General features: G+C 50.5%; 61 protein-coding genes and 1 pseudogene (1 of these 62 cut by a window edge). 16 read left to right on the forward strand and 46 right to left on the reverse strand.

Features of this window, described 5'->3' with window-relative positions; all coding sequences use genetic code 11:
* Positions 1 to 618 precede the first annotated feature (618 nt).
* Complete coding sequence (locus QWJ20_RS02365) at positions 619 to 1200, forward strand: hypothetical protein (RefSeq protein WP_433991741.1); 582 nt, start codon at positions 619 to 621, stop codon at positions 1198 to 1200.
* 27 nt (positions 1201 to 1227) lie between these two features.
* Positions 1228 to 2067, forward strand: a complete 840-nt coding sequence (locus tag QWJ20_RS02370; RefSeq protein ID WP_433992370.1) for a P-loop ATPase, Sll1717 family — start codon at positions 1228 to 1230, stop codon at positions 2065 to 2067.
* A gap of 247 nt (positions 2068 to 2314) precedes the next feature.
* Here the strand turns inward: QWJ20_RS02370 and QWJ20_RS02375 are convergent, their stop codons facing one another.
* Positions 2315 to 3223, reverse strand: a complete 909-nt coding sequence (locus QWJ20_RS02375; protein WP_433991742.1) for a restriction endonuclease — start codon at positions 3221 to 3223, stop codon at positions 2315 to 2317.
* A gap of 558 nt (positions 3224 to 3781) precedes the next feature.
* Positions 3782 to 4198, reverse strand: a complete 417-nt coding sequence (locus QWJ20_RS02380; RefSeq protein WP_433991743.1) for a hypothetical protein — start codon at positions 4196 to 4198, stop codon at positions 3782 to 3784.
* A 391-nt stretch (positions 4199 to 4589) separates the two neighbouring features.
* Here QWJ20_RS02380 and relB point away from each other — a divergent pair, with 391 nt between their 5' ends.
* The 4 genes from relB to QWJ20_RS02400 all read left to right on the forward strand — a co-directional run bounded on the left by relB (position 4590) and on the right by QWJ20_RS02400 (position 6515).
* Complete coding sequence (relB, locus tag QWJ20_RS02385) at positions 4590 to 4835, forward strand: type II toxin-antitoxin system RelB family antitoxin (RefSeq protein WP_174870399.1); 246 nt, start codon at positions 4590 to 4592, stop codon at positions 4833 to 4835.
* On the forward strand, positions 4825 to 5109 hold the full coding sequence (locus QWJ20_RS02390; RefSeq protein ID WP_433991744.1) for a type II toxin-antitoxin system RelE/ParE family toxin: 285 nt from the start codon (positions 4825 to 4827) through the stop codon (positions 5107 to 5109). Before relB ends, QWJ20_RS02390 begins: the two co-directional genes overlap by 11 nt.
* Before the next feature lie 3 nt (positions 5110 to 5112).
* Positions 5113 to 5481, forward strand: a complete 369-nt coding sequence (locus QWJ20_RS02395; protein ID WP_433991745.1) for a hypothetical protein — start codon at positions 5113 to 5115, stop codon at positions 5479 to 5481.
* A 662-nt stretch (positions 5482 to 6143) separates the two neighbouring features.
* Positions 6144 to 6515, forward strand: coding sequence for a VOC family protein (locus QWJ20_RS02400; protein ID WP_433991746.1), 372 nt, complete (start codon positions 6144 to 6146; stop codon positions 6513 to 6515).
* A gap of 148 nt (positions 6516 to 6663) precedes the next feature.
* On the opposite strand, the gene QWJ20_RS02405 is transcribed toward QWJ20_RS02400, so the two are convergent.
* From QWJ20_RS02405 to QWJ20_RS02415, 3 genes are all read right to left on the reverse strand, one after another.
* Positions 6664 to 7386: an alpha/beta fold hydrolase gene (locus QWJ20_RS02405; protein ID WP_433991747.1), complete on the reverse strand. Its 723-nt coding sequence runs from the start codon at positions 7384 to 7386 to the stop codon at positions 6664 to 6666.
* A gap of 251 nt (positions 7387 to 7637) precedes the next feature.
* Positions 7638 to 7967: a DHCW motif cupin fold protein gene (locus tag QWJ20_RS02410; protein ID WP_095699157.1), complete on the reverse strand. Its 330-nt coding sequence runs from the start codon at positions 7965 to 7967 to the stop codon at positions 7638 to 7640.
* A gap of 71 nt (positions 7968 to 8038) precedes the next feature.
* On the reverse strand, positions 8039 to 8575 hold the full coding sequence (locus QWJ20_RS02415; protein WP_433991748.1) for a rhodanese family protein: 537 nt from the start codon (positions 8573 to 8575) through the stop codon (positions 8039 to 8041).
* A 406-nt stretch (positions 8576 to 8981) separates the two neighbouring features.
* On the opposite strand from QWJ20_RS02415, the gene QWJ20_RS02420 reads away from it, so the two are divergent.
* Positions 8982 to 10382 carry an EmmdR/YeeO family multidrug/toxin efflux MATE transporter gene (locus QWJ20_RS02420; RefSeq protein WP_433991749.1) on the forward strand — a complete coding sequence of 467 codons (1401 nt, stop codon included), beginning with the start codon at positions 8982 to 8984 and terminating at the stop codon, positions 10380 to 10382.
* Positions 10383 to 10426: 44 nt separating this feature from the next.
* On the opposite strand, the gene QWJ20_RS02425 is transcribed toward QWJ20_RS02420, so the two are convergent.
* Both QWJ20_RS02425 and ompX read right to left on the reverse strand, forming a co-directional pair.
* Positions 10427 to 11596, reverse strand: coding sequence for an MFS transporter (locus tag QWJ20_RS02425; protein ID WP_275243331.1), 1170 nt, complete (start codon positions 11594 to 11596; stop codon positions 10427 to 10429).
* 345 nt (positions 11597 to 11941) lie between these two features.
* Positions 11942 to 12457, reverse strand: a complete 516-nt coding sequence (gene ompX, locus QWJ20_RS02430) for an outer membrane protein OmpX (RefSeq protein WP_095699153.1) — start codon at positions 12455 to 12457, stop codon at positions 11942 to 11944.
* Between the two features lie 376 nt (positions 12458 to 12833).
* On the opposite strand from ompX, the gene rhtA reads away from it, so the two are divergent.
* The gene (rhtA, locus tag QWJ20_RS02435; RefSeq protein ID WP_433991750.1) at positions 12834 to 13721 is read left to right on the forward strand and encodes a threonine/homoserine exporter RhtA; all 888 of its coding nucleotides are present in this window, start codon (positions 12834 to 12836) and stop codon (positions 13719 to 13721) included.
* Here rhtA and QWJ20_RS02440 read toward each other — a convergent pair.
* Complete coding sequence (locus tag QWJ20_RS02440) at positions 13709 to 14260, reverse strand: adenylate kinase (protein ID WP_433991751.1); 552 nt, start codon at positions 14258 to 14260, stop codon at positions 13709 to 13711. The genes rhtA and QWJ20_RS02440 overlap by 13 nt on opposite strands.
* A gap of 336 nt (positions 14261 to 14596) precedes the next feature.
* Here QWJ20_RS02440 and dps point away from each other — a divergent pair, with 336 nt between their 5' ends.
* The 4 genes from dps to glnQ all read left to right on the forward strand — a co-directional run bounded on the left by dps (position 14597) and on the right by glnQ (position 17643).
* The gene (gene dps, locus QWJ20_RS02445; RefSeq protein WP_010294859.1) at positions 14597 to 15100 is read left to right on the forward strand and encodes a DNA starvation/stationary phase protection protein Dps; all 504 of its coding nucleotides are present in this window, start codon (positions 14597 to 14599) and stop codon (positions 15098 to 15100) included.
* A gap of 391 nt (positions 15101 to 15491) precedes the next feature.
* A complete protein-coding gene (gene glnH / locus QWJ20_RS02450) occupies positions 15492 to 16238 on the forward strand; it encodes a glutamine ABC transporter substrate-binding protein GlnH (RefSeq protein ID WP_433991752.1) in 747 nt (248 codons plus the stop codon).
* 26 nt (positions 16239 to 16264) lie between these two features.
* A complete protein-coding gene (gene glnP, locus QWJ20_RS02455) occupies positions 16265 to 16924 on the forward strand; it encodes a glutamine ABC transporter permease GlnP (RefSeq protein ID WP_005972676.1) in 660 nt (219 codons plus the stop codon).
* On the forward strand, positions 16921 to 17643 hold the full coding sequence (glnQ, locus tag QWJ20_RS02460; protein WP_014914973.1) for a glutamine ABC transporter ATP-binding protein GlnQ: 723 nt from the start codon (positions 16921 to 16923) through the stop codon (positions 17641 to 17643). The genes glnP and glnQ overlap by 4 nt, the downstream gene beginning before the upstream one ends.
* 51 nt (positions 17644 to 17694) lie before the next feature.
* Here the strand turns inward: glnQ and QWJ20_RS02465 are convergent, their stop codons facing one another.
* The 30 genes and pseudogenes from QWJ20_RS02465 to dinG all read right to left on the reverse strand — a co-directional run bounded on the left by QWJ20_RS02465 (position 17695) and on the right by dinG (position 46546).
* Positions 17695 to 19563 (reverse strand): M3 family metallopeptidase, encoded by a 1869-nt coding sequence (locus tag QWJ20_RS02465; RefSeq protein WP_433991753.1) that lies wholly within the window; start codon positions 19561 to 19563, stop codon positions 17695 to 17697.
* 86 nt (positions 19564 to 19649) lie between these two features.
* On the reverse strand, positions 19650 to 20618 hold the full coding sequence (gene ybiB, locus QWJ20_RS02470) for a DNA-binding protein YbiB (protein ID WP_433991754.1): 969 nt from the start codon (positions 20616 to 20618) through the stop codon (positions 19650 to 19652).
* A 94-nt stretch (positions 20619 to 20712) separates the two neighbouring features.
* Positions 20713 to 21069, reverse strand: a pseudogene (locus QWJ20_RS02475) (recombinase family protein); the annotation flags it as partial.
* Positions 21070 to 21339: 270 nt separating this feature from the next.
* On the reverse strand, positions 21340 to 21960 hold the full coding sequence (locus QWJ20_RS02480) for a tail fiber assembly protein (RefSeq protein WP_433991755.1): 621 nt from the start codon (positions 21958 to 21960) through the stop codon (positions 21340 to 21342).
* The gene (locus QWJ20_RS02485) at positions 21960 to 24026 is read right to left on the reverse strand and encodes a phage tail protein (protein WP_433991756.1); all 2067 of its coding nucleotides are present in this window, start codon (positions 24024 to 24026) and stop codon (positions 21960 to 21962) included. The genes QWJ20_RS02480 and QWJ20_RS02485 overlap by 1 nt, the downstream gene beginning before the upstream one ends.
* Positions 24027 to 24028: 2 nt before the next feature.
* Positions 24029 to 24610, reverse strand: coding sequence for a phage tail protein I (locus tag QWJ20_RS02490; RefSeq protein ID WP_249681439.1), 582 nt, complete (start codon positions 24608 to 24610; stop codon positions 24029 to 24031).
* Entirely contained in the window at positions 24603 to 25706 is a 1104-nt protein-coding gene (locus QWJ20_RS02495) for a baseplate assembly protein (RefSeq protein WP_433991757.1), read from the reverse strand. Before QWJ20_RS02495 ends, QWJ20_RS02490 begins: the two co-directional genes overlap by 8 nt.
* On the reverse strand, positions 25697 to 26044 hold the full coding sequence (locus tag QWJ20_RS02500; protein ID WP_039273098.1) for a GPW/gp25 family protein: 348 nt from the start codon (positions 26042 to 26044) through the stop codon (positions 25697 to 25699). Before QWJ20_RS02500 ends, QWJ20_RS02495 begins: the two co-directional genes overlap by 10 nt.
* A 58-nt stretch (positions 26045 to 26102) precedes the next feature.
* Positions 26103 to 26684: a phage baseplate assembly protein V gene (locus tag QWJ20_RS02505; protein WP_109412834.1), complete on the reverse strand. Its 582-nt coding sequence runs from the start codon at positions 26682 to 26684 to the stop codon at positions 26103 to 26105.
* Positions 26681 to 27841, reverse strand: coding sequence for a phage late control D family protein (locus tag QWJ20_RS02510; RefSeq protein WP_127156912.1), 1161 nt, complete (start codon positions 27839 to 27841; stop codon positions 26681 to 26683). The genes QWJ20_RS02505 and QWJ20_RS02510 overlap by 4 nt, the downstream gene beginning before the upstream one ends.
* Entirely contained in the window at positions 27829 to 28041 is a 213-nt protein-coding gene (locus QWJ20_RS02515; RefSeq protein WP_014914964.1) for a tail protein X, read from the reverse strand. The genes QWJ20_RS02510 and QWJ20_RS02515 overlap by 13 nt, the downstream gene beginning before the upstream one ends.
* Complete coding sequence (locus tag QWJ20_RS02520) at positions 28031 to 28960, reverse strand: phage tail protein (protein ID WP_127156913.1); 930 nt, start codon at positions 28958 to 28960, stop codon at positions 28031 to 28033. Before QWJ20_RS02520 ends, QWJ20_RS02515 begins: the two co-directional genes overlap by 11 nt.
* On the reverse strand, positions 28960 to 31482 hold the full coding sequence (locus QWJ20_RS02525; RefSeq protein WP_433992371.1) for a phage tail tape measure protein: 2523 nt from the start codon (positions 31480 to 31482) through the stop codon (positions 28960 to 28962). Before QWJ20_RS02525 ends, QWJ20_RS02520 begins: the two co-directional genes overlap by 1 nt.
* Before the next feature lie 223 nt (positions 31483 to 31705).
* Complete coding sequence (locus QWJ20_RS02530) at positions 31706 to 31849, reverse strand: GpE family phage tail protein (protein WP_094431851.1); 144 nt, start codon at positions 31847 to 31849, stop codon at positions 31706 to 31708.
* Positions 31794 to 32114: a phage tail assembly protein gene (locus QWJ20_RS02535; RefSeq protein WP_039287185.1), complete on the reverse strand. Its 321-nt coding sequence runs from the start codon at positions 32112 to 32114 to the stop codon at positions 31794 to 31796. Before QWJ20_RS02535 ends, QWJ20_RS02530 begins: the two co-directional genes overlap by 56 nt.
* Before the next feature lie 142 nt (positions 32115 to 32256).
* The gene (locus QWJ20_RS02540; RefSeq protein ID WP_039273085.1) at positions 32257 to 32781 is read right to left on the reverse strand and encodes a phage major tail tube protein; all 525 of its coding nucleotides are present in this window, start codon (positions 32779 to 32781) and stop codon (positions 32257 to 32259) included.
* Complete coding sequence (locus QWJ20_RS02545; RefSeq protein WP_039273083.1) at positions 32781 to 34208, reverse strand: phage tail sheath subtilisin-like domain-containing protein; 1428 nt, start codon at positions 34206 to 34208, stop codon at positions 32781 to 32783. Before QWJ20_RS02545 ends, QWJ20_RS02540 begins: the two co-directional genes overlap by 1 nt.
* A complete protein-coding gene (locus QWJ20_RS02550) occupies positions 34198 to 34395 on the reverse strand; it encodes a hypothetical protein (protein WP_039273081.1) in 198 nt (65 codons plus the stop codon). The genes QWJ20_RS02545 and QWJ20_RS02550 overlap by 11 nt, the downstream gene beginning before the upstream one ends.
* Positions 34392 to 34859, reverse strand: coding sequence for a Gp37 family protein (locus tag QWJ20_RS02555; protein ID WP_219678316.1), 468 nt, complete (start codon positions 34857 to 34859; stop codon positions 34392 to 34394). The genes QWJ20_RS02550 and QWJ20_RS02555 overlap by 4 nt, the downstream gene beginning before the upstream one ends.
* Positions 34860 to 35121: 262 nt before the next feature.
* Positions 35122 to 35433, reverse strand: a complete 312-nt coding sequence (locus tag QWJ20_RS02560; protein ID WP_039532748.1) for a hypothetical protein — start codon at positions 35431 to 35433, stop codon at positions 35122 to 35124.
* Complete coding sequence (locus QWJ20_RS02565; RefSeq protein ID WP_010281034.1) at positions 35426 to 35755, reverse strand: hypothetical protein; 330 nt, start codon at positions 35753 to 35755, stop codon at positions 35426 to 35428. Before QWJ20_RS02565 ends, QWJ20_RS02560 begins: the two co-directional genes overlap by 8 nt.
* On the reverse strand, positions 35745 to 36419 hold the full coding sequence (locus QWJ20_RS02570) for a hypothetical protein (protein ID WP_433991758.1): 675 nt from the start codon (positions 36417 to 36419) through the stop codon (positions 35745 to 35747). Before QWJ20_RS02570 ends, QWJ20_RS02565 begins: the two co-directional genes overlap by 11 nt.
* Complete coding sequence (locus tag QWJ20_RS02575) at positions 36409 to 37020, reverse strand: transglycosylase SLT domain-containing protein (RefSeq protein ID WP_433991759.1); 612 nt, start codon at positions 37018 to 37020, stop codon at positions 36409 to 36411. The genes QWJ20_RS02570 and QWJ20_RS02575 overlap by 11 nt, the downstream gene beginning before the upstream one ends.
* A 1-nt stretch (position 37021) precedes the next feature.
* Entirely contained in the window at positions 37022 to 37351 is a 330-nt protein-coding gene (locus tag QWJ20_RS02580) for a putative holin (protein WP_039273066.1), read from the reverse strand.
* Between the two features lie 256 nt (positions 37352 to 37607).
* A complete protein-coding gene (locus QWJ20_RS02585) occupies positions 37608 to 38975 on the reverse strand; it encodes a TolC family outer membrane protein (RefSeq protein WP_433991760.1) in 1368 nt (455 codons plus the stop codon).
* A 2-nt stretch (positions 38976 to 38977) separates the two neighbouring features.
* Complete coding sequence (locus tag QWJ20_RS02590; protein WP_433991761.1) at positions 38978 to 40306, reverse strand: HlyD family type I secretion periplasmic adaptor subunit; 1329 nt, start codon at positions 40304 to 40306, stop codon at positions 38978 to 38980.
* 27 nt (positions 40307 to 40333) lie between these two features.
* Positions 40334 to 42061 (reverse strand): type I secretion system permease/ATPase, encoded by a 1728-nt coding sequence (locus QWJ20_RS02595; RefSeq protein ID WP_174865828.1) that lies wholly within the window; start codon positions 42059 to 42061, stop codon positions 40334 to 40336.
* Between the two features lie 17 nt (positions 42062 to 42078).
* Positions 42079 to 42390 carry a protease inhibitor Inh/omp19 family protein gene (locus QWJ20_RS02600; protein ID WP_095994264.1) on the reverse strand — a complete coding sequence of 104 codons (312 nt, stop codon included), beginning with the start codon at positions 42388 to 42390 and terminating at the stop codon, positions 42079 to 42081.
* Positions 42391 to 42495: 105 nt separating this feature from the next.
* Entirely contained in the window at positions 42496 to 43926 is a 1431-nt protein-coding gene (locus QWJ20_RS02605; protein WP_433991762.1) for a serralysin family metalloprotease, read from the reverse strand.
* A gap of 520 nt (positions 43927 to 44446) precedes the next feature.
* Positions 44447 to 46546 (reverse strand): ATP-dependent DNA helicase DinG, encoded by a 2100-nt coding sequence (gene dinG, locus QWJ20_RS02610; RefSeq protein WP_174878297.1) that lies wholly within the window; start codon positions 46544 to 46546, stop codon positions 44447 to 44449.
* A gap of 149 nt (positions 46547 to 46695) precedes the next feature.
* On the opposite strand from dinG, the gene QWJ20_RS02615 reads away from it, so the two are divergent.
* From QWJ20_RS02615 to QWJ20_RS02625, 3 genes are all read left to right on the forward strand, one after another.
* The gene (locus QWJ20_RS02615; RefSeq protein ID WP_205557838.1) at positions 46696 to 47541 is read left to right on the forward strand and encodes an AraC family transcriptional regulator; all 846 of its coding nucleotides are present in this window, start codon (positions 46696 to 46698) and stop codon (positions 47539 to 47541) included.
* Between the two features lie 52 nt (positions 47542 to 47593).
* The gene (locus QWJ20_RS02620) at positions 47594 to 48241 is read left to right on the forward strand and encodes a LysE family translocator (protein ID WP_433991763.1); all 648 of its coding nucleotides are present in this window, start codon (positions 47594 to 47596) and stop codon (positions 48239 to 48241) included.
* 106 nt (positions 48242 to 48347) lie between these two features.
* The gene (locus tag QWJ20_RS02625) at positions 48348 to 48455 is read left to right on the forward strand and encodes a membrane protein (RefSeq protein WP_039480143.1); all 108 of its coding nucleotides are present in this window, start codon (positions 48348 to 48350) and stop codon (positions 48453 to 48455) included.
* A gap of 144 nt (positions 48456 to 48599) precedes the next feature.
* Here QWJ20_RS02625 and idi read toward each other — a convergent pair whose 3' ends face one another.
* Together idi and bglX are read right to left on the reverse strand one after the other, a co-directional pair.
* Positions 48600 to 49130 carry an isopentenyl-diphosphate Delta-isomerase gene (idi, locus tag QWJ20_RS02630; RefSeq protein WP_433991764.1) on the reverse strand — a complete coding sequence of 177 codons (531 nt, stop codon included), beginning with the start codon at positions 49128 to 49130 and terminating at the stop codon, positions 48600 to 48602.
* Between the two features lie 100 nt (positions 49131 to 49230).
* Positions 49231 to 51537, reverse strand: a complete 2307-nt coding sequence (bglX, locus tag QWJ20_RS02635) for a beta-glucosidase BglX (protein ID WP_433991765.1) — start codon at positions 51535 to 51537, stop codon at positions 49231 to 49233.
* A 393-nt stretch (positions 51538 to 51930) separates the two neighbouring features.
* On the opposite strand from bglX, the gene QWJ20_RS02640 reads away from it, so the two are divergent.
* Positions 51931 to 52617: a glutathione S-transferase family protein gene (locus QWJ20_RS02640; RefSeq protein WP_433991766.1), complete on the forward strand. Its 687-nt coding sequence runs from the start codon at positions 51931 to 51933 to the stop codon at positions 52615 to 52617.
* A 75-nt stretch (positions 52618 to 52692) separates the two neighbouring features.
* Here the strand turns inward: QWJ20_RS02640 and pbpG are convergent, their stop codons facing one another.
* From pbpG to mmuM, 6 genes are all read right to left on the reverse strand, one after another.
* The gene (pbpG, locus tag QWJ20_RS02645) at positions 52693 to 53640 is read right to left on the reverse strand and encodes a D-alanyl-D-alanine endopeptidase (protein ID WP_039480136.1); all 948 of its coding nucleotides are present in this window, start codon (positions 53638 to 53640) and stop codon (positions 52693 to 52695) included.
* 149 nt (positions 53641 to 53789) lie between these two features.
* A complete protein-coding gene (locus QWJ20_RS02650) occupies positions 53790 to 54299 on the reverse strand; it encodes a DUF6622 family protein (protein ID WP_433991767.1) in 510 nt (169 codons plus the stop codon).
* 62 nt (positions 54300 to 54361) lie between these two features.
* On the reverse strand, positions 54362 to 54718 hold the full coding sequence (locus tag QWJ20_RS02655; protein WP_174871404.1) for an FMN-binding protein: 357 nt from the start codon (positions 54716 to 54718) through the stop codon (positions 54362 to 54364).
* A 60-nt stretch (positions 54719 to 54778) separates the two neighbouring features.
* Positions 54779 to 55321, reverse strand: coding sequence for a class IV adenylate cyclase (gene cyaB / locus QWJ20_RS02660; protein WP_433991768.1), 543 nt, complete (start codon positions 55319 to 55321; stop codon positions 54779 to 54781).
* A 398-nt stretch (positions 55322 to 55719) separates the two neighbouring features.
* Entirely contained in the window at positions 55720 to 56268 is a 549-nt protein-coding gene (locus QWJ20_RS02665; protein ID WP_433992372.1) for a hypothetical protein, read from the reverse strand.
* A gap of 16 nt (positions 56269 to 56284) precedes the next feature.
* A protein-coding gene (gene mmuM / locus QWJ20_RS02670) for a homocysteine S-methyltransferase (protein WP_433991769.1) crosses the window boundary here: on the reverse strand, positions 56285 to 57112 show its 3' portion. 120 nt of this gene lie beyond the right edge of the window; only the last 828 of its 948 coding nucleotides appear in the window; its start codon lies beyond the right edge, outside the window; it ends in the stop codon at positions 56285 to 56287.

Consider the following 57112-nt stretch of genomic DNA (forward strand, 5'->3'; position numbering starts at 1 on the left):
TACGCACACAAAAATCATGATGGGTTAAACCATTACCAGCGTGAAAGTGCGCAAAACGACACTGAGCGGGTACGGAAAAATTTGCAATGTGGTACGCAGTTGTACGCATTGCTGTGCGAACTGCGTACCTCGCTACAACCCGCACCACACCTCATTTTATTCAATTTAAAATCAATTTTTTGGTCGGTACGCATGTATAGAAATGCTAAGGTTTTTTGCGCAGTCGGAATGGCGGGGAACGGTGTGAGGAGTCAAAACTGATTCAAGAAAATGCGTAAATTTTAAAGGCATGCAGTTTAATTATTAGCACGCTTATATTGTAGTAATAATATAAAATTATGGTTATTGTCATAATAGTATGTCACTGTATAGGAAAAATAAATTTATAGTGTTAGAATGCGACAAGTATAAATAAATAAAAGGACAGTATAATATTGTTGATTATTAAAAAATAATTTCCAATTTTTGATGCATTGATTTCATTAACTTTAAATACTCTGGAATATTAATATGGATACTCATGTCTTTAGAAATAATGATGAAATTGGTAAATTAGAAGCTTAATCCGATTCATATTTAGATGAATGCTTTTATGAAACAAATATTTTCAAAGGGATAATGAATTTCGATCCATCTGAAAAAAATTCTGATTTCACCAGAAGAATTATAGTCGGTAGAACCGGTAGTGGTAAGTCAGCTCTTTTGAGGAAAATTCTAGATGAAGCAAGCATAAAAGTTTATGATAAAATAGAAGCGGAAAATACTATTTTTGAACATGTTAAAAATAACATTTTTATTTCTTCCCTCATCGAAAACGGCATTGATTTAAGAGTTTTTTATAAATCATTATGGCTACATGCTTTGCTTATAAAAGTAATACCTGCATTGCATAGCTCAAGCCACCAAAACTTTTTTAATATAATCCAAGATCTTATTGGTGGAAAAAAGAAACCTTACAACCCTGAACTGGTTAATGAATATATAAACCAATTTAAAGATGTTTTTTTCAATGACAAATCTTTGGTTGAAATTAGCAACAAAATGCAGCACGATCTTTCTACAAAAATAGGAATGAAAGGCATAGACATTGGAGGTAAACTTGGCAGTGAAGATACTCAAAGGATACAATCAGAAACCTCAAGTTATGTCAGCCGGGAGTTAATTAGAAAACAAAAAGAGCTAATGAAAATATTAAATTAAGAATTTTCCGAAACAGGACAATTCCGAATTATTATTAGCATTGATGATCTTGATCGCTCATGGTTAAGTTCAAGTGATATAAGATATGGTTTTATAAATGCACTGCTTGAAGCATTTAGGGAACTGTTAGACATAAAAACAGTCAAGATATTAATTTCTATAAGAACAGATATTCTTATGGGTATTTATAACAAGACGTTAAGACAAGATGAAAAAGACCAGTCATTGATATATGCCATTTCTTGGAACAAGACGGAGATAAGGGAGATAATTGACAGACGCCTGAATCACTTAATAAAAAACAAATATCAGGGCTCTAGAAACATATCAATGAAAGACATTTTTCACTTTAATATAGATGGTATATCTGCTGATGAGTATATTTTAGACAGAACGATGTTAAGGCCAAGAGATGCCATTAGTTTTGTTAATTATTGCCTTAAGGAGTGTGATGGCAATGTCAGCATAAACAAAGACATTGTGTTAATAGCAGAGGAGAAATTTTTCTCCTCACGGAAGAGAGCTTTAGTTTCTGAGTGGGTAAGTATTTATAAAAATATATCAAGTTATATTGATTCATTATCTCTTTTGAAAACTCCTGAGTTTTCTATGGAATCAATTAATGATTTTAAGAAAAATGAAGTTTTAACATACCTGCTTGATAGAGTTACTTCAACTGATGATGATCCTGTACATTCTAAAATAGTAATGAACTTCGATGAATTAATAAAAGTTTGGTTTATCATTGGAATAATAGGAATAAAAAGAACGCAATCGTTAGTTATATACTCATCATATGACAAACCGGATCTAGATATAACGGACATGAGTCGGATTTTCTTTGTCCACCCGCTATTCAATCGATAGTTAGCAATAGGGCTACGCTTGAATATCTTTCGTAGCCTTTTTAGTTCGTTCCCCTATTATGAAATTTATAAGTCTTGACCGACTCCCCATTGATTAACACCCCCTATGTTAGTAATGTCTTCATTAGCCACATGAGGACATGCCATGAAGAAACGTTTTCAGACAAACAGATCATCAGTATTACTAAACGGGATAAGCTTTTACCCGTAAGCAGCTCCTATATTAATAGAATCAAACCTGCAACTAATCAGGAGCCAACCCCGTAGCAGTAATAGCCAACCACTTTCAGTAAAGGCTCAAATCCAATTGCGCTCATATCTTCAACACGTTGCCAGTCTCGTTCAACCTCATCTGGATTAAGTCCACCCAAGGTGAAAGCATTAGTAACAATGTGCCCGGTGTGTGCATCTTGTAAGCCGTTGATATCTTCAATGGATAAATGACCGAGATAAAGGTGTTGTTTAACAAAAAGCCGTAGGGTTAAAGTAACTTCCACCTTATCACCGTATCCATTATCAATTTGAGTTTTAGTTCCCTCAAATATCAGCAACTCCCCATGCTCCCCTGGTTCACTCGGTAAGGCACCATTATCCCATCGAGTCTGGGCAATCTCTAACGAAGTACCTAATAGCTTGTTTTCCACACTGTAGACTGGCAATTTGTAAAACTCATTTGGAATCAGCAGGGGTTTAGGGGCAGAACATCTAATTCCAAAACTCATGAAGCTATTTCTGAAGTCACATAATACAGGTGCTGTCACTTTTGACCGCCATTTATGGTCTCCTGTAGATACTGGGCGGTAAAGCGCAATCTGTAATTTCTGAGCACGCCGTAAAGCAGCTTTGGTAAAACCAGCAGGGCAGACCAAAGCCCCTTGATGAGCACATACGTCCTGTACTAATCCGTGAAACTCTTCAACACCTTTGACGTCCACCGGATTAGCATAGTCCTTACAATCAATGACAATACGCATCTTGTACTGACCAATGGACTGCTCCACTAGAACATCCACCTGTCTTTTTGTTTCGCTCTGGACACCATCAAGCATCACATTGTGTTGCACTTCAGCATTGGGGGATAGTTGCCTTTGTATCATGGCAACAAGCTGTTCGAGAGCTTTCCAGTCGGGAATCTTACTTTTATCTTGACCAGCCATTACTCCGCTCCGTTTGGGTCTTATACGTAAAGATACCACTGGAATAACTTGAAGGAGAAATTGTTAGTATTCCGGTAAAGCGGACCATTCTCTTTCAGAGATCTTCAGGAAAGCGGATTAGTTTACCTTTCAAGCGAACTTCCGCTCCTCGCTCATAGTTGACCTTCAGCCTTACAGGAACGATATGAGCGTCCACAGACATTAACTTTTCTCCCAACGACCTCAATTGCGTCTGGCTCACCATGCCAAGCCATGCAACTTAAACAATCGCCACCACAATCAAAATTCAGTGTTTCTGGAGTTTTGCTCATTGGCTGGCTACAGATCTGGCAATTGTTTATTTTCACCGTAAGTGACATCCTTTTTAGGCTTTTAGTTCTAGGTTGCCTAACATACCACGGTTAGATCCGCTGCTCGCTCAGAGCAGATTATACAAATAGCCTGGATATAGGATGTCTTCTGCTTTCCCGACAGGTTCTCACGGAAAAAGGCTCCATGTGATGGAAGTCAATCGGAAAACCGATACTCAAATCATGGGTATTATGCCACTTGCAGGATTTACTCGGCCTCGATAAGTCCGTGCTTAATGAAGAATTCACGCACATCTGGTGCAACGTCAATAACGTTGTTTACCTCAAAGCATCGATTAAGATCTAATACCTTCATATTCTCTGCAGCTTCATTCCGCCACATCACAAAGCCATCAAACGCCCGGATGATTTGAGATGTCCCCCCCCACGGCTGGCCGCGGCCACCTTCCACCGCCCACTGTGGATACTCCTTCATGAAGGCATCCATCAGCTCCTCTGCCTCGTCTAAATCGTCATTATCCAGCAGGTCGTCCCCGATTAATTCACTATGTCTACGATTGATCGACATTGCCTGAGCGTCTGCTATGCGCTTGCGTTCTGCTGCTTCAGCAACTGCACGAGTTATAGGATTGCCGATCCGCACGCCTTTTTTCTTCTTACCCATGATGTAGGCCTCCAGGTTTTGTATCACGGCAGGTTAACACAGCCGGGTTTTAATTATCATTGACGCCAGACGTCTTAACTGCATTAAAAATGGGGCGTTCAGTACCTGTTCAGGTAAATTGAAGCTCGAAGTAAACCTAGCGCGTGTTGTTTCGCAGAGTAGCCACGATCAACTCCTCAATGCTCATAGGAAGGGGCGCATGGGAGGCTTGCTGTGTGCGCTGACGCCCATGAGCACCTAACATGTCCGCTGTTCGCTCTTAACAAACACCAGCGGCTAATCCATACCTGCATAGAGAACAAAATTCCAAATACCATTAAGTAGCCACTTGCCTCCCCTTTGCCTAGTAACTACAATGTATACAAAACACACAATGTAGTGAGGTGGCAATATGGGTGTCATGTCCGTTCGCTTAAATGATGAAACAACCGCACAGCTTGATGCGTTGGCTAAAGCTACGGGGCGTACCCGCTCTTTTCTGGCTGGACAAGCCATTGAAGACTATCTTGCGCGGGAAGCCTGGCAGATAGCAGAGATCGAGCAAGCTATAAAAGAGGCCGATGCGGGTGATTTTGTCTCATCCGATGAAATGAATAACCTGTTTAGAAAATTAGGTACGGCAAGAAATGGAAATTAAATGGCTGCGTAAAGCCGCGGCCAATTTGGAAGCAGAATACCTCTATATCGCTCAAGACGATCCACAAGCTGCCAGCCAGTTCGTAGATGAAGTCCAAAGGTTAACGGAATTATTACCGCAACAGCCAGCAATGGGAAGGCCAGGCCGCGTGCCAGGAACACGTGAGCTAGTGTTAACGCACTATCCCTACATCATCCCCTACAGCGTGAAAGATAATATGATCCAGATTCTACGCGTCTTTCATACGCACAGGCGTTTACCTTCTACATGGTGACTTATGAAAAAAATAAAATCAGCATGGCTCATTACGTGGGAATGGTTTGGCGAACATGCGAAAGTAGATGATGAAAAAAGAATTGTTTCCGTTGTAAATTACAGAAAATCACATAAATATATTTATGATTTAGTCGGTAATTTATACACCAGTCATACCGCATCAGTATCAGAAAAACTTACATTTGCTGCGAATAGTAAGAAAACAATCTATCCCCCATATTACTTTGCCAAAAACGGCATCACCTATGCCGATATCATCCATTGCGGTGATAATCCTTTCTTATATGCTCGTCGAGTTAAAAATCTTATGATTAATGAAAAATCATCTGGTAACACTTTGATTTGGGAAGAACTTCCCATCCCAAATTAAGATTAATATGTTGCCCATCTATACGGTCGCCAATCAACACGTATGCTATGAGATGCTCTTTGATATTACTATTTCTGAATTATCGCGGACGATTATAACTTAATGATCACCACCAATTGACGCAATCAGTTCATCAAAATCAGCACCTGTAGTCGCTATCTGCTGATCGTTGTTTTTGGCAACCGCGACAACCTACTTTTGTGAATCGTCAAAACTAGCTTCAATATGCCAGCCGTTTTCCATGTTGTAGCCAATGCACATAAACACCTCAGATTCAGATAACATACGACCAAATGCTATATGCTTTTAATCAGCCACACACTGTATCAGAAGTAACGCCGCCCACGCTTCATGTAGTCAAAGGTAACAATTTGCTGATTCTGTTAGGGCTTACTAAGCGATAAAAAATCGTACTCACCGCTGCCATTTTTCAGAGTGACTTTTCGTTTTAGTTATATGATAAAAAACAACAACTAATATAATATAAACAAATAGTTAACCTATAAATTCAATTTCTCTCGTGCCATAACAGCGCATAAGTTTCCATTTCACATAGGCCGTAAATCTTATACCCTAGTAACTCATCTGGCACCGCCCAGTCATTTAGCCTCGGCACCGTCTGACGCTATGCTTTTGATTCATTATCAATCGCGAGGTTGATCATGCAGCATGATGTCAGATTTGGTCGTATAGCAACCGTGTTACCCGTCAAAAACATCTTGGTTTCTCAAGAGTTCTATATCAATAGACTGAATTTTAAGAAGGTTTTTGAAAATGGGGATCCTGTTGGCTTTGTGATATTAAAGCGTGAAGACGCTGAATTACATTTGACGCTTCAACCACAGCACAAAGCGGCTTCTTATCCTATCGCACATCTTCTGGTTGATGATGCTAATGCCTTATTCACCCTTTGTCAGGAAATTGGTGCCAAGATCGTTAAAGGTGTCCAAGATAAAGATTATGGTATTCGAGCATTTGTTTTCGCTGATCCGGATGAAAATCGTATCGATGTCGGACAGATCCTGAAGAAATAATTAAGGCGAGTGTTATACGTGAACCGGTCGCCTGTAAATGGCGACCGTACTGCTGTGAAGCGAAAAATTTGTGCGCATCAGGTGACAAATGTCTCATTGGTCGTAAGAAATATATGCTGTATTGGGTTCATGATTTATCCTTTCCCCGTCACGCTTTCAGCAGTAACTCACTCAACTTTTCAACCTGAGAGAAGAAAGGTTCATGCCCTGCATCAAGGGTATAAATAGTGCCAACACCCGCTTTTTCAGCCATTTGCTGCTGAAGTTTGGGAGAAATGGCAAGGTCCTTCGTACAAACAATGTAAGCCTTTGGCAAATCGATAAATCCTTCTGTCCATGTGACTGTCTCCATCAGAGGCTGAATTGGCTGATGTTTAAACTGCGCAAGGAGCGTATCAACATCGCTTCCCCCGTAATCATGAAATAGTGTAGCCGCAATTTTTTCAGGAACCAGTTCCAGAACACCTTTATCAAAATTAGGCTGCGCAACAGGTCCTTCAGTCCCCAGCTTCTGGCTTTGCTCGGCCAGAATAGCGACAGATTCACCGTTTTGCGGAATCATAGCGCAGACATAAATAAGTTTTTCAAACAGTTCTGGTGCAATCGACGCCGCTAAAGTGATTGCTGCGCCCCCCATGCTGTGACCAACCAGAGTCACTTTGCCCTGAACAGACAGTAATCTGGCAGCATCAATAATCTTATGGGCATAAGAATCGAGTGACACGGTAATCGCAGGCGTCTGATCATCACCACTTCCAGGAAGATCAATGGCTTTTACTGTATTGCCTTCAGCCTCTAGCTTCGATTGTATTTTGTTCCAGACCCATGCACCCTGCCATGCTCCATGTATCAGTAAAAAATTTTTTGACATTTTTAATCGTCTTAACAGATATGAGTGGAACCATTAAAAGTCATAGTGATGTTAAAGAACAGGCACAGTTCATACAGATAAAGCCATAACAGTAGGTATCTGGATAAAACCAACACGGAAAAATGATTGAACGAGATATAGCCTTTGCTGCAGACGGCACATTCTTTCAGGTCAGTCACAAGAAAAATTGCAAGGTTAGCTAAAATTTAGGGCTAATCTACTCTCTATGATTTCGAGTTAGCCCCCTGGCATCAATCCACAACAAACAGCTTAGCGCCCGTCTCTGTGTAGGAGCGATGGGCTTCTGCGTTATCCGCCACCTGATAGCTCATTCCCGGTTTGAGGACAAAAACACGGCCATCGTCTAATTCCGTATGAAGTTCACCTTCAAGGCACAGCAGGACATGCCCTTTTGAGCACCAGTGATCGGCCAGATAGCCTGGCGTGTACTCAACAATACGAACCCGAATGTTATCAAAACGCTGTGTTCGCCAGTAAGCGATCCCCGTGTCGCCCCGGTGCTCGGTGGGCTCTATTTGCGACCAGTCAGTCGTACCAAACGGAATGTTTTTCATGTCCATATTACTGCCCCTATTCTTTAACGTTATCGGTTAACACTCCGCTTACTCTTCCGGCAAGCCATCCCAGCACATCAGCGTTTGGTGCCACGGTTCCACGGCATTTTCATCAACAGTCTTGCCATGCCACAAAAGCCCGTGATCCCGGCAAACAACAGCCCTGCACCTACAAAGCCAGAGAGCAGGAAGAAAGCGCTATTTACGCTGTAACCCAGTAATACACCACCCAGAATAAGTACACCAGCGGCGATTTGGACCTGCCGCATGAGTTCAATCGGTTGTTTACGATTCACTTCTGTCGGGAATCCTGCCTTTTTCCATGCGTTCATTCCCCCTTCAAGAAGAAATGCCGTTGCGGGGGAAACCGTCTGCGCTAACAAATCAGCATTTTGTTCCGAGCGCATGCCGGATAAACAATGGAAAATCACAACCTGTCCTTCTTTGTCATCATCAGGAAGGACATACCCGGCAGAGGGATTTAGTGGGTGCAACCTTGCCTGTGCGATATGCTCGCGGTCATGTTCTTCCGGCTGGCGAATATCAATGAGCACCGCACCTTCATCTAACAATTTGCGGGCCTGAGCGGGTGAGATAGCAAGTGGCGTTGGCATGATCGTGATCCTCTTTTTGCGCTTCTGAAACCCGTCATCATGCATCGTTCAACGTGGTATTCAGCCAGCAAGGAAGGTGATATCGCTGATTGTTTGCGTGTCACCATTAATTTAGATAAACCTAATTAAGTAAAATCTAAATTAAATAATGGGCACGCGCAACAACTTTCCACGCGGGGAAAGCAATCCAGACTGGACATCGATTTAGCGACTGATACTCTATAAATAGAAACGCTATTTTGAAAAACAGACATACTGCCGCGATCGCACAAAATGGATCAATAGCGGTATGGATAAGTCACTGTATGCATAAGTATCGTGCAAAAAATGATGCTATTTGCGAGCCACCTTGTGGCTCTGTTTACCGCGCCGACTGGGAAACTTGAGATACCGCCAAGATCGTTTCATGAAAAAATTAAAAGACACAGACTGGTATAAAAAGCGTTACTCCAACCGCGTTCTCTTCTGGAGAGAAATCTCACCGCTCGCCTTCCCGATCTTTATTGAAGGCCTTTGCGTCGTGTTGATGGGGGTTTTCAGCACCTTCCTGGTCAGTTGGCTGGGGAAAGAGGCCATGGCAGCCGTCGGTTTGGCTGATAGTTTCAATATGGTCATCATCGCGTTCTTTACCGCGGTCGCATTGGGGACCGCCGTTGTTGTCGCGTTCAGTCTGGGACAGCGCAACAGAAAGCAGGCGCGATCTGCCGCCCGTCAATCGATGTCATTATTGGTTCTGTCATCATTTCTGTTGGTCGCGCTGGTTGAATTCGCTGGTTCCGCGATCATCGATCTGATCGCAGGACAGGCCGACGTTCAGGTTAAAGAACTTTCCCTCACATTCCTTCGCTGGACGGTGTGGGGCTATCCTGCGGTCGCCATCGCGCTGGTAGGCTGTGGTGCGTTGCGGGGCGCGGGCAATACCAAGTTGCCGATGGTCATCAACATTGGGATGAATATTCTCAACATTGGCATCAGTAGCTTGCTGATTTACGGAGCATTCTCCTGGGATGGCCTTGGCTTTGTTGGCGCAGGTATTGGTATTACCATTTCGCGCTATATCGGCGCGGTATTCGTGATTCTGACGCTAATGCACGGTTTTAACGGTGCGCTGCGTATCCCCTTCAAGTCTTACTTTGCGCCTTTTACCCTGTCGATTCTCTATGAAGTGCTCAGTATCGGTATTCCCGCCAGCATTGAATCCGTGATGTTTAACATCGGTAAGCTGATCACCCAGCGTTTTGTGGCAGATATGGGAACCGAGGTCATTGCCGGAAACTTTATTGCTTTCTCCATCGCAACGCTGATCAACCTTCCCGGTAATTCACTCGGTGCCGCTGCTACCATTATCGTTGGCACAAGGCTGGGGAAAGGCCAAATCATGCAGTCCACCCGCCAGTTGAAGCACATCTTCTGGCTGTCCAATATCGGGCTGTGCGTACTTGCCGTCCTGTCGGTGCCCAGTGCCAGCTTTTTGGCGTCGTTTTACACCAATGAGCCGGAAGTTATCGAAGTGGCAAAACATCTCCTGTGGCTCAACGCGCTATTTATGCCGATCTGGGCGGCGTCCTGGGTGCTTCCTGCCGGTCTAAAAGGCGCGAAAGACGCCAGCTACACCATGTGGGTAGCAATGGCAGGCATGTGGGGATGTAGGGTCATCGCGGGATATATCCTCGGCGTGATGCTCGGTTTTGGCGTGATCGGCGTGTGGATGGGGATGTTCTTTGACTGGATTGTACGCGGGTTCTTCTATTACCGCCGCCTGATGAGCGGACGCTGGCTATGGCGCTATCGTCCACCAACAAATTGATGATAGCGAGCGGGTTTCCGCTCGCTTATCACACAGCAAACTGCTTAGCGACTCGGGCTCTTCACTGGAGCAAAACGGGTCGCCATGATAATCAATACGACCACACCGACGGTCATAATCATCCAGGCCTGCTCCAGACCTGCGGTATGCTGACGAATGAAACCTGCCAGCAACGGCATCAGGCTAGCAAGGATGTAGCCACCGCCCTGCACAAAGCCCATCAATGAACCGGTTTTATGTGATTCTGTCACCTGATCCAACGCCACAATCAGCGACAGTGGGAACAGTGCACCAATGCCAACACCTAGCATGATAATAATGGGATATGTGAACGTCAGCGGCGCCACAATCAACCCGATCATCCCCACCAGCATCACGATCAGGATAGGAAGCAGCAGTTTGCGTCGATCGGGAAAACGGTTGATGAATGTTGACACCAGCAGGCCGGAAATCACTTCTGTCAGCGTTAATCCGCCCAACATCAGGCCGCTTTGCGTCGCATCTAACCCCAGTTGAATATAATACGGCGGCAGCCATGCCAGTACCAGCGTATACGCCCCCGTACCAATGCCGAAGAACACCATCAGCAGCCAGTCCATTCCGCTTCGGCGCGTTGCTACGACAGCCACTGCATCCTGCTTCGCGGTATACGCTTTAGGAATACACCGCCAGGCCACCGCAGCCACCAGCGCCACGATCCCCCAGCAGGCCAGTGCACTTTGCCAGCCCCACGCATTTGCCAGCGGAGAAACCGATGAAGCCGCAAACGCCGCACCGGTCATAATCGCCGTGGTATAAAAGCCCATGAGGAGACTGCTATGGCGACCAAAATGGAGCTTGATAAACGATGGCACCAGCGCCTGAATCAAAGCAATCCCGATTCCGGCAAGCGCAGCGCTAACCAGCAGCGCAATACCGCTATTCAGCCACCAGCGGGCGCTACACGCCAAAGCAATGACTACGATGCCCAGCGTGATTCCCCGATATTCACCAAGACGCGCCTGCAACTGACCGCCATATAACGCACACCACCCCATAGCGAACACCGGGAGCGTGGTTAACATCCCCGCCATGCTGTCATCCAGACCCGTTGCAGCCTGAATCTGATTCAGCAATGGGCCAATCCCCGCCAGAACAGGGCGTAAATTCAGTCCCAACAGGATAATCGTGAAGAACAGAAAAGCCCGCGTGCGGGCCGTTGATGTCACTACCATGTATAACCTCAATAGCTTGAGTAAATCACTACGACTTGATGAACATTATCTTCACATAAAGAATCTTAACGTCAAGATAAAATCTTATGGCAGACCGATACTGCATGAATTTGATCAACGGTAGCAAGAACGACTGGATATCGACCGACTAGAAAGTGACTGGATAAATGACTGATGATACTCATCGCTGATTTAGACAAATGGCCGTAAAAAAACGTCGCTTGTGACGGTCCGCAGGGTGGCGGGTAGGAAGCTCGCCATAAAAAAATCCGCCCTAAAAAGAGCGGATTCTTTCGACACATCTAACAACCAACGCTGAGGGTAAACAACCCCTACAGGGTTAGATTAGAAGCGGTAACCTACGCCAACAGCCCAAGCACCAACATCAACACTGCGGATACGGCTTTGTTCGTAACCCACATCCAGCGCAACGTCCTGCATTGGGTTGAACTGAACACCTGCACCGTAGGTGAAGCCGTAATCGTCATTGCTGGTGTTGTTCTGGCCGTTGGTAGCGTTGTTTGTTACTTTACCGTGGCTGAAACCAACAACACCGTACAGGCTTGCCCAGTCATTCAGACGGTAAGCTGGACCCGCAGTGAAGCCCATGTACTGGCCTTTGCTGTACAGACCGCTCTCGCTACCATTTTTTTCCAGGTAGGTGAATGAGCTAATAACGCCCAGTGGGTTATTATCTTGCTCGTAACGATATTTCAGGTTAAAGCCTTTAACTTTATTTTGTACGCCCTGAGCATCACCTTGAGCATAGCCTGCAGTTACAGTACTTTGACCAGCAAATGCAGAACCTGCGCCAACGGCTAATACACAAGCCAGAGCGGAAAGACACGCGATTTTTTTCATATTTACAGCCTCAGATTCATTTTATGAAAGACTAACTAACGGGGTAAATATAACAAAGAAATTCGGGACTTGCCGCCTTATAAATATTTATCAATTAGGCTTTAGATGTAACAAATATTGTCAAAAACAACCTATCGCTATAATTACATTGAGTTTTTTATTGTGACAGTTAGATTAAAAATAAATTCACCACAACGCAGTAAAACAGACAATTCCGAATTCCCCGCTCAGTTTGTATGCTAATGGTATTGCGCAAAAACACGCCAGTTAAATGATGCGTAAATAAAGGTCAATAAAAGTCAATTCATACCAGACAAATTGTTTACAATTGGATATAATAGCAACGGAATGTTATACCTGTTTTAAGGCCAAAAGAATGACCTTATTTTCCCATCGCTCGCCATCATTTTTACCTGTCTTGCTCATCATTATCTCGATGCTTTCTATCCAAAGCGGTGCTGCTCTGGCGAAAAGCCTGTTTCCACTTATTGGAGCGACTGGCGTCACGGCACTGCGTCTGGGAATTGGTACGATCATTCTGTGCATTATCTTCAAGCCGTGGCGTATGCGTTTTAGCAGTAATCGCCTGCCGCTGCTGGTGTATGGCATGACTCTGGGCGGGATGAACTTTCTGTTCTACCTGTCATTACAGACGGTGCCGCTCGGCATTGCTGTCGCACTGGAATTCACCGGCCCGCTTGCCGTTGCGATGTTAGCCTCGCGCAGGCCGATTGATTTTCTGTGGGTTTTTCTGGCCGTTGCCGGGCTGTGGTTCTTACTGCCGCTGGGCCACAATATCGGCAATGTTGACTTGACGGGTGCGGCTTGCGCCGTGGGTGCGGGTGCCTGTTGGGCTCTTTATATTTTGTTTGGGCAAAAAGCGGGGGCAAATCATGGACCTGGAACCGTCGCTATCGGCTCCTTCATTGCCGCGCTGATCTTCTGCCCTATTGGGGCGTATTACGCTGAGAGCACGCTGTTTTCGCTCTCGATACTCCCGCTCGGCATTGCCGTCGCCATCCTGTCCACCGCGCTCCCTTATTCACTGGAAATGGTGGCACTAACCCGTCTGCCCGCCAGAACGTTCAGCACGCTGATGAGTATGGAACCCGCTATTGCCGCCCTCTCCGGGATCCTTTTTCTCGGTGAGCATTTATCGTTTATTCAGTGGATGGCGCTGATCTTTATTATCATCGCGTCAATCGGCGCAACACTGACAATAAAATCCGCGGGCGCAGCCAAAGTGACGACTCAAGCAGAATGAGTGCGTATTTCCTTGGGGAAGTGTTGCAGAAAAGTTTCACATTCCCGAGGAGAACGCAAAGTAATAAAACGGATATGGCGATAGCGAGGATCGGCTAAATCCGCCAAATACCGCTTCCGGTTTCTTGAATAGGTTTTCATTGTCCAGAGGATAATTGAATCCCGACTAAGGAAACTGCGGAGAAAAGACTCTTTATTCCCCGTGCCGCTCCAGAGCTCCTCTTTACGCCATGCCCGAAGAAAGGCACGCCGTACCGCCTGAAAAAGCGTACGGCTAAAGCTGTAATCGACCCAAATGACAACATCAACATTGCGCCATTTGATATCACGTGTTCGATTATAGTTGCCATCCAAAACCCAGTTTCCAGGCTCCAGTGCGCTTTCAAGCCGTTGAAAAAAATCGGCATCCGTCCGTTCTTGCCAGTCTTTCAGCCAAAACAGCGCATCCATTTCAATGTACGGAATAGCCAGTTTTTCAGACAAGCGACGAGCCAGCGTAGATTTGCCACTTCCACTGGTGCCAATAATATTCACTCTCATTCACCACGACTCCTTTTACTCGTACACACTATATTTAAAAAAAAGCGATGCCGTCACTCTATTTAAGCAGCAGAGAATAATAACTATTTCCATCTAGCTAGTGATGATATTTATCAATATATGACATTATATTTCATAAATAATTAAAATATTACCCTAACATCACCGCAGTCACATTATTGATATCAGAGAAATCCTGACTACAAATACCCACACCATCGTTATGCTGTAGCTATCCATTTGATAGGTGATTCTTTTCAATATTAATTTTTATCACTGCTATAATTAATCACATTGAACAGCAAGACTATCAATAATTAAAGAGAGGATACTATTATGCCTACCGCTAAACTCGTGAAATCAGTACCGTCCGAACTGCTTTACACTCGTAATGATTTGGACGATAGCGTTAAGACCTCGACGATCGCGCTGTTAAACCAACTGGTTGTTGATTTTATTGACCTGTCATTGATTACCAAACAGGCGCACTGGAACATGCGCGGTGCAAACTTTATCGCCGTTCATGAAATGCTGGATGGCTTCCGCACCTCGATTATTGACCATCAGGATACCATCGCCGAGCGCGTGGTGCAGATAGGCGGTGTTGCGCTGGGTACGGTACAAATCGTGGGTAAACAAACCTCACTGAAAAGCTATCCAACCAACATCCATAGCGTTCAGGATCATCTGAAAGCGCTGGCCGAACGTTATGCGATTGTCGCTAACAACGTACGCAAGGCCATTGGTAAAACGGAAGATGAGGCCTCTGCGGACATTCTGACTGCCGCATCACGCGATCTGGATCAGTTCCTGTGGTTCATTGAATCAAACATCGAATAGTCGGCGTTATCATCCCACGAACGCGTTCAAGGCTGCTTAGGCAGCCTTTTTACTGTCAGTCTCCTGACTCAAACCACCCTCTTTTCTGGCATAACCCGCACAAACCACGCATTTTATCCGTTAAGACGCTCAAAAAATTAGCTTTTGCCCGCATTAATTGGTCATAACACTAATCAACGGTTGTTTCCCTTCTGTAAATCAGTTAATCATAGCAGCGCCTTGCCTGAGCGACTCGGAGGTGAAAATTTCACCGCTGGCAGGGCAATAAATAAAAGCAACAGGTTAAGCACAACGCAGAGTAACTGACCCAGGTTTCACTTTCGTACGATGTACTATGCTTAAAACGCCTGTAAAACAAAAAGCTCCCACAACTGCTAATAGGAAGGGTTTGATGAAATCACTACTTAAGGCCTCTTTGGCTGCACTGACGCTAATGATGAGCGTATCTAGCTATGCTGCTGAGAAAGAACTGATTGTCGCTACAGACACCGCTTTCGTCCCTTTTGAGTTCAAACAAGGCGACAAGTACGTCGGTTTTGACATCGACCTCTGGGATGCTATCGCTAAACAGCTCGACCTGAAGTACACCCTGAAGCCAATGGACTTCGGCGGCATTATTCCCGCACTGCAAACACGTAACATCGATCTGGCGCTTGCAGGCATTACGATTACTGAAGAGCGTAAAAAAGCAATCGATTTCTCTGATGGTTACTATGACAGCGGCCTGCTGGTCATGGTCAAAGCAGACAACAACGACATCAAAGGCGAGCAGGATTTGGCGGGTAAAGTCGTTGCGGTAAAGAGCGGCACAGGTTCCGTTGATTACGCGAAAACCAATATCAAAACCAAAGATCTGCGCCAGTTCCCGAACATCGACAATGCCTACATGGAACTGGGCACCAACCGTGCTGACGCAGTGCTGCACGATACGCCAAATATCCTCTACTTCATCAAAACCGCAGGCAACGGCCAGTTTAAAGCGGTCGGTGATTCCATTAAAGCCCAGCAATACGGTATCGCGTTCCCGAAAGGCAGCAACGAGCTGCGTGAAAAAGTGAATGGCGCCCTGAAAACACTGCGTGAAAACGGCACTTATGCTGAGATCTACAAGAAGTGGTTTGGCGTAGAACCTAAGTAATTGCCGATTTAATCTGGAGATATTCCATGCAGTTTGACTGGAGCGCCATTTGGCCTTCTCTGCCCCTCCTGATGGAAGGGGCAAAAATGACGTTGTTGATTTCTGTTCTGGGTCTGCTTGGCGGCCTGGTGATTGGCGTGGTCGCGGGTTTTGCCCGCGCCTACGGCGGCTGGTTTTCCAGCCGCATTTCGCTCGTTTTTATTGAAATTATTCGCGGCACCCCAATCGTTGTGCAGGTGATGTTTATTTACTTCGCCTTGCCGATGATTTTCACCTCCGTACGAATCGACCCTTTTGCCGCCGCCGTCGTCACCATCATGATCAACTCAGGTGCTTACATCGCGGAAATCACCCGTGGTTCGGTATTGTCGATTCATAACGGCTTCCGTGAAGCGGGTCTGGCGCTTGGGCTGTCTCGCAGCGCGACGTTACGCCATGTGATTGCCCCACTCGCCCTGCGCCGCATGCTGCCGCCGCTGGGTAACCAGTGGATTATCAGCATCAAAGATACGTCACTGTTTATTGTCATCGGCGTGGCTGAACTCACGCGTTCAGGTCAGGAAATCATCGCGGGCAACTTCCGTGCGCTGGAAATCTGGACTGCGGTTGCCATTATTTACCTGTGCATCACGCTGGTCCTCAGCTTTATTCTGCGTCGTCTGGAAAGAAGACTTAAGATTATATGATTGAATTTAAAAACGTATCCAAACACTTTGGCAAGACACAGGTCTTACACAACATCGATCTCACCATCGGTCAGGGTGAAGTTGTGGTTATCATCGGGCCTTCGGGTTCTGGTAAATCCACGCTGCTGCGCTGTATCAATAAGCTGGAAGAAATTACCAGCGGCGAATTGGTTGTTGATGGCCTTAAAGTGAACGATCCGCGCGTTGACGAGCGTTTAATCCGTCAGGAAGCGGGGATGGTATTCCAGCAGTTTTATCTGTTCCCGCATCTTACCGCGCTGGAAAACGTCGCGTTCGGCCCTATTCGGGTTCGCGGCGCGAGTAAAGCTGATGCCGAGAAGTTAGCGCTGGAATTGCTGGCGAAAGTGGGTCTGTCAGAACGCGCCCACCACTACCCTTCCGAGCTTTCCGGTGGCCAACAACAGCGTGTGGCCATCGCCCGCGCGTTAGCGGTTAAACCGAAGCTGATGCTGTTTGATGAGCCGACCTCTGCACTCGACCCAGAACTGCGTCATGAAGTGCTGACCGTCATGAAAGATCTGGCCGAAGAAGGCATGACGATGGTCATTGTCACTCACGAAGTGGGCTTTGCCCATAAAGTGGCTTCGCGTCTGATCTTTATTGATAAAGGCCGCATCGCAGAAGATGGCGACCCGGAAACGCTGATTACGAATCCACCCAGCGACCGCCTGCGTGAATTCCTGCAACACGTATCTTGATCAACAAGGGGGCTTTCGCCCCCTTTATCTTACTTGTGATGTCAACGAACGTTATGCCTGCGAACGCGGATATTCTCGTTCAGTAAACGCCGCAAAATCCTGGCACATCTTCTCGTCGCTCTGTTCATTATCTGCCAGCACGCGGCTACCATCGACCACACGAATACGCGCAGACAGATCGAAATCCGCAGCAGGCTGAGGACGACCCGCCGCCTGCGCCATCATCTCTTCTGCCTGTTGCCAGGCTTCATCAACCGTCAGATTACAGGCCTGCGCCAGATAAGCGGGATTGAAACCCTCGCCGGTCAGGCTACGCAGCGTATCGTCATGACTTACGCTATTGCCCGGATGCCAGTAGTGTTGTGCCAAGTCAGGGCCGATAGCCGGGTTATCCGTCAGGTAACCGTCACGTTGCAGGAAATAGCTGCGCGTCTGCTCCACCGCCATCAATGCCAGCAGGTATCCCTGATAAGAACACGCCGACTCCATAGACAGCAGATGAGGGATCGCCAGCGTCGGGCGTGGGCTACCGCTAATACCCAAAATACGCTGCTCAGTGTCGCGCGCCAGTTTCGTCATCGCTTCTGGCGTACGCGCTTCGTCGTCCCACGAGTAGAGTTGCCACTCAAAATACGGCACCAGCAGGATGTGTCGCTCACTAAAGGCTCGCATTGGCTGCTGCGTGCTGATATCCGCACGGATTAATTCATCAGGAATCGTCTCTCCCTGCGCATTCTTTGCATAGCGTTTTAGCCAATCAGCATCACCCAGCAGGCTGTCGCAGAACATGGACTGCGTTTCCGCATAAGCCATTGAGGTTGGTGGGAACTCCTGTGAAAAACAGGGGGCGTTCTGCCGAATATTGGCAAAATGCGCGGCGTGTCCACCTTCATGAAACAACGTATTAATGCCGCTCGCACCGCTGCCAATTTGATCCGGCTTTGCCAGACTGGTGAAATTAATCCGTGCCGGAACCCATTTTCCTTCCTGCACAAACGGCGGCACCGGGCCGTGCATAAAGCCGTTCTCGTATTTACCTTTGCGCACCAGCAAATCGAGCTGCATTTCTGCACCGTTAAACCCAATGCGCAGACGCTTAAAGCTGTTGATCCAACGCTCCAGCGATGCAGAGAAAGGGAAATAGGGGTCGAGTTGACGCGTCACATCGCCCGCGCTGGCATAGCGAATATTCCACGGCTGTAGAGCATCTTCACCCTTTTCATCCGCCAGATTTTTCAGGCTGCGAGTATTCGCTTCACGCGTCTGTTCTTCAAAAGGATCGAGGATGGCAAAGAGCTGCTCCGGCGTCATCCGCTCCGTCTTGTTGACCTTATAGTCAAAATAGTTGCGATAGCCCATCTGACGGGCGAAGCGGTTACGCAGTGAAATCAGCTCTGGGAAACCATTCTGCAACAGCCACTGTTCGAGATCGCGCAGCGCCTGCTGGGAACTTTGACGATAGGCTTCGGTATCATTGGTCGTCTGGTTGGTCAGCAGTTCTCCGAGCGAGGCGGAAACCCGTTCCCCCTTGGCATCCAGATGCGTCATTTCATAGGATTTACGCTTGGCATATAACGCACTTTCGGCGGTGATAATCTCATCCATCAACGCCTGCGCCTGCGGATCTTCAATCACATTGCAGTCGAAAAACCGATACCAGCCTTGCAAACCGTGCGACAGCGCCTGCTGTTGCTCATTACGTGGGCTGTTTTCCAGTGTCGCAAGATGGGTTCTTAGCTCAGCCAGACGCTGCGGCTGCGAAATAAAACGCTTATACGCACTTTCTGCGGCGGAGAAACTCTCGGACACGTCATCGTTGCCCGTTCCCATATACAGTTGCCAAAACAGTTCTTCTTTCGCCTGATGAACCGCAAGATAGTCGCGATTCAAGGCGTTAAAATAGTCCGCTACCTGTTGCATGCTATTCCTTCTCTCTTCAAATGGCAGCCGTCTGGCTGCGTGAAGTGGCGCGATAAACCGCGTCCGAACCCGCTCCGGCAAACCAATCAGCCGAGGCGTTTCTTAATCGTGGCGACAGCCTGTTCCATTGTCGCCGCTTCGCCGGCGGCAACCAGACAGCACGCCAGTTGCAGACGAATCGCCTGCGGTATAGCAATTTCACCCGTCAGACACTGTACCGCCCAGCGCGCCGTCGTTGCGGCATCCTTCGCAATCGGCAACGCATCGGGTGCGACGCTGATATCCTGCCGAAGCTGTAGAATTTTGATATTTTGCTGATGGATAAAATGAATTTCCGGGCAGCGCTGTGGGTTGGCGTACACCTCCCCTTCCGTGCCGTGCATCAGCAGTGCGCGCCCGTTGATGTCATTAAAAAACGTCCCCACGCGGGAAACATATTCAGGATGGGAAACGCTGGCGACGCGCAGCGCGTCGCTTTCACCAAACGGCGTCGCCACCTTAGCCAGCGTGTGGCTACTGTTACGCACCCCCATCCGCCAGCGCAGCTGTAACTGGCGATCGATGGCCGGGCATAACGTCGACACAGGAATAAATACCGGACTGCCGTTATCAAGCTCCTGCTGAGCCTGCTCGGCACTCTCCGCAATCGTTACGCCAAGATTACGCAAAATCTCGGCGCTGGTAACACGAGTCGGATCGTCGCTGACGCCGTGAACCACGACCGGAAAACCCAATTTTGCCAACAGCAGCGCCAACAGCGGCGTCAGGTTTGCTTGCTTGCGTGCCCCGTTATAGCTAGGGACCACGACGGGCATAGGAAAGCCCGCAGGCGGGGTCAGGCGCAATACATGCTCGTTCATCGCCTGATAAAATCCCAACATCTCAGCTTCCGATTCGCCTTTGATGCGAAACGCAATCAGCAGCCCACCGAGCTCCAGCTCCGGCACGTCACCGCGCAGCATCGCGCTATACAGTTCATAAGCCGTTGCCTGATCGACATCACGCGCATGATTTTTCCCGCGCCCCACTTCTTTGATAATTTTGGTGTAATCCATGCTGGCCTCTTATTTTCGGCGACACAGTAAAGAACTTATCAATGAAAATAACATGTTTACCGGGTTTCTGGTCACTGTGGCGCAGAGGAAATTGCTATCGCGCTGCTTTTGGACCAGCGTCAGGAACGCCATCCTTACTCCGCGCAGGAAAGTATTTATAGATGGTTTTTTCTGACACGCCGACGATATTCGCCACCTGAAGGCGCGTTGCCCCTGTCGCTAACATCGCCTCGGCTCGACAAAGCACATCTTGCGTCATAAGCCGTTTTCGCCCGCCGATGCGACCCTGCAACCGAGCAACATCGAGGCCAGCCCGCGTCCGTTCGACAATCAGTTCCCGTTCCATCTCTGCCAGTGCGCTCATCACATGAAAGAAAAAACGACCCGCGGGGGTAGAAGTATCAATACTATCTGTCAGGCTGCGAAAATGAATGCCTTTCGCCTGAAAATTATGCAATGTTTTATTGATTGGGGATCAACAATTTTATGAGTTTTTAAATTTTTTAAGAAAAAAACAAATTCAATCGAAGCAGCTAATGGTAATGCCACTATTCGTTTTGCCTCTGAAAAAATATAACACCCTTAAATTATTGAATTTAATAATTTTAACAATGTAATTTAAATAAAAATCATCTTTAATTAAAAAATCGGACGCTGTTGATACGTTTTGATGCATCAACAGCGCCAAACGTTGAATAGCCAGAAGAACTCGTTAGTTAAATTATGCTAAAAATGGTGCATCAGGAAAAATAAATCCCTCTAAATTAATATCAACTCGACTGAGCTGTAAGCGGTAGGTTTTCCACGCTTTCAGCTCATTTTTTTCTTCTTCTGTTGCCAGGTTTAGCTCAACGGCATCGCTGAGTACCTGAATGCGCTCACTTGCTTGAGATAACCTGGTATTAAGTTCCACTTTTTTATTTGCGACTAATACTTGACGTTGAGCTTCCAGATCGGTTACCCATTGTCCATCCTCCCATTTATCAAATTCAGAGGTCGGTACCAATAAAGTCTGATTGGCTTGCAATTCGCCCATATCCGTAACCTTATTGGGTTGACGGGTTTCCGTATTATAAACCGTCTGACCGCGATAGTCAGATACATGCTCCCACTGCTTTCCATCCGCGCTACGCCTTAGAGCCAAACCTGCCTGAGGAAGTTCTGGAACGTCAATGTAACTACCAGCAGGTACACCTACACCAATAGGCAAATATTCATAATTAGCGCTAATATACTCTCGGCTTGTTGGATGAACCTGATAAACAGTAATCCAACCTGCCTGAAGGCTAAAACCTGATTCATTCATTTTTGCTGAGTTAACTTCAATAGAATAACTTTTCATTATGCTGCTCTCACGATGTAGTTAAATGCGATATTTCGGGGGCGATTTTCGTTTGCCGTTGGTACAACACGGGAAACATCTAATGTCGCTGGATACCATGAATTTGCCGTTGTGCTATTGCTAAGGGTTAGGTAACTATCCCTGTCGTATAGCTTCGCACTTGTATCGTAATACATGGCCCCTGAAGAAGAGTTCTTAGTTGGTGCAGTAACATCAGCATCATGCCCATAAAGTAGGCTTCCAGTTATATTTCTGATTGCATCACTTTGCTCTGAAAATAGTCCGCGCTCAGTATCCACACCGCGCCCATCATCCCAGCCACGAATAAACTCACCACGAAGATCGGGTAGTATTCCTGATGGATAAGCTTGTGCTAAAAGTGGATAGACATTTTTATCAAATGCCTGTCCGTTACACTTTAACCAACCTGAAGGTGCTGTTCCCTGTGGCCATGGCATAGGAATACCGACAATTTCATTGAGAGATAATGCCCCAATCTCCGCAGCCGTAGGTTTATCCTGGTCGGTATAAATACGCGCCCACGGTTTTTCAAAACCGCTATTATCGCGAGAGCTTCGATATTTTATTCCGCCATTAGCAAAATCAAAATAGAACTGAGCTGCTGATGCAGAACCAGTATTTAAACCCATATGCCAAATTAGGGATGAGTGTGTACCATTATCTTTTAAATACGCACCGGTCGGGCTATTCCATGCGAGGTCGCTGTCCTGATAGATAACACCTGATGACCCCTGATGAACATAATGACTATCGGCATCCGTTTTGGTTATAGCACCCACATCAGCAGCTGTCGGTACGCGTGACGAACTGAGTGCAATCACCCAAGGCGCATTAAGACCATCATCCCACTTCTGCCGCCAGGCATAGTCTCCACTATGATTGATATATTCTTGTGCTACGAAATTACCGTGCTGAAAAACATGAAGCACACCATATCCGTATAATTTCTGCCCTTTATAAACAGGCATGTCAGAAACGGTATTGGGATCGTTTATCGCAACAACATACTCACCCGCTTTATCGCAGTTGGCGAAGGTCATACCATCTACTAATGTGCCGCGTAGTACCACATTGTTGTAAAACGCAGTTTTATCAGAAATATCCGCGCCATTCTTGGCTTTTTCCAACGCCCCAGCAGCAAGATTAACCGTCTCAGTTAAACCGAGGTTTGCGGGAGTCAGCGCAATATTGGCCGTGCCATCAAACGGCACGCCGTTGATTGTCCGGGGTGTTGCAAGTTTTGTCGCCGCCTGAGCGATTGCTTTCTCAGGTAATGCACCAATATCGGCCGCAGTAGGTTTATTCTTCGTATTGTAATCACGTCTCCAGCCAGGAGAATAATCAACACCGTTATAGACATAAGTAAATTGTGCATTCGCTGAGTCGCTAAACCCAGCTGGTGTTGTTGAAGGCGTAGTTACCCTGATTGTCGTGGCATCGTGTTGCCCCATAACCTCAACAACAGAGCCAGCCAGTGGTATCTGACCACACTCTGTATCAGAGATAATTTTATTGTGGGTGTACGACCACGAACCACGACACACCCAATAGGCATGAACAAAAGCGCCCTGACTTTCTAACCAACCAATAAACTCAGCGGTTGTCCATAAACCGGCACTTCCCCCGATGGGGATCGAGGAACTGTATGCACGCGATGAACCAAGATTGCGGTTAAACAGTTCTCTATCCTGAATATCTGCACCGTTTTGGTCTTTCGCCAGTTTCGTCGCACCGACCGAGCGCACAAATGCCGTCGTCGCCACCTGCTGACTATTGCTGTCAGTTGCAGGTGTTGGCGCTTTCGGGGTGCCGGTGAAGGTGGGATTCGCCTTCGGCGCATATTGCGTATGCGGATCGGCGGCGGTGGCGTGTGTTGCCAGATCGCTACCCGTTTTTTCCTGCTCTTTTTTCAAATAGCTGGTACGACTGGACAATTCTTTAGCCTGTCGGTTTGAAACACCGTCCGGTCCACCTACGACCGGATCTGACGTTTCGATTTGGTAAATGCCGTCAACCCATTGTGGGTTCTCTGACAAATTCGCCATGTTTAAGCGCTCCCATGATTGTAGTTACTGTCGTATGTTGCCGTCCGGTTGTAGCGGATAGGCACTTCCCAATATTCGATGCTGGCCAGATGACACCGTGCAGGGGCAAACATCCCAATGGCATTGCGCAGCATTCTGACCTGATCGTTGGTAATCGGTTGTTTTAGCAGTACGCGATAAACCGCCCACGCTGCTTTATCGCCGTGCACGTAAAGGTTGTTGTAGGTGGTTTCGCCGTCGTAGCTCAGGCGGCCAATATTTTCGATTAGCGTGCTGTCACCAAAGCCGAAGCGGCGGATGATCTCTTTAATGCTCCAGGGTGTACCTTTGTTTCGATGCAGATCGATAGCGGCCTTGATCAGTGCACGTTTAGAATCATCCGATTCCGCCAGTTCCCAGCCGTCGCCAAACAACGAGAACTGTTCTGCCAGCCAGGGCAACGCACTGCTGTCTGCAATATCAATCAGATAAACCAGCAAGGCATTCAGATCGATGTCATCAAAGCGGTCGGCCAATTCCGCCAGCGAACGAAAGCGGGCGTCAGCCGCCAACGGCGGTGGCAACAGTTGCAGTGAATCAGCCATTCGACACCCCGACGACGCTGACATTGATGCCCGTACAGTTCGCCCATTCACTGTCATCAAGTACCATCAATGACGGCGAAACGAGCTCCACCTGATACACGCCGGGAATGGATAACGTGGCGATAATCTGGCTTGGGACAATGTCACGCCCTAGCGTGGCGGTACGGGTTTCAACCCAGGCCTGCACCGCTTTCTCCGCAGCGGCCTGAACGACGCCAGCCTGTTCGCCGTTAAACAGCGTCAATTTGGCGCTGATGGCGTAATCCACCTGCGTGGGGGATTTGGCGGAAACAAAATCCGTCAGTGGACGCACCTGTTCGTCAGAGCAAAAACTTTCCACCAGCGAAAGCATGCTGCTGTCCGGCAGGCCAGTACTGAGCAACGGATACAACACCACTTCGCCCGGTTCGGGCGACATCACCGCCACATCGACAATGTTTTGGTGTGCCCGCATCGCATGAAAGCGATATGCCAGTTTCGATCCCGCCGTACTGAACGATTCCGGTGCCAGTTGAACACGTTCACGCAGGCGATCGTCATCTTCCTCGGCGGAACCGCCGCTGCTCTTGGTGATATTGACGACGCTTAAATCGCTGTCGCCAATTTCATCCAGCAGCGTACTGATTTGGGCAGGCAGCCAGTCATTGCCCACATCACCACTTTCGGTACAGGTCGCCAGCACGGTGACACCGCTGCCGTTCGCTCTCAGCAGCGCGTCGCTGTCGGTGGTGAAAATCACGCTGTCCGACGCACTAACGCGAGTGCCCGCAGGAATCAGCAGATCGCTGGCTAACGGCGTTTCAGGGGTAAAGCGAAGTTCTGCACGCGCCGGCTGCGCCGCCAAACGGTAGACGCCAACCAGTTCTGCCAGATAATCCAGCATCGGTGCACGAGCAAACGCAACCAGGTTCTGCTTGGCGGTTTCCTGGACCGCACTACGCAATAAAGTTTCCCGGTAAGCAAAGAGGTTAATCAGCAGGCGTTCGGCCTGCGCCGGATAGAGTGTTTTCCCCGAATCAGCTTCATATTTCGCGATCATTTCGGCGGTAATCTTCGCCGCATCGCGTTCAATAAAATTGGGTTCTGTCAGCGCCATAACAACTCCGTGGTCTGTGTCGCGCCATTAGCGGTTTTCCAGCTAACGTGCAGCGTCAGGTGAGCCCCATTCACAGAAGGTTTAACCGCCAGTAACTGGCAGCGAGGTTCCCATCGTTTGATCGCTTCTACCGATTCCCTGACGACATGCGGGATCGCACGTTCGATCGGATAATCGAGATACAGATGTAGGTTGCTACCAAAGTCAGGCCGATGTGGGTCGCTGCCGCAGGGTGTCCGCAGGATGATGTGAATCGCCTGCATGATATCTGCCGTTCCTTCGACGATGTCGCCAGAACGTTGCAGCGCCGGTTGCCAAAAAACAGATTGAGTTTTCATAGGGGGCTATTGTCGCCCCCGGTGAGAGGAAAGAATTGTAAAGCGGTTTAGAAAAACGTTAGTGCGAGTGGTGGTTGGAGTTGCCACCAGCATCCATGACGCTGCCGCTGGCGCTGACGTTGCCGGAGATACTGACATCACCACTGAGGCTGGCACCGCCGGAACCGGACATCCCGCTCTCGTAAGTGAGTTGCCCTTGCACCAGTAGCTTGCCAGTCACCGTCGTTTCTGGCGCATTAATAGTGACACGCTGAGCGTTAACCACCACGTCAGTACCGCTGCTAATCGCAATATGCTGCACGCCGCCGTTGATCGTTAACGTATGCGTCCGGCGATCGTATTCAATATGCGCGCCGTCAGCGAACGTTACCGCCCTTTTGTCCTTATCTGCCAGCGTTGGCACATCGGCGGCAGAATAAATCGCCCCCAGCACCAGGCCGTCCTCGCCGTTGCCATCCAGCAGAATTTCGACCTGTTCGCCAATATCCGGTAACCAATAATCCTTATTATTCTGCGTATTGCGCTGTAATACCGGCAGCCAGGCCGTACGCAGATTGTCACACTCTGGTAGACGAACGCGCACCATTACGCGAGCCTCATCCACCGCGCTTATCGTGCCAATTCGACGAGATAAACTCATGGCAACACCTCCTTTTTACTCTTGACCGTCCGTGTTGTCTGGCTGCCATTCGGGTGGTAAGTCACCAGCGTTTTTCCGCTCTCCGATTTTCGCTTGCCCGCCGTAATCGGCCCACGAATCAACCCAATCTCCGTGGTGTAACCACTGCCACGTTCCAGAACATGGCGAGCCGATTCGATCAACCAATGGCCAGAAAGTTGGCCGAACGACACCAGCTCAACTTTATTCCCCGCCGCCAACTGCGGGCTGCCCATCAATGTCATCGACCCCTTTTGTTGCTTTTCGTTGTGCGCATCCAATGCAGCATCCGTTTTCATCCTCGCTCCAGAAGCATCCGCCGCGCGCACGTTAACTTTCAACGTATCCGCACTAGTCTCAGCACCAGCAGACTTCATTTCGTCGTTCGCGCCACCGTTGGCTTCACAAACCATCAGTTTCTTTTCACTCCCTTTCTGATATTTCGTCTTGGCGTTTTTATAGACGTGGCTGATCGTGTCGCTCAGTGAAAAACGCGCGACGTCCGTTGGCTTAATTTGTCGAACAGACGCCTGATTGCGCAGCGTTGCCAGATGGGAAAAAATCAGCTGGTCGCTGACCACTTTCACGGCATAGCCATATTCACTGGCGAGCCGCTTTAGAAAAGCGACATCGGTTTCCGCATATTGCGTAACGCGATCGATCTTGATGATCTGAATCATCCCTACGAGCATCAACTGATGCTTTTTCGCGATGCGCGTCGCAATGGCAGCTAACGTCGTATCTTCAAAACCGCAGTTTGATTTGGTTCGCAATGCACGATTGACCGATGTCGCGACGCCGCGAATCATCACTTCGCTCGGCGGTGCGCTAACCTCAATTTCATCAATCGAGAAAGTACCGCAGTCAAACAGCATTTCACCGAGATAGCCTAGCTTGAGCGATAATGTATCGCCCGTGCCGGGATACCACTTATCCATCCAGCGACCATCGGTATCATCGAGCCTGACCTCGATCGAATCCGATTCATTCTTGATGCTGTCGGTATACGTCACGCTGGTAACATACGGTGCGATATCATTGGTGATATCCTTTTGCAGATACCACAGGGTGAACGCCGGTTGCAGTACTTCCGACACCGCTGGAGAGAGCAGGGTTAGTTCTTCCGTTAACGCAGCCATGGTGGGGTGTCCTCCGCTTTACTGGCCTCTGCCTGTTCAATAATCGGAATCAGCACCACCACACCCGATGGCAACAGCGGTACGATGGGTACATGCGGGTTAGCCGCAATGATCCGCGGATAGCCAAGCGGATCGCCGTAATACAGGTAGGACAAGGTATCCCAGCGTTCGCCCTGTGTAGTGATATGTTCAAGGTGCATATGCTTCAACCCTCTTCACGATTTCTGCCGTCAGTTTGCTCAGCGCAGGTTCAGCGCCTTTAAATGTGTCGCTCGCGGCCTCAACATGTTTACTAATGGCTTCCAGCTTCTCGATAACATTTTTGCTGTCGACGCCCTGCAACAAGACGGCAACTTGCTTGACCTGCTTCAGCATTTCATTCGCCGCGTTATTAACCGCTGTAATTTCAGGCATCATCTTCTCTGCCTGAACCGCCGTATCAGATATGGCCTCTGCCGCTGTTTTAAACGCCGGCACCACCTGACTTAACGGCGTCAATACATTCCCGACTTGCGTTAGCAGTCCGGGAATTTGCAACAGCGCGGTTTCGGGATTGTCCTTCATCCGTTTTACAATCTGAACGGTGGTTCTCACCGCCTTAACGGCAGATTGTGCCTTCTTGGCATACGTGACAGCCGTGCGTAGTGAAGCTGAAAAATTGCTCACTTTCTGGACCGCCGTGGTGATGGCGCTGACGTTAGGAACAGGGGTCTCTATCGCAGGCGGCTTGAGCGGATTCTTCGGATCGCCAATGTATTCTCGCAGCGTTAGCGCGGCATTCATGGCCAATACGTTGCCCTTCGCGTCGGTATGTTCGCTGGTCGAGGTCAGTGCCGTAATCACAAACCAGCCACGATAATCCCCATTGCCGAAGACTAACGCCATTGCCTGATGCGCCCGCATCGCCTCAACCAACCGTTTCAGCTCCACATCCGGCGTACAGTACTGCTTGTGAAACACGAGGCTAATATTAATCTCGTCCAGCTTCGCACCGATGAACTGCAGACCGGGTTTACCCTCAATGCGGCCATGCTCGGCATAATCTGCGCCGAATGACGTATTGAAGCCGTCCCAGTAGGCGGTCACTTTAAATTCAATATTTCCTAATACCGCAAACATCAGGCGTACCCCCTGCGCTCACGCTGGGTGAGCAGCTTGTTCAACATATTTTCCAGTTCATTCATGCTAAGCGTCAGCGTCTTCGTCATTTCAGGCGTTGGCGCTGCCTTCTGACCGTTGAGATAAATGGTGGGTGAGAAAGCAACCTGAACACGTTCGGAAGGGGCTGCGGTGACTAACTTACCTTTTGCTCCACCGACAGTTGGTGTCAGTGCAACACGCTGTTGCGGGGTTGACACATTGCTCTCAGCGTTAGGTGATTCAACAGGCAGTGTTGGCTGTAGCGACAGTGCAGATACCGACGTGGGTTGCAGAACGGGTGGAGTTATCACATTGGCAGCCACAGATTGACCGCTAGCTTCGATAGACACGGTTTTCGAGCCGATACCCAGAAAATTTTTAACGCTATCGGGAATAAATTCATCGATCGTTTTCAGGACATTTTTTATCTCGGGGAAATAACTGATCATCCCCTTAACCAATGCGTCAATAATCACGCCACCGAGTTCACTTAAACTACCAGGAAGTTGGATGCCCAAATCACTGACAGTATCGGCAAAGATGGAATACAGCACGCCAAATGGTGACCAGTCGAGCAGTAACGCCGCAATACCAGCTACTCCGCCAGATACCGCATTGCTGAGCGCCTCCCACCCCGCATTAAAAGCCTGACTAACTTGTGACCAGAGGTTTTTAAAGAATGCACTAATCGGCTCCCAATATCGGTAAATCAGGTAAGCTGCCCCTGCTATTGCCGTTATTGCCAAGCCAATCGGATTCATTAGCAGCATACGTCCTAGAAACAATACTGCTCGGCCCGCCATCATCAAGCCGCTACGTAACACTCCGCCAAGCATGCGCCCTAATGTTCCGGCTCCACCAACCAGCCAGTGCAATGCTGCGCCAAGCCCCTGCAAGAATCCCGTTGTTCTTAGCCCTGCGGAAAATAGTTGCCAGCCCGTCTTAATCTGTAAAATACCGTCCTTGAATGCCTGAAACCAAGATAACAGCGTGCTAATCCCCTGCCACGCGCCACTCACCGCTTTTCCGAACATAAATAAACTCGCAACGGTCACCACAATGCCGCGAACCAGTTCGGGGTTCTCGGCTGTCCAGGTCACCAATTGATCCAAAATAGGGATCAGCACATCACTCAGAGAAACCAATACTGGCGTCAGCGCTTCACCCACATTGAGTGCAATATTCATCACTGACGTTGTCATTTGCTTCCAGCGCCCGGTCAATGTGTCATTCTGCTGGGCGAAGTCGAGATCCAGCGTTTGCGTAGCCGCCGGGCTGTTCATCCGCTGTTGGTTCGCTTGATAGCTCTGCCAGTTCTGCTTCATCGACAACGCATGATTGACGGCTTCTGGCGTACGGAACACCTCCTGCAATCCGTAGCGCTGCATTAAACTTTGCTGCGCATCCACGTTGCCCGATTTACTGGCCATGTCCCATTGTTTCTGGAATTGGCTGCCTTTACTGTCGATAAATCGGTTACTAATCTGAACCGCAGCGTCGTACTGTGAATACCCACCTTTCATGTAGCTTTTTAGTGATGCGTTATAATCTACGCCCGCGTTATAGTAACTGTCGGCAATGTCGGTTCGTCCCACGGCATTCATGAAACTCCCCAGCCGGGCAGCCGTGTTCGCTTCCGTATCCGCACCTTTTGTCGCACTCAGACTGGAAACCAATTGGCTCAGCGCCTGATTACCCGTCGCCCCCATCGCCGTAAATCCTGGAGCCAGCTCGGTTGCATATTGCGTCATCGACGCCATGGAGAAACCCTGTTTAGTGCCCGCCAACATGCGAGAGAAGGATTCCTCCAGTGCCTTCGCGCCTTTCAGGTTAAACTCGTCATCAAGCGTGGTCGCGAGCGCGGTAAGATCGGACAACGCCGCGCCGGATGCCGTTGAGGTTTTCCCCAACACTGCCGCAACATCCGTTGCCTGCTGCTGCGACATCCCGTTATCAAGCAACTTTCCGGCACTGCTGAGCAATGCATCCGGCGTTTGGTTCACCTGTTGAGAATATTGACGCAGGCGCTGCCCCATCTCTTTTTCTTGCTCGCTCGACATCCCATGTGCAACGCGGATATCACGCAATTGCGCCTCAAATGACGCATAGCGTGTGACCGACGCCACAATAGGTGCCATCACCGAACCAAATGTCTCCTTTATTTCCTGGAAGCTTTCGGTGCGTTCGGTATGGTTCTCACGTAGCGCTTCCTGACGTGGCTGACTGCTCGCTAGCCGCTCCTGATTGATTTCCAGTTCAAGCCGCGACTGATTTAATTGGGATACGGTTTGTGTGCAAACAGCACCGAAACGCTCCAGCGACTGGTTTAACTGAGACACAATTTGCGTGCTAATAGCGCCAAAGCGCTCCAGCGACTGATTAAACTGCCGCTGCCGTTCCTGAGCTTGCTTGAGGCTATCACTAAGTGACTGCAGCGATTTTTTTGTGTCATCCAGCGTGGCGCCAAACGCCCTGCCCAGCATGACACCGTTTAAAAGCATATCCACGGTTCACTCTCATTCAGAAAAGCCCCCTGCGGGGCGGATCGGAGACGGCGGCTCGCGCCGCTCCAGTTTGGTTTCCCCATCACAAACAGGGGATAAAACGAGGAAAAGGACGGGTGATAAGCGGGAGAAGAAGACAGGTGGTGAGGGAGAAAACGGCCAGCGTCCTTATCGCTGGCCGGGTTAGGGTGGATAGTGGGCTAATTAATCCTGTCAGTAATCAGTCTTCCTCACCGTTCTCACGTTTTATCTGTTCGCTGGCTTCATCCAGCCAGCGTTCAAAGTCGTCCAGTTCCAGCGCATCAATCTCACTCGGCTGAAAGCGAAACCACCTCGCCAGCAGGGCCTGCGCTTTCCACAGCAGCGCCGGCTGCGTTATCCAACCCAAGTAGCTGCTGAAATCGTTTTTGCAGCGCCATGTAGTCCTGTGCGTCCATCTCATCGATGTCTTCCGGCACCAGACCGGTCATGCGCGACAGCAGCGCGTCGTCCCAGTTGCTTGGGTCATCGCTGATTTTTTTCACCGCTTTGATGTCTTTGACTTTCAGACGCTTGAGCGAAATGGACTCCACGCGTTGACCGGCAGAGGTGGTGTAAGGGAATTGCAGAGAATAGGTTTCAGTGTGCATAACGGCTCCTTAGTAAATGTCGGGAGCAGTATCGCGTGCAGCGAGGAATAACGATTTTAAAGTGAATTAGAAAACGAAAGGGGCGGGCATAAGAAAGGGGCCGAAGCCCCTTTCTTTCCTTACTTAACCAATGAATACCAAATTAACCGCCGATATTGGCACGATAGCTGTTCAGTTGATCTACGCCGCCCACCATGAAGATGTTGGACAGGTAATCCAGCTCCAGCAGGTCTTCACCGTTCATCACCTGCTTGATGTAGGTGCAGCTGAACGCGCTGCTAAAATCCGGGTTTTCGTGCTGTTTGAACGTGCCCAGCGGATTCTTTTTGAACATGATGGTCATGTGCGTCACCAGCGGCACTTCTTCGATACGGCCCTGAGAGCCGTAGCGTTCCACGCTGGAGCGACACTGCAGCGCCAGCGACTGGTAAGGGTTCGCCGCCGCCAGCATCGCTTCGCGGTAGAAGGAGTTCCACTTGATCTCGCCTTCCAGCTTGTCGAAGCCCGCAGGCAGTTCGATCTTGCCGACCATACCCAGCGCTTTGTGCTCCTGCATGATCATAGAGACATCCGGCAGTTTGATTTCCTGCGCACGCCCCAGCAGGTTGGCGCCATTGATGTAGATGTTGGCGTTGGTAATACGGTTTACTTCAATTTTCCCGGCCATCAGTTAGTGCCCTCCAGCGTTACCAGGTATTCCGAGGTGATCTCCGTCTCAAAGGTCAGACGCTCAAGCGGCGGCGGCGGAGTGAATTTGTAGTTAAGCAACAGGTGCCCTGCCGCCAGTTCGGTTTGTTCGTTACGCGCGGCATCGAACCAGCATTTGAAGCCCAGCAGCGCGCCGTCACCGATCAGCTTGCGACCGTAGGCGTTGACGGATTCCACCAGCGCATCGATCAGCGCCTGATTGATCGGCATATCGATGTATTGCTGGCTGAAGTAGCGGATGGATTCGTTAATCACATCGCCAGTACGACGCACGTTTTCAAAGTTCTTCATATGCGTCACGGTTGGCCAGGCCGCGGTGCGATTGCCCCACAGGCGCAGGCCGGAGCCGTAGCTGTTGAAAATGGTGCTAATGCCCTGCTCGTTCAGCAGGTTCACTTCGCTCTGCGGATCGTCAATCATCGCGGACAGCTGGCGCTCTACGCCGGTGATCCCTTTGATTTCCTGATTGGATGATGACCACCAGAAACCTTTCTCCAGATCGACTTTGGCACGCAGACCCGCGGCACGCGCCGACAAAGGCTCCAGACGTTCGCTGTTGGTTTCCGCGTCGTACACTTTTACGTGCGGATAGCACAGACGAGCGCGTTCAGAGCTGGTGTTGAAATTGATCGTGCCTTCCGGGCCACGGCCGCTCAGCGCTTGCGCAAAGGTGGTACCGATTGGCGCATCGATGTAAGCAATCGCGCCCAGTTTGTCGGCCAGCGAAATCAGCTCGGTCGTTACGCTATTTTGCGTGCAGAACATCGGCGAAATCAGAATCTTGGCAAAGAAACCGTACAGGTTGTAGGTATCGTTCAGCAGCTTCATACCGGTGCGTTTGCCCGCGGCGTTGATGCTGCCGATGATGTCAGCGGCGGTCACTTTCGTAACATCAGCAAAGTCGTAAGACGCGCTGACCACAGCCGCAACATCGATGTTTTTACCCAGATTTTTCAGTACGCCAGTTTGTGCATCCAGCGTATAGTCCTGACCTTCGACAAACGGCTGACCGCCTTCTGCCGCCGTTAGCACCAGCTTGGCAACCACACGGTTCGCCAGTTGAGCCGTACTGGTCGCTTTGTCAAAGGTGACTTTTTCTGCGCTCACAGACGATTTGTGTTTCGCCGGATCCAGCACGTTAATGACCAGAACCGTACCCGCACCATGATCGTAAATTGCATCCAATGCCTGCGGGATGGTATAGCCGCCGAACTGGCTACCAAACTGTGCTGCGTCTTTTTCGGACAAGCACAGCGTAATGTCATTTACCGCACCTTGCGGCGCCGTACCAATCAGCCCAATCACCGCAGATTTGACGGTTTTCACCGGACGAGCACCGGTTTCAACTTCAATTGTTTCTACACCATGTAAATAATTAGCGGCCAAGGGTCACCTCCGTTGCGCTATCAGCCAGAATCTGATCCGCGACAGGCAGCAAATAGCCCAGCGCGATCAGCGTTTTCACGTACTCATGATCTGCCGGCAGTTCAGTCACCTGAGCGGGCCAAAGCAGAATTTCCTGACCATCTGCCAGCGTGACGCCGCTGGCGGGGCCGGTGTAGCGATATTTCATGCGTCTTTCTCCTCATAATTAACCGTGGTAAGCAGCGGACCATCCGTCTGCTCGCGGTCTTCGATAAAAAGGGTTTCTGTGGTGCAATCGATGGCGTAATGCCAGCGTCCTTCGGTGTAACCAACGTAGCGGTCGCGTACTAGCCGAATACCGCGATGACAGTCAGGCAGTCGGTATCCTCCCAGCGCCTGACGGACGATATCGAGCGTGGCCAGCACGCCGTCTTCGCCATCCAGCTCCGGCAGCAGCACGGCAACCATCAGCTGTGGTCGCTGCGTCTGAACCGGAGAGTCCGCATCTTCCGGTGCGGAAAATTCGGAACCGCGATACCCCACCAGCACATCGCCAGGTGTCAGGAGATCGGGTCCGAGCAGAATGTTTTCTGGGCAGGACGCAATCCGCCGTGCCGGTAAGTGCTGCTGGAGGCGGGCTATCACCGCATCGATAATTGGTCTGGCATTCATATCCGTTCACCCGCTGTGTTAATGGCGCACTGTTTTGGTGGCACATCGTGTTGATGGCGCTAGTATCCGGATAATGACTGGCTGCGGCTTTTAATCTGTTTTAGAAAAAACAGCGAAGTGATTTATTTGAAGAAATACGGATAAGATACTGAAAAATAAAAATTATTTCGATAAAAAAAACGCCAGCACAATCGTGCTGGCGCAAAGTAATATGACGACACTGATAACGTGCAAAGACAGAAGAGAAACTCATGCTATGGGATTACCGATCCCAATATTTTTCTGGCCGGGCAATGCCAACCATACAGTCAACCGCGTATTCCACGACATCCACACCAAGGCGGGTAAGATTCGCCAGCCAGACGCCGCCCACCTCCTTGGTCAATACCGCCATCTTGCGATCGGCCAGATAATCCAGTGCGTGACGCAGCTCCGGCTCTGAAGCATCGGCATACAGCCGCTGCATCAGCGCTAGCAGGAACATTTCATTCGCGGTGTAAGGCCGCGTTTTGTTTAATGCGATAAGCAAGTGCCAACGCATCGATTCCTGTCGGATACGCTGCGTATCAGCCATGATTGCCTCCCGAATACCGCTGCTGCACTAGCTCCAGCTTATTATAAAGTGCATCCAGCTTGGCTTCGATTACCGTCTGACCACGAATGTAATCCTCACGTCGCACGTAGATCAGCGGTAAGTCAGCACGAAATTCCAGAAACTCGCGCTCCAGACGCGTCCAGCCTTGCTCGCTCTTCTGGCGTGCATTTTCCAGGGCGGCAAAACGCTCGTTCAGCCGCTTTTCAATCTGAGTGAGCAGAATCCGTCCGGCAGCAAACAGGAAACTCATAAACGACAATAGCAGGCCGACCAGCGACCAGAATTCCACTTCAATTTTCACGTGTTACCTCCCCTGCCTGTTGTAGCGCTTCGATGTAATCCAGCAGCGCGTTAACCTGCGCACTCAACGCCTGATAGCGCTCTCCGTTGTCGCTGATGTTGGCGAGAATATCGCGCTGGGAGACGCCTGAAGGCTGTAATTCGGCGTCAGCGGTTGTGCCGAGACCGGACGCTGCGCCAGTGCGGCGGGCAGCGGCGGTAATGTCTGAGGCACCATCGGCGGACAGACCGAAAGCGGCGTTGTAGTGCTGCACGAAGCCACGAGTAAACACGCACTGCACAGGCTGAACTTTGCCTTTTTCGTCAATGTATTGCTGAGTAACATGGTCGATTTTCCGTTGCAGAGCGGCGTTATCCGCCGCCAGTTTTTGACGCGCTGCGACATAGCGCTGTTCGAGTTGATTCCCACGCTCTACCTGTTGCTGGTATTGCTCAGCCGCCGCACGTAATAGCTGATTTTGGGTTTCGGCCTGCTGCTGCTGTAGCAAGTTGAATGCCGCCTGCTGTTTCGCCAGCTCGGCATCCCCCAGTGCCTGCGCCAGTTGATAACCCTGATGACGGCCGGTCAGATAGACCGCGAGTAGCGACACCACAGCAAGCAGGACGGCGACCACGCGTGGCGAAAGAAAGGATTTCAGGCTATTGAGAAACAGACTATTCCACACAGCTCGCCCTCCCCCAGCTCAAATACCGTGGCGCCAGCTGATGCAAAATGCGGTCGGGATAATGGCGATTTTCACGCCAGTTGGCGGTACTGCGTCCGGCATTGACGGTTTCCACATGACCAAACCAGCGGAGTATGTCCTTCTCGGCGATCTTCGCGCGTTGCTTATCACGCTGTAACCAGCCAAGCCCGCCATTGTAGGACGACAAGGTCATGGCCATACGTTCGCAGTCATTTCTGGCGCTGATACGCGTCCACAGCCAGCGATCGTAGCCCGTCAAAGCGCGGATAGCCCAGGCCGGATTAAACGGTTGATTGGCGCGAAGTTCAGGGACGATACCGCTAAACCAGTCGGCGGTGGTCGGCATAAACTGCGCCAGCCCCTGCGCACCGACGGGTGAAACGGCCCGAGGATTCCAGCCGCTTTCTTGATGCAACTGCGCCGCAAAGTCAGCAATCGGGGCATTCATGCCCCAATCCAACCGTGCACTGCGGATCACATCACTGCGGTACGCCTGCGCAGCACGAGGGATCGTGTCGGCGCAGACCGTCGCGCTAAAAAGCATCGGGCTAACAAGCAGCGTGATGAGAAGGTGTCGCATATCACAACCCCATCGCTACGCCGATGCAAACGGCTGACACAATCAGCGCACGTCGTAACATCGAGGCAGCAAATACGGTGTGGTGGCCGTCCCGAACCGGGAAACGTCCACGCGGTACAGGTTCATCACCTTGTTCGAGGAACAAACCAGGGCGCGCTTTAGGAAACAGCGAGCGATCCAGCCAATAACCTAATACCGCAGCGAGTGAGATAAGCGAGAGCTTATAGACGGTGACGGGAAGCTGTTGCGGTGAAATCAGCCCGATAACAGCAAAGAGCAAAGCAGATGTCACAATCCAGCCGGTAAGACGCGGTTTTTTGATTTTTTTCACGATAAAGCCTCCTGATAAGAATGGAGGCCATTATGCAAAATGCCGGGATTTTATGATTTTAAAGGAGTTTAAGTATTACTGAGGCGTAATATCACACAAAATCGAACCATTTCTATTCGTCATGCACTTCATATTCGTCACCCATTTCTACTTTTCATACTTCACGTTACACGTGCGTAGACTTCTCTGCTGATAAAAATCATAGCCGATTATCCGTATATGATTTTTATCATCTGTTTTAGTTTTGATAGTCTTGTTATTGGCGAATGGTCTTGTTATTGGCTAGTGACGTTGTTGCAGGCTGAAACCAGGCCGCCAGTTCCAGAATATCTTTCTCGTTCAGCGTACCCGCGGTATAGCGCAGTAACAGCCATGCCTGAAGCCAGCTGTATTTCGCCTCTGCCAGCTCTCGTCGGGCGTTATACCAATCCTGTTCGGCCAGCAAAATATCCAGATTGATACGTTCCCCACCTGCAACACTCAGCCGCGTGGCGTTGACCGCTTCTTGCGCCGACGAGGCCGTCATTTGCCAAGCCTTAATTTTCGCCGACCCGTTATTGTACAGGTTGTAGTACTTTTTCAATTCCGCCAGCGTTTTCTTGGTTTGATCGTCCAGCTCCGCCTGGCTTTGCTGATATTCCGCCGCCGCCTGCCGCATGGATGCCGAGACAGAGCCACCAGCGTAAAGCGGGACATTCAGCTGCAAACCGACGCTCTGCGTGTCGTATTTCTGGTTGTAGTTGTATTCACTTTCCGAACGGCTATTACGCGACGATGCGACCAGCGACAGCGTGGGCAAATGCCCGGCGCGGCTGCGTTCGATTTCATAGCGGCTAACTGCCAGCCCTTCGCGCTGCGTCGCCAGTTTGGCATTGTGCTGCACGGCAAGATCGCGCCACTGCGCCAGCGTCTGCTTACCTGATTCCGCAGACGGCAGTTGAGTGAGCATCATGGGATACAGCGTCGTGATATCCAGCGCCGTCCCCGTCATATTTTCCAGATCGGTGATCGCAGCATCCAGATTATCCTGCTGCTCAATACGTTGCGCTTCGATCAGCGTAAAACGCGCCTCCGTTTCCCGCACATCCGTTAGCGTGCCTTCGCCCGCCAGCAGCAGGCGTTTGTTCAGCGCCAGCTGTTCCTGATACGCCCGCTGCTGCGCATCCAGCAATTGCAGCTTTTCCTGTGCCAGCAGCGCATTGCTCCAGGCTTGATATAACCGCACCATCAAATCCTGACTGCGATCGCGAAAACGCTGATCGGCCATCAGCGTGCGGGCAACACCCTGCTGATAACGCGCCCAGGCTGCATAGTCCAGCAGCGGCTGGCGCAGCGATAGCGTTGACGTGTAGCTGTCGTAATCGCGTTTTAGCGTGTTGCCCGTGAAGCTATCCGTTTGGGTGACTTTGGAATGGCTGCGGTTAGCGTTATAGCCATACTGGAGATTGGGAAGCAGATTGGCACGCCCGATCGTCTCCTCTTCCTGACCTGCCGCATGCTCAAACCCCGCAGCGCGAAACTGGGCGTCGTTACGCAGCGACAATTCCCAAGCATCAAGCAGCCCTAATGCGTTGGCGCCCGAAGAAAGCAGCCCAAACAGCACGATTATCGCGATCCTTTGCATGATTATTCTTCCGTTAATGCCAGATGCAGGCGATCCATTAAAGGCTTAAAGAGATAATTGACGAACGACCGCTCTCCGGTACGAACAAACCCTTGTACCGGCATGCCGGGCTTGACTTCCAGCCCCTCCAGCGCACGTTTCCCAGCCTCATCCACCTGAACACGCAGGCTGTAATAAGGTGAACCGTCTCGCTCATCCAGCAGGCGGTCGGCGGACAGCAGCTCGACCGTTCCCGCAACGCGCGGCGTCGTGCTCTGGTTAAACGCGACGAACTGAAGCTCGACGGATAACCCCGGCCACACCTTATCCACTAGTTCAACGGGCAGACGCGCATCCACAAAGAGAGGCTGATCGTCCGGCACAATCTCCAAAAGCGTTTGCCCCGGCGCAATCACTCCGCCTTCCGTAAACACTTTCAGCCCGACCACCGTGCCAGAAACAGGTGCGCGCATCTGAATATTCGCCAGATTGAAATCGGCTTTTTCCTTCTTACTACCCACATCGCTCAGCAGCGCCCGCACGTCCGCCAGCTCGCTGTTCACTTCTTTGTCGTACTCCTGCTGGCGCTGGGCGATCAGCAGCGTTTGTTGTTCAATATCACGACGGGTACGGTTGATATCCCCCGCCAACTGTGCGATATCGCCGTTAAGCTGCGCCAGCAGACGCTCGTTCTCCAGCATTTTGTTGCGCGGGACATAGTTTTCCGCTGCCAGTGAGCGCAGCCCTTGCAGCTGTTGTTCCAGCGTCTCCCGCTGTTTCTGCTTACTGGACATCACCTGACGCTGAGCGCTGAGCGACGCCTCCATACCCGCGATACTTGAACGCATTCCTTCAGCTTCAAGTTTGAGCGACTGCTGACGGCTGTGCAGTAAATCACGCTGTAATGCCGTAATTACGCGCATCTCCGGTTTTTCCGCTAGCGGTTGCAGGCGAGGCGTCATCACCATGTCACTCAACCGCTGCTGCTCGGCAAGCAGCCGACCTTCACGCGCGACCAGCTGTAAATACTGACCATCCAGCCCTTCACTCACCGAACGCGCATCAACCTCATTCAGCGTTAGCAGAATTTGACCGGCCTCGACCCTGTCGCCATCTTTCACCTGGATTTTATCGACGATGCCGCCCTGATTGTGCTGCACAACCTTGCGGTTGCCAGAAATCACAACGCTGCCATTCACCATGACGCCCTTGTCCAGCGGTGCAAACAGTGCCCACAGGAGAAAACCGCCGAACCCGGCGAGCACCAGCAACCACCCCAGACGCACGGCACGTTTTTCATCGCGCCGCGCCGTCTGGTTCATACTCTCTTCGCTTATTTCTGATGCGGACATGTCTTTCCCTGTATTCGTCATTCCCTGTTACGGCTGGACAGCGGCAGCAGGTGTCATTTGTGCTTGATTGGCGGCACGACGCGGCTGCAATTCGTTCAGAATGTCGCGCGCTGGCCCAAAGCGCTGTTGCTTACCCTGATTGAGCACCAGAATTTTATGCGCCAGCGTGGTTAAGGCGGGACGATGCGTAATCAGTATCACCGTCGCTCCCCGCTTCTGAAGATGCGAGATCGCCTGCGCCAGCGCCATTTCGCCTTCGTTATCGAGGCTGGAATTTGGCTCATCGAGTACCAGCAGGCAGGGATCGCCATACACCGCACGCGCCAGAGCGATACGCTGCCGTTGCCCGCCCGACAGCCCGTTGCCGTCAGCGCCAAGCGGCGTGTCATATCCCTGCGGTTGGCTAAGAATCATTTCGTGGACGCCAGCCAGCTTCGCCGCTGCGACAATCTTTTCCGCGTCATGCTCGCCAAAGCGGGAAATATTCTCCGCCAGCGTGCCTTTAAAGAGCTGCACATCCTGTGGCAGATAGCCCATTGCCGGGCCAAACGCCGTTTTATCTACCTGACTGAGATCGGCCCCATCCAGTCGAACCTTGCCACGCGTCGGGGTTTGCGTCGCAACCAGCAGACGTGCCAGCGTCGATTTACCTGAACCCGATGCGCCCAGAATCGCCAACGTTTCGCCTGCCTGAAGCGAGAAATGGATATCCTGCAATCTTGATGCCCCTTGCGGCGTCTGCAATAACACATTCTCGACGCTAAGCTGGCCAACTGGCGCAGGCAGCGCCATCGCCTCCGCTTTGGGCGGATAAGCCGTCATGATACGGCTGAGCCGATACCAGGCCTGCCGCGCGCTGCTCAGCGGCTTCCAAATACCGATAAACTGATCGATAGGGCTCAACACGCGCCCGACAAGAATTGATCCCGCAATCATCATCCCCGGTGTGATTTCGCCCTTAATCGCTAGCATGGCCCCCACGCCGAGCATCAGCGATTGCAGAAAAATGCGCGCATGTTTTGATGCGGCTCCGACAACTGCGGCCCGTTCGCTCGCCAGATTTTGCAGCGTAATAAAACGGTAGTGTTGCCCCAGCCAACGGCGACGCAAATTAGGCAGCATCCCCATCGATTCAATGACTTCTGCATTACGCAGCTGCGTATCCGCAAGATGGGTCGCCTGTAGCGCTTCATGGTTTGCCTCTTCCAAAGGCGACGTGGTGAGATACTGATTCAGCCATGCCAACAGCACCAGCACCACCGTTCCTCCCAGCGCCAATAGGCCGAGAACCGGATGGATCAGGAACAGCACTAATAAAAAGAAGGGAAACCAGGGAATATCGAAGAAGGCAAACAATGAGTTGCCCGTAATAAACTGCCGCAATAGCGTGAGATCGTTCAGCGCCTGACCGGCTTTGGCCTCGCCAGCTTCCAGATTGCGCTCAAATGCGGCGTTGAAAACCTGTTGATTCAGTTGTAGATCGATTCGGGTGCCGAGCCTTACGACCACCAGACTTCGCACCCATTCGAGTGCCGCCATGAATATCCCCAGACCGGCAATCAGCAGGGTGAGCATCAGCAACGTGGTACCATTCCCCGAAGCCAGTACGCGATCGTAAACCTGAAGCATATAAATCGAAGGCGACAGCATCAGTAGATTAACGATGGCGCTGAAAATCCCAATGCTCCAAAAGCTGCGCCGGAAAGGACGCAGTATACTCAACAACGAACGTTCCTTATTTGCTAGTTGACTCACTGCGTTTGCCTCTCCTGTCAGGGCTGTTTATGCAACGTACGTGCACTGCCATCAGGCAATATCAGCGTATAGCCCTCTTTTTCCTTGCTAAAGAACGCCACGGACTGGCCCTGTTCTTTCGTCAACGTGATACCGTCCGGCGTCGGCCGCCATCCAGCAGGCACATCCGGCAGCAGCGCTTTTAAGCACGGCGCATCACCCTCAAGACGCCAGGTGTTATCCACTAACGGCGTATTGTGCAGCACGACCTCACACTGCTGTTCTCCGCCACGCAATTGCCATACGCCGCTTAGCTCACTTGCTGAAGGCAACTTCAAACTACTCGCCATACATCCTCCGCTTATTGCACTTAACAACGCCGCGATGATTAACTTTTTCATAGTGGCCCCAAGTCGATAACAGAAAAGGACGGGGGTTACCCCGTCCTTGCTACATCACACGATAAAATCGGTTGCCGCAGAAGGCTGACCAACAATATGTACAACAAAGTCTGGCGTGGTCTGACCGGCAAAATTCAGCCACAGATCGGTGGTATTGCTATCGGCATTCCAGTTAAGCAATGCTTCATTACCCAGTCCGGTGAATGAATTGACGAACTGCAAATCACCTTTTTGATTCAACGCTGACAGATCGATTTTGTCGATACCGCGTTGGAAATCAGTGATGGTGTCATAGCCGTTCTTATAGGAAGAATCGCTCGCGCTGGCATAGACAAAAATATCTTTGCCCGCACCGCCCGTCAGCGTATCAGCACCGCCGCCGCCGTAAATGACGTCATCGCCAGCACCACCGTTCAGAATATTATTCGCGTCATTGCCGATAATAATATCATTGCCGGAGCCGCCAATGGCGTTTTCGATCGTGACGCCGTGAGCGATAGAGACGTTACCTTTCAGGCCGCCAACATCAGAGAATCCGCCTTCATTCAGGTTGATACGCTGATCGTTTCTGTAACCAGAGAAATCAAACGTATCGTTACCACCTGCATCCCAAACGGAGAAAATCAGTTTTTGGCTATTGCTGGTGGTGGTATAGAAATCACGGCCGGTATTGGAGTTGAAGCCGTATACCGTATCACCGGTACGCGTGTTCATGTTTGCACCGTACAGATATTGGATTGCCGTGATGTCATCAATCAGCGGACCCGCAGCATAGTGCCCCTGGAAATCGCCCCCAGTGTTTTGCTCACTCCAGTAGCTCATCAGGCTGAACTGGCGTGTATCTTCCGCGTAGGTTACATCGCGGTAGGTCGGGTTGCCTTCGCCGGCATTGTAAGAACCCGGGTGATTCAGGCCCAGCGCATGACCGATTTCATGCGTCAGCGTCTGCTTGCCGTATTCCGTCGCCGGATTACGCACCGTGTCGGCGTTGTAGTTAAACCAGGCGCTGCCCGCTGCCGAGTGGTTACCCGGCATATAAGCATAAGCCTGAGTATCGTAGTCCAGTCGGCCACTTGAATCACGGGTGTAGTTACCAAACGTGATGGTGGCTTTTTGAGTAGCGCTAACCTGAGTAAACGTGATATTAGCGACATCTGACCACGATTGCAGAGACAGTTTGGCTTGTTGTTCCTGGGCTGCGCTGAATTTCACAAAGCCCTGATCGCCAGAAGGGATAGACTTCACGTCCTGTAAGAACGAATAGGTCAAATTAGCGGATTTACCGAATACATTCGTGCCATTCCAGGTCAGGCCGTCGCGGACGATTTCCTTGGCTGCCAGATCGCTTGTGAACGAGGGTTTGCCATTAAGCTGTCCATCGCCACGGGAGTGGTAATTATACAAGTCGTACACATCACTATATCCCGTACCCGCTGCATGCAATGCCGATTCAGCGGTATCCTTATCTTCATCTCGTAAAGCCATCTTTTCTTCTCCATAAGTCTGATCGGGATGATCAGAATCCTAAATCCCTTCATGCAAGCGAGGTATTGCATGTACCGCACATAGCCGCGGTCTAATCGTCTCCTGGGTAGACAACGCTCACTAAAAATATTTATATCCAAAAAACGCATATAAATAAAAATTATCTCTATAAGGAAATAATTAAGAAAGAACGCCAATTATTTTCGTTATTATCAAATGATAAATAATAAGGTCACGGTGACTAATTTTTATTATTGGTATTGAGATGGACAGCAAGAGAAACGGATGCCAAGCGGCATTCATTTTTGAAAAGGAAGGAATTTTTATTCACTGCGTTAATTTTCATCACGGTTCCTGTCCTTGGTTGATAAAACCGCGCCACGTAATGACATACTTTGTCACACGTATTAACGGCATCCTTGCTGTTCCGAGACAAATCTAACAAATAAGAATAAAAAAATATAGCGCTAAATAGGGACTAATTACCCCCTTATTCGGGGGACGGATATAGAGGATTTTGTTATGGCATATCCCGTTGTTCAATCGGGAAGACGGGCAGCGCCGCCAGCAGCTGTGCGCCATAGCCTTTGGTCAACAGGCGACGATCGTAAATGACGATTTCACCAAAGCAGTCATGGCTACGAATAAGGCGTCCAACCTGCTGGATGAGGTTAAACGAGGCGCTAGGCAAACTTTGTACGATAAACGGATGCCTTTTGAGGCTTTTTAACCATTCGCCTTCCGTCAGAATCACTGGGCTGTCGATAGGCGGAAACGCAATTTTATGGATATGCACCTGAGTAAGGAGCTCCCCTTTCAGATCCAACCCTTCCGCAAAGGACTGTAAACCAATCAGCACGCTGGTCTGGCCTTCCTGTACCCGCTGACGATGTAGCTCGACCAGCCTGTAGCGCGGCTTATCTCCCTGAACCAGCAGCATCAGGCGTAAATCGGTCACCTGCGTCAGAAAGAGCTGCATCGCACGCTGGCTGGCAAACAACATCAGCATCCCTTTATGCTTATCCTGTTTTAGCTCCGCTCGGAAAAATTGTGCCATTTCAGCAATATGCTGCGCTTCAGATTCCATCAGCGGTTCATAACGCATTTTGGGAATCACCAGACGCCCCTGCTCGCGGTGGTTGAACGGCGAATCCAGCGCGATGAAGGTGTCCCCTTCCTGCTCGCTAAGGCCAGAAAGCTCCTGTATACGAGAAAAACTGTTCAGCGAGCGCAGCGTTGCCGAGGTCATCACAACGTGCGAGACCTTCCCCCACAGCAGCCTTTCAAGCTGATCGCAAACGCGAATCCCCGCACAGTGCAGGTGAAGATGCGGCTGGTTATCGCGCATTTCGCGTGTGATCCATTTGGAGACCGGTGCGTTCGATGATTTCTCCATCGCCGCCAATCGCCACAGTTTACTCATAGACTCAAGGTAGCCCTGTTGGCGACTCATTTTCAGTAATGCCTGATAGACGCGCACCACGTCATGCTTGCCGGTTTTCTCGCTGAGATCGTTAAGCATATACTCCACCAGCGCCCGCAGCGTGTCCGTCAGTTTGAACAACCGCACGCAGAGTTCACGCATTTCATCCGGCATTTTGCCCATCGCAAAACGGTATTCGGTTTCCTGTCCGTCATGCGGAAGAAACAGCCCGCACATTTGCGAAAAAGACAGCACGCACTCGCGGATCTCCTCACAATGGCTGGTTAACCGCTCGCTGTTAGCGAGTCGCGGAGGTGACTTAGGGGCAAATTGCGCCATGCACTGGCCGATAAGCTGCACCAGCTGTTCCAGTTGCGCCATCATATACGCAGGATGAATATCGCCGGACATCTCCAGCGTATCGCGGGCAACATCGGGGATATGATGCCCTTCGTCGAGCACCAACAGGAGATTCTTAGGAGGAGGAAGTACCGATTCGCTTTCCATCGCCGCCATCACCAGCGCATGGTTGGTGACGACAACATCGGCCTGCTCGATCTCACGCCGGGCGATAAAGAACGGGCACTCGCGGTAATAATGACAGTTGTGCGCAAGGCAGTTCGCTTTGTCCGTACACAATTTCTGCCACAGGCTATCGTCAATTGAATCTTGATAATGATCGCGCAGCCCATCCCAGGCGTGACCTTGCAGCGCTTTTTCAAGCCGCACACAGGTACGTTTTTCCTCCTTGCTGGCAGACATTACTTCATCATCCAGAAAGAGTGGTAAATCCCCCTGCGCATCGGGATCGGTTGCCAGCATCGCTAGATTACGTGGGCAAATATAACGACGACGGCCAAATGCAGCAGTGAATTTCAGTTCGGGAATAAACTTCTGCAACAGCGGCAAATCTTTGCTGTAAATCTGATCCTGCAACGCCACATTCGCGGTGCTGACCACCAGCGTTTTGTCCTCCGCACGTCCTACCGCAATACCCGGAATCAGGTAAGAAAGCGTTTTCCCGACGCCGGTTGGCGCTTCAATAGCCAAATGGCGCGGGTAATCACCCGCTAGCGTTTTCGCCACTTCGGCAATCATCTGTCGCTGGGGAACGCGGGAAATAAAATCCGGGATTTGCTCTTGCAGGGCCTTATACCATTGACCAATCTGCAATTTTATTGCGGGGGACAGCGTCATGCATACTCTGTATCTGGGTAATCTGGCCGCCATTGTCCCACAGACGCCCGGCGACGTCAGCCGATATCACGTTCGTGACCATTCCGACCTCGACAATCGTCTGCCCAGCGATTAGGGTTAAGCCCCCTATTTGTCACGAGCGGTAAGTTATGTCTTCAGTCCACGCCATTAACCAATCGTACTGGTTTTCGCCACGACTACCGCATGTTGAAAGCCGCAGCACGCGCAACAGCAGCCACGCCTATAAAACACATAGCCATGCGCAGTTCTCGATTGGCGCGATAGAACACGGCGAAACGCTTTGCCATTACCGCAACGAAACCCATCACTTGCAGGTTGGCGATCTGATCTTCATCGATCCTCAACAGCCGCACAGCTGTAATCCACTTCCCGGAAAAACACGCAGTTATCACATGCTTTATCTGGATACCGAATGGTGTCTCGATCAGATCGCGGCTCACTGTGGTTATCGGGCGGAGACCTTGCATTGCAACCGCGTTGTTCTGCGCGATCCCGCACTGTTTATACGTTATCAGCACGTGGTTGCCCTGCTGTATCGGGGAGACATAACAGCGGCGGATAATCAGCTCAAAGCGATGCTCGAACCCATTTGGCGACAATATTGCCTGCCTGCGCCATCCTGTTTGCCCACCTTACCCCATCATGCTTCGCAAACCACGACGCGACACGTACGCGAGCGTCTGTTGAATAATTTGCAAGAGTCGCCCTCGCTGGAAACGCTGGCGGAGGAGCTAAATCTGCGGCGTGAAACCATCGTGCGACAGTTTCGTCACGATACCGGCATTACACCGATGGCCTTCCTGAATAATGCCCGTATCGAATATGCTAAATCGCTGCTGAAACAGGGCACCCCGCTGGTTGATGCCAGCTACCAAAGCGGCTTCTGCGATCAAAGCCATTTCCACAAAACGTTTGTGCAATACACCGCCGCAACGCCGGGTCAGTACGCGCGATCAATATTTGACAATAAATAGCGGAACGCCTTGTCTAGACTGGCCTTGATTATTTATCGAGGTCAGAAATATCATGTTTATCAGCACCCTTTTTTCCGCCGATTCGCTCTTTCCCACCCACTTTCCTGCTCTGGCGCTGGCGCATTTTGTGGCGTTACTAAGTCCTGGCCCAGACTTCTTTCTACTGACAGCCTACGCCATTCGCTACCGACTGCGCGGCAGTGCGGGAATTTGTCTGGGCATTGCGCTGGGCAACGGCGTTTACATTCTGCTGGCGGCGATCGGCTGGGTAGGCATTCAATATTCGCCCACGCTGTTTACCCTCATCGAGTTAGGCGGTGCCGCTTATCTGCTCTGGGTTGGTTATCAGCTAGTGAAAAGTCGCTCTGTGCTATCGCTACAGGCGGAACAGCAGTCCGACCGTTGCCCGACGCTGCGTAAACAAATCCTGCTGGGGCTCGGTTCGGCGCTGTTGAACCCCAAAAACATGCTGTTCTACATCAGTCTGATGACCAGCATTCTTGGACAACATGTGACACCTACGCAGCAAGTCGTCAGCGGTAGCTGGATGTTTTCTGTCGTTCTGGTGTGGGATCTCTTGATCGCCGCGCTGATCGCTCGCCCGCTGATTCAGCAGCGTTTAACCCGCTGGCTTAACCCGATTGAGCGCGGAGCCGGTGTCATTCTGATGTTTTTCGGTCTACTGTTGTTATTTCGGTAATTGTTATTTCGCTAATGAAGGGCAGTTAAAAAGCACGGCGCGTTTTGGCCTTGTTTCATGGGCGGAAGGCTTTATAATTCGGGGCAATTAACAAAAGGATAACCTGATGACTCTTAAAAAAATCGGTATTATCAGTCTCTTTGCCCTGCTTGCCTTAGGTGGCATCTCCGGCATGATGCTGGTGGGTTACATTATTATCGTGCACTCGGGCTGAGGCTTTCGGCCCGCCGTGCGCACTCTATTCTTACGGCACCAATACACTAACGCACGAACGGTGCCACACGGAAACACGGCAATTAACGCGATTATTTAGTATAAGTGACTGTTTTAACTAATGTAATTTTTGTAACTAATGCGACTACTCTGACTGAAACGTCTGCCAGTACTCAGGAATACGCGCGAAGGTCAGTTGGAACCAGGCTGTAAACTGTTCGGGCATCGCCACCATCTGCTGGGCAATCTCGTCTATCGACTGGTATACATAGTTCGACACTTCATCGGGATTTATCTGCGGCACATCGTCCGTCACACCAAAATACACATGCCCCAGTTCATGCTCAATCAGCCCGTTATCCAGCGGCAAACGATAGGTCAGCGTAAACATCGGCGTTAGCGCACAGCGTAACCCCATTTCCTCATACAAGCGGCGATGTGCTGCCTGCAACGTCTCTTCACCGGGCGCAGGATGGCTACAGCAGGTATTACTCCATAAACCGCCGCTGTGATATTTCCCCTCTGCGCGCTGCTGCAATAACAACTGCTGGCGAGAGTTGAAAACATAGACGGTAATCGCACGATGTAATGCTCCTTTTACATGCGCTTCCTGCTTTTCCATTACGCCCGTTGGCCTGTCATTTTCATCAACCAGCACCACTTCAGTCAACGGCATACCTTTCTCCTGCAATCCCTGATTCTCCGACAATTACACTGTATTACGGTCATCACAATTCGTCTCGCCGCCAGTATTCCCGGCGGCGAGACAAACATCATTATAGCAGGGTGAAGCTATCGCTCTTCACACGCTGTGAATCCAGGCCAATCATTACATTGAACTTACCGGGTTCCACCACCTGCTGCATGCGGGCATTGTAGAACTTCAGCGCGTCCTGATCGAGCGTGAAGGTGACCGTGCGGGATTCTCCCGGCTGTAGCATCACTTTCTCAAAACCACGCAGCTCTTTCAGCGGACGGCTGATGGAAGCCACCACATCATGGAGATACAGCTGGACTACCGTTTCCCCTGCGCGGCTGCCGGTGTTTTTCACCGTTACGCTAGCGTTGATCGTCCCGTTACGCTTCATGGTCTGACTGGACAAACGCACGTCTGACACGCTGAACGTGGTGTAGCTCAAGCCGTAACCGAACGGATAGAGCGGCCCGTTGGCCTCATCGTAGTAGTGAGAGGTGTATTTGCCTGGATTTTCCGGCGTGTAAGGACGGCCGGACGGCAGGTGATTGTAATAAATCGGGATCTGGCCGACGGAACGTGGGAACGACATCGGCAGTTTGCCAGACGGGTTATAGTCACCAAACAGCACATCGGCGATCGCATTTCCCCCTTCCGTACCGCTGAACCAGGTTTCCAGTAACGCATCAGCTTGCTGATCTTCACGCACCAGCGCCAGAGGGCGTCCGTTCATCAGTACCAGAACCAGCGGTTTACCCGTGGCTTTCAGCGCGGCAATCAGGTCACGCTGGCCTTGCGGCAGGTCGATGTTCGAACGGCTGGACGCTTCATGTGCCATCCCGGCCGCTTCGCCAACCACTGCGACGACGACATCCGCCTTCTTCGCTGCTGCTACCGCTTCATCGATCATGACCTGCGGCGAACGTTTATCCACCTGAACAGCATCTTCATACTGATTCAGAAAATCGATAATGCCTTTGTGATTACTGACGTTGGCACCTTTGGCATAAAGAATGGTGGCTTTATCGCCGACGGCATTCTTCAGGCCCTGATAAACGGTAATCGTCTGTTTCGTGACGCCCGCAGCAGACCAGCTTCCCATCGTATCGCGCTGGCTGTCAGCCAATGGCCCCACAACGGCAATCGTGCCTTCTTTCTTCAACGGCAGCGTTTGCAGGCGGTTTTTCAACAGCACCAGACTCTTACGCGCCACGTCACGCGCATCCAGACGGTGTAAGCGACTTTCCGCATTGGTATCCACCGGATCGGAACCGACTGGCCCCAAGTGACGATACGGATCTTCAAACAGCCCCATATCATATTTCACGTTCAGTACCTGACGGCTGGCATCATCGATCTCCTGCACGCTCACCGCCCCGCTTTTCACCAGCTCAGGCAGATAACGCACGAAATACTCGTCGCTCATGCTCATGCCGATACCGGATTTAATCGCCAGACGCGATGCATCACGCGGATCGCTGGCCACGCCGTGCTTAATCAGTTCTTTAATCGCGCCGTGATCGGTAATGGTAATGCCTTTGAAATTCCACTGATCGCGCAGAACGTCTTTCAGCAACCAACTGTTGGAGGTGGCTGGCGTGCCGTTGATTGAGTTCAGCGCGACCATCACACCGCTGCTGCCCGCGTCAATCGCCGCTTTGTAAGGCGGCATATAGTCCTGGAACATGCGCTGAGGGCTCATGTCCACGGTGTTATAGTCACGTCCACCTTCCACCGCACCGTAGAGCGCGTAGTGTTTTACGCTGGTCATCAGCGAGTGGCGTCCGGTTACGTCATCGCCCTGAAAGGATTTGACGACCACACCGGCAATTTTGCTGGTCAGCCAGGTATCTTCACCGAAGCCTTCTGACACACGACCCCAGCGCGGATCGCGGGTGATATCCACCATCGGCGCCCAAGTCATGTTCAGGCCGTCTTCCGTCGCTTCATACGCCGCTACGCGCGCACTTTTCGCAATCGCATCCATATCCCAGCTAGAAGCCAGGCCCAGCGCGATAGGGAAAATCGTGCGCTGGCCATGCACCACATCGTAGGCGAAAAACAGCGGAATCTTCAGGCGACTGAGCTGCATCACCTGATCTTGCATCTCACGGATATCTGGACGGGTCACTGTATTAAAAATCGCGCCAACCTGGCCGTTTCTGATCATTTCCCGAATGGCTTCTTTCGGGTTATCCGTCCCGACGCTGATTAATCGGAGCTGGCCGATTTTCTCTTCCAGCGTCATTTTCTTCAGCAGATCCGTGACAAACGCATCACGTTGCTGATGTGAAGGCGATATTGAGGCCGGCGCAGACGTCAGCTCCTGCGCAAACGCCGGATTACAGGCAAGTCCAATTGCTATAGTCAGTGAAGTAAGCCATTTCATTCGTTATAAAGACCCAGTCAATCCAGGCGTCAGAGTCAGAACAGCGCGCTGAAGCACAAGACAGGTTGAAGATTCCGACGGTCACATCCCTTCTCTGACAAGGCAAAAAACACCTTCTCCTGCCTTAAGCGAATAAGGCTTCCCGATAGTGGTTGCCGCACCGACGCACTCAAATGCACAGCGCGTAATATAGTGCATTTGTTGAGGTTTCATTTAATAAAAACTGCAAGAATAATGCTAAACGATACGCAAAATTCACATTCCCCGCCTTCCGTTTGCACCATCATCCTGACAGCAATGCGCAAAACCGATAGACGAGCCACGGAGAGGAGGATGATTTCTCCCACCTTTCGTGCTAATGCTAAGGCTTCGTTAACACAAGGAGCATCAGACATGTATCAGCTGTATATCGCCAATAAAAACTATTCCTCTTGGTCACTGCGTCCGTGGGTGCTGTTGAAAGCACTGTCGATTCCTTTCGAAGAGAAACTGGTTGCCTTTGCGCCGGGCATGTCACAGCCGGCCTTTAAGGCCTTTTCGCCGACGGCAAAAGTTCCCTGCCTGATCGATGGCGAAACCACTGTCTGGGATTCGTTGGCGATTACCGAATATCTGGCTGAACAACATCCCGGCGTCTGGCCTGCTGATGCCAAATCCCGCGCCTGGGCACGCTGTGCCGCTGCCGAAATGCATTCTGGCTTTACCGAGCTGCGTAATATCTGCTCCATGAGTTGCGGCGTGCGCGTTAAAATGAATGAGATATCGCCTGCCCTCAGTAACGATATTAACCGCATCTGCGAACTGTGGCAGGAAGGACTGACGCGCTTTGGCGGACCGTTTCTGGCAGGAGAACAGTTTTCAGCCGTGGACGCCTTCTTTGCGCCGGTTGTCTTCCGTATCAAAACCTATCAACTTCCCGTTTCGCCAGAAGCCACTGCCTATTGTGAGCATCTGTTAGCACAGCCTGCCATGCAGCGTTGGCTACAGGATGCATTAGCGGAAACCTGGCGTGAAGCTGCGCATGATGACGAAGTGAAAAAAGCAGGTGAAGTGACAGAGGATTTTCGCGCTCGAGCGTGACAGCCCGTCAAGCGGTGGCCCGTTCAGCCACCGTCAAGACATACCCTTCCGAAGCATCAGGAAGGGGAGTACTGATTATTCGGTTTCGATACTCGCCATGCTCTGCGGTTGGCGGGAAGCCAGTGATTTTTGTTTCTTATAGCTCAACGCGGCGGCAGGCACCTCGCTGACCTTACCGGTTTCAATCCACTTACGCAGGCGGTTAGCATCCGCAAAGTGCGTGTATTTACCGAAAGCATCCAACACCACCAGCGCAACAGGCCGCTGATTAATGACCGTACGCATCACCAGACAGTGCCCTGCCTGATTCGTGAAGCCCGTTTTAGTAAGCTGAATGCTCCAGTCCTCTTTATAGACCAGATGGTTCGTGTTTCTGAACGGCTGGCTGTACGCCGGGTGGGAGAACGTCGCGGTTTTCTCCTGTGTGGTACTCAACTGGCCCAGCAGCGGATATTGCTTGCTGGCAATCAGGAGTTTGGTGAGATCGCGGGCAGTTGAGACATTATTGATAGACAGCCCGGTCGGCTCCACATAGCGCGTGTGGGCCATCCCCAACGCACGGGCTTTGGCATTCATCGCGCGGATAAATGCCTGATAGCCGCCCGGATAGTGGTGCGCCAGACTGGCCGCCGCGCGGTTTTCTGATGACATCAGCGCCAGTAGCAGCATGTCACGGCGACTGATCTCACTGTTCAGACGAACGCGCGAGTAGACCCCTTTCATTTCTTTCGTCTGGCTGATATCGACAGAGATGATTTCATCCAGCGGTTGATTAGCATCCAGCACCACCAGCGCCGTCATCAGTTTCGTCACCGAAGCAATCGGCACCACCACATCAGGATTGCTGGAATAAAGGATGTGGTTATCACGCAGATCCACGACCATGGCGCTACCGGAAGCAATTTCCTGATGCGCCGTGCCAGCGGAGTACGTCGGCGCTTTCGCCACAGCCTGAGGCAACATCACAGCATGGGTTGATAGCACCAACAGGCCAAAAAGAGAAAGCTTAAAATTTTTAGTCATTCTTCAATAACTTAAACAGTATTCTGTTAAATGAAAGGGATGGGCATCGGCATTATAATTTACCGCCCTTCCCTGCGCACTCATACAGCAGAAAAGCTTTGTGACAAATGTTGACAGACGATTTAAGTAAACTACTGTTTTTTATCCTGTTACGTCAGAGACGGTCTTATTTTGCGCATGTGGTTGAGCAAACGCAGACTGACGCCGCTGAATATCCCCGCGGTAATCCCACTTGCCGCGCCGGACAGCAGGCAGAATAAAGGGTCATGCGCCAACGCGGGAAACAGAGCCAACTGGACGGAAAAGTAAAAGTGAGAACAAAACGTCAGCAGCATCAAGACCAGCGACCACCACGAACCGGTGCGTTGAAAACGGCGCGATTCCGGCAAGTAAATGCCTGACGTTTTCCCCCACACCCATCCGATGCCCAGCCCAATCATCAACGCCAGCAGAAATCCGCCAGCCGCCGCAAGCGGGAGCCGCAGCGTATGAAAAATCGCGCTGATGCCCCACACCATGAAAATGGTCGGCACAACTAACATCCGTGCCAGCGATTGCTGCCGTGGCTGGCTGGCTTTTACGCCGGCATAAATCAGGTAACCCAAAACGATCCACACCCAATAAGGCGTGTGACGCAGAATCATCAGCAGGTTTTCCACGGCAGTGCGACTCCTTAATCACTTAGGCCTTCATCAACGGTGATAACCAAAAATCGGAGTGACTACGGCGTGACTTTGGCCTGTTCCAGCGCCTGTTTCACTGCGTTAATCACGCCCTGACTCGATAACGTTGCTCCCGTTACCGCATCCACCTTGTTAATGTCCTGCTTCTCAATGAGTTCCGGCACAATCTGATCCGTCGCGCTCAGCATCATCGCTTCCGTATCACCATGCTTCAACACTTCAGCATTGGCGATCTTCCCGTCTTTAATGCTGACCGTGACCTCAACCTCTGCCGCCTTCCCCTGCGCTTTACCGATGTAGGCACCGTCTTTATAGTGCACCACCTCGCTACCATGAACGGACAGAGAGAACGCCATCACTACCGTAGCCAGCATCGCCGAAATAGATTTTTTCATCATTTCCCCGTGTGCAAATAGAACAATAAAAACAACAATTCAATAACCAGAAAAGAACAATTAATTAAAACCTAATAATTGATAATAAGATTTCGTTTCAATATTATCCAATGGCAATTGAAGCCGTAATGCACACTCTATACACCGTTCTCTGAGTGCTTTCAACTGGGTTTCATCATCGGTCATCACTGATATTTCGACGAAATATCCCAGTGATTCAATATAATCGAGCGTAATATGGAAGGCGTTTAAAAAGTAGATGCTGCGGATTTTATGAATTTCAAAAAGAGGTTGATACCCCAACGTCTGTAACATGCTGTCGGTTTTTTCAAAGCCTTCAACGTTAACCGCTTCACAGCGATCGACGCCCGGCCCTTTCACAATCCAGAGCTTAATGCCCGATGGCTCCATGCGGCGCACCAGCATTTTGATATTTTGCTGTCGCAGACTATTCTCTACATCATCGTAATAAACATCATGTTCTTTATTTTCAAAGACGAAAGCCTCGGGATGAAGGCTAAAAAGCGTATTCCTAAAAACGGCTATATCGTCGATGCGAAATTTAAGTTCAACTTCATATTTCCCTGTGAAATGTTCAACCATGTTCTTTCCCCTCACTGGATTCCCTGAAATAAAATTGACTCTCCGCCACATCGATCAGCGCTTTATTACGCTGTCATACGGAAATTCAAGATAATAATGATTCGGTCATCCGTAAAATAGATCATACAGGTAACATAATATGGCCCAATGGCCGTCCTCTCATCCTCCTTGATTAACACCCTACGTCCTGTCACATCCTGGCACTGCAATGGCATGACCTCGATAATCATGCCGTGTTATTACCTTACAACGTCAGATATCCCGAGTGCAATTTCCTGGCAATGAATATCTGTAGATGAATGCTATCGGCGATTTCCCAGCAAAAAAATACGGTCAGAACCCTTGCTGGACGCTGACCGCCGTTAATAGTAGCTGAGAAGAGGAAAACCGCTAGTTCTTCACGCAGCAACTGCTGGTAATAGCAAAATCAGTGCAGAATCGAAGCCGTGATGGTGCATAAACTCACGAAAAATCAGCAATCGGGCGGAGAAAGCGTTCTCTAGCGGAATCCCCTCCCAGGTCGCCGGACTCCCCAACATGACGCGTTCCAGACGTTTAAATGTCCGTTCCATGTCATCTTGCGGTAAACGCCAGCCTGCTTCCTCTTCTTCTGCTCCCGAAATCTGTGCGAGGGCCACCAATGCTGGGTCGAAAGAAAACAGAACGGAATCCGCAGGGATGTCGTGGCGAATACGCGTCACTTCATCCTCTACCGCCATGATCGCCCGCTCCATTTCGTCCGGCGTGGGGGGAAGATGCTTGAAAAACGCCGACGCCGTTTTGTCAAAACCGATGGTCAATTGCAGGGTTGCCGACGGTTGTGACGCCGTTCCGCAGACAACCGTCGTCTGCTGTTCGCCAATGTACAGCACCGTTACCGGCACTCCCGGCGCGACACGCTGTCTGGCAAGCGAGTACGCCTGTTGCAGATTCACATCATTTTCCATCACGGCATCCCCTTATTTAGTGCTGACCCTCATGCTGGCAGCAGCGTGCAATACCGGCGATATCAGCGGGCGTGGTTCGGCAACAGCCACCAATCAGACGTGCACCTGCTGCCTGCCACTCGGGCAAATAGGCTGTCAGCGAGCAGGCGTCATCGTGGGCGTTGCTCCAGGTTTTCGTTACCGCATCATACTGCTCGCCGGAATTGGGATAAACCACCAACGGCAAATCCGTCAGCGAGGACAGGTGCGTCAGCGCTGGCGTCACGTTTTCCAGCGCGATGCAGTTGATACCCACAGCGACCACCTGCGAACAGGCATTGACCCGCGCCAGCACGGTGCGCAATGGCGTGCCGTCGCTGAGGTGTTCGCTGTCACGCAATGTGAAGGAGAACCAGGCCTGCGCCTGAGGGAACTCGGCCAGTAACGCAATCAGCGCCTCTATTTCGGTAAAAGACGGCAGCGTCTCGCAGGCCAGCAGATCGGCACCCGCCTCATGCAGTGCCGCGATACGCGGCCGATGAAACGCCATCATCTCGGTCTGCGGCAGTTGGTAATCGCCGCGATACTCCGAACCATCCGCCAGATAGGCACCGTACGGCCCTACCGATCCCGCCACCAGCAGCGTCCCAGCTTGCGGATTATCGCGACGGTAATCATCCCGCGCCTGCGCCGCCAGTTGTACGCTCTTGGCAATCAGCGCCAGTGACTCCGCTTCGCTATACCCGCGCGCCTCAAATCCTTGCGGCGTCGCCTGATAGCTGGCGGTAATCGCACACTGTGCCCCAGCTTTGAAATAATCGAGATGCACCTGATAAATCAGCGCCGGATTTTCAACCAGCACTTT

The organism is Pectobacterium sp. S5 (assembly GCF_051707265.1).
Taxonomy (GTDB): Bacteria; Pseudomonadota; Gammaproteobacteria; order Enterobacterales; family Enterobacteriaceae; genus Pectobacterium; species Pectobacterium polare.

Coding starts and splice junctions, on each gene's coding strand:
- QWJ20_RS02365 (WP_433991741.1), top strand. CDS start 619: ATGAATTTCGATCCATCTGAAAAAAATTCTGATTTCACCAGAAGAATT.
- QWJ20_RS02375 (WP_433991742.1), bottom strand. CDS start 3,223: ATGGCTGGTCAAGATAAAAGTAAGATTCCCGACTGGAAAGCTCTCGAA.
- QWJ20_RS02380 (WP_433991743.1), bottom strand. CDS start 4,198: ATGGGTAAGAAGAAAAAAGGCGTGCGGATCGGCAATCCTATAACTCGT.
- relB (WP_174870399.1), top strand. CDS start 4,590: ATGGGTGTCATGTCCGTTCGCTTAAATGATGAAACAACCGCACAGCTT.
- QWJ20_RS02390 (WP_433991744.1), top strand. CDS start 4,825: ATGGAAATTAAATGGCTGCGTAAAGCCGCGGCCAATTTGGAAGCAGAA.
- QWJ20_RS02395 (WP_433991745.1), top strand. CDS start 5,113: ATGAAAAAAATAAAATCAGCATGGCTCATTACGTGGGAATGGTTTGGC.
- QWJ20_RS02400 (WP_433991746.1), top strand. CDS start 6,144: ATGCAGCATGATGTCAGATTTGGTCGTATAGCAACCGTGTTACCCGTC.
- QWJ20_RS02405 (WP_433991747.1), bottom strand. CDS start 7,386: ATGTCAAAAAATTTTTTACTGATACATGGAGCATGGCAGGGTGCATGG.
- QWJ20_RS02410 (WP_095699157.1), bottom strand. CDS start 7,967: ATGGACATGAAAAACATTCCGTTTGGTACGACTGACTGGTCGCAAATA.
- QWJ20_RS02415 (WP_433991748.1), bottom strand. CDS start 8,575: ATGCCAACGCCACTTGCTATCTCACCCGCTCAGGCCCGCAAATTGTTA.
- QWJ20_RS02420 (WP_433991749.1), top strand. CDS start 8,982: ATGAAAAAATTAAAAGACACAGACTGGTATAAAAAGCGTTACTCCAAC.
- QWJ20_RS02425 (WP_275243331.1), bottom strand. CDS start 11,596: ATGGTAGTGACATCAACGGCCCGCACGCGGGCTTTTCTGTTCTTCACG.
- ompX (WP_095699153.1), bottom strand. CDS start 12,457: ATGAAAAAAATCGCGTGTCTTTCCGCTCTGGCTTGTGTATTAGCCGTT.
- rhtA (WP_433991750.1), top strand. CDS start 12,834: ATGACCTTATTTTCCCATCGCTCGCCATCATTTTTACCTGTCTTGCTC.
- QWJ20_RS02440 (WP_433991751.1), bottom strand. CDS start 14,260: ATGAGAGTGAATATTATTGGCACCAGTGGAAGTGGCAAATCTACGCTG.
- dps (WP_010294859.1), top strand. CDS start 14,597: ATGCCTACCGCTAAACTCGTGAAATCAGTACCGTCCGAACTGCTTTAC.
- glnH (WP_433991752.1), top strand. CDS start 15,492: ATGAAATCACTACTTAAGGCCTCTTTGGCTGCACTGACGCTAATGATG.
- glnP (WP_005972676.1), top strand. CDS start 16,265: ATGCAGTTTGACTGGAGCGCCATTTGGCCTTCTCTGCCCCTCCTGATG.
- glnQ (WP_014914973.1), top strand. CDS start 16,921: ATGATTGAATTTAAAAACGTATCCAAACACTTTGGCAAGACACAGGTC.
- QWJ20_RS02465 (WP_433991753.1), bottom strand. CDS start 19,563: ATGCAACAGGTAGCGGACTATTTTAACGCCTTGAATCGCGACTATCTT.
- ybiB (WP_433991754.1), bottom strand. CDS start 20,618: ATGGATTACACCAAAATTATCAAAGAAGTGGGGCGCGGGAAAAATCAT.
- QWJ20_RS02480 (WP_433991755.1), bottom strand. CDS start 21,960: ATGAAAAGTTATTCTATTGAAGTTAACTCAGCAAAAATGAATGAATCA.
- QWJ20_RS02485 (WP_433991756.1), bottom strand. CDS start 24,026: ATGGCGAATTTGTCAGAGAACCCACAATGGGTTGACGGCATTTACCAA.
- QWJ20_RS02490 (WP_249681439.1), bottom strand. CDS start 24,610: ATGGCTGATTCACTGCAACTGTTGCCACCGCCGTTGGCGGCTGACGCC.
- QWJ20_RS02495 (WP_433991757.1), bottom strand. CDS start 25,706: ATGGCGCTGACAGAACCCAATTTTATTGAACGCGATGCGGCGAAGATT.
- QWJ20_RS02500 (WP_039273098.1), bottom strand. CDS start 26,044: ATGAAAACTCAATCTGTTTTTTGGCAACCGGCGCTGCAACGTTCTGGC.
- QWJ20_RS02505 (WP_109412834.1), bottom strand. CDS start 26,684: ATGAGTTTATCTCGTCGAATTGGCACGATAAGCGCGGTGGATGAGGCT.
- QWJ20_RS02510 (WP_127156912.1), bottom strand. CDS start 27,841: ATGGCTGCGTTAACGGAAGAACTAACCCTGCTCTCTCCAGCGGTGTCG.
- QWJ20_RS02515 (WP_014914964.1), bottom strand. CDS start 28,041: ATGCACCTTGAACATATCACTACACAGGGCGAACGCTGGGATACCTTG.
- QWJ20_RS02520 (WP_127156913.1), bottom strand. CDS start 28,960: ATGTTTGCGGTATTAGGAAATATTGAATTTAAAGTGACCGCCTACTGG.
- QWJ20_RS02525 (WP_433992371.1), bottom strand. CDS start 31,482: ATGCTTTTAAACGGTGTCATGCTGGGCAGGGCGTTTGGCGCCACGCTG.
- QWJ20_RS02535 (WP_039287185.1), bottom strand. CDS start 32,114: ATGCACACTGAAACCTATTCTCTGCAATTCCCTTACACCACCTCTGCC.
- QWJ20_RS02540 (WP_039273085.1), bottom strand. CDS start 32,781: ATGGCCGGGAAAATTGAAGTAAACCGTATTACCAACGCCAACATCTAC.
- QWJ20_RS02550 (WP_039273081.1), bottom strand. CDS start 34,395: ATGAAATATCGCTACACCGGCCCCGCCAGCGGCGTCACGCTGGCAGAT.
- QWJ20_RS02555 (WP_219678316.1), bottom strand. CDS start 34,859: ATGAATGCCAGACCAATTATCGATGCGGTGATAGCCCGCCTCCAGCAG.
- QWJ20_RS02560 (WP_039532748.1), bottom strand. CDS start 35,433: ATGGCTGATACGCAGCGTATCCGACAGGAATCGATGCGTTGGCACTTG.
- QWJ20_RS02575 (WP_433991759.1), bottom strand. CDS start 37,020: ATGCGACACCTTCTCATCACGCTGCTTGTTAGCCCGATGCTTTTTAGC.
- QWJ20_RS02585 (WP_433991760.1), bottom strand. CDS start 38,975: ATGCAAAGGATCGCGATAATCGTGCTGTTTGGGCTGCTTTCTTCGGGC.
- QWJ20_RS02590 (WP_433991761.1), bottom strand. CDS start 40,306: ATGTCCGCATCAGAAATAAGCGAAGAGAGTATGAACCAGACGGCGCGG.
- QWJ20_RS02600 (WP_095994264.1), bottom strand. CDS start 42,390: ATGGCGAGTAGTTTGAAGTTGCCTTCAGCAAGTGAGCTAAGCGGCGTA.
- QWJ20_RS02605 (WP_433991762.1), bottom strand. CDS start 43,926: ATGGCTTTACGAGATGAAGATAAGGATACCGCTGAATCGGCATTGCAT.
- dinG (WP_174878297.1), bottom strand. CDS start 46,546: ATGACGCTGTCCCCCGCAATAAAATTGCAGATTGGTCAATGGTATAAG.
- QWJ20_RS02615 (WP_205557838.1), top strand. CDS start 46,696: ATGTCTTCAGTCCACGCCATTAACCAATCGTACTGGTTTTCGCCACGA.
- QWJ20_RS02620 (WP_433991763.1), top strand. CDS start 47,594: ATGTTTATCAGCACCCTTTTTTCCGCCGATTCGCTCTTTCCCACCCAC.
- QWJ20_RS02625 (WP_039480143.1), top strand. CDS start 48,348: ATGACTCTTAAAAAAATCGGTATTATCAGTCTCTTTGCCCTGCTTGCC.
- idi (WP_433991764.1), bottom strand. CDS start 49,130: ATGCCGTTGACTGAAGTGGTGCTGGTTGATGAAAATGACAGGCCAACG.
- bglX (WP_433991765.1), bottom strand. CDS start 51,537: ATGAAATGGCTTACTTCACTGACTATAGCAATTGGACTTGCCTGTAAT.
- QWJ20_RS02640 (WP_433991766.1), top strand. CDS start 51,931: ATGTATCAGCTGTATATCGCCAATAAAAACTATTCCTCTTGGTCACTG.
- pbpG (WP_039480136.1), bottom strand. CDS start 53,640: ATGACTAAAAATTTTAAGCTTTCTCTTTTTGGCCTGTTGGTGCTATCA.
- QWJ20_RS02655 (WP_174871404.1), bottom strand. CDS start 54,718: ATGAAAAAATCTATTTCGGCGATGCTGGCTACGGTAGTGATGGCGTTC.
- cyaB (WP_433991768.1), bottom strand. CDS start 55,321: ATGGTTGAACATTTCACAGGGAAATATGAAGTTGAACTTAAATTTCGC.
- QWJ20_RS02665 (WP_433992372.1), bottom strand. CDS start 56,268: ATGGAAAATGATGTGAATCTGCAACAGGCGTACTCGCTTGCCAGACAG.